The following is a 57,671-nucleotide window of genomic DNA, read 5'->3' on the forward strand; positions in this document are numbered from 1 at the left end:
GACGCTTCCTTTGCGCCTGTTTCACCAGGCTCTCCGGGCGCTTCCCTTCGGTCTTGCGTTTCCGACTCTATCAGATCCTCGCGGTCCCGATTTTCGCCGGTGCGATCCGGCCTCTCGGCCTTTTCGCTTTTCCAACTCTACCAGATCCGTTTCCGTCTCCGGCCCCCCGTTGGAGCGGGGTTGGCCTTCCAGCTTTCGCTTTCCGGCCTTTCCGACTCTATCAGATCCGATTCTCGCCGTTTCCGGTCCGAATTCATTTCCGATTCCCCGTCGGAGGAGGTCTCGCTGCGCCTTTCGGCGTGGTCACTACTTTAGCGGAATTCCTCGGTGACTCATAATCGAGCCGCGGTCCGAATTTCGGCATGCCGAAATTGTTCCCGGTGAGGAGTCATGCAGTAGTGGTGTGCCGCGAAGCGGCGGATGGCTGCCGTGGGGCCGGTTGGCTCCGTGGCAACTCGGAGAACACTACACGAGCCGTTCAAGGCTCGTAACAGGGTCACAAGTGGGCCTTCCTGAGGCGTCGCCAGCAGATGAGGCTGTGGGCCAGGGAGACGAGGGCGTCGTGGAGTTCGGCGCGGCGTTCCCAGCGGACAGTGAGGCGCTTGAAGTGGTGGAGCGGGAGCAAGGGGCTGCTCGACGACGTTGCGGAGCCTTCCCCTGCCCCTGGTGTTCGGGGCCCCGTTGCAGGAGACGACGGGCGGGATCCGGTGCTTGCGGAGTTCTTCGCGACGATGTCATGCACCTGCGGAGTTGCGGAGCGGTCCTCGCGCGGAGCCAGTGTCGCGTCGTCGTTGGACGGTGCGACTACAAGAGCCGGGCCCCGGGGATGTCGCAGTTGTCCCCCTGGACCAGTGGGTGTCCGGGGGCAGTCGGCCATGCGTTGGACCATGGCACCTGGCGGCGATCTACAGGCGCACGGTCTCAGGACGGCTGTAGCGCCGGGCGGGATTCCTGGGGGTAGCGCTGGGCAGGCGCCGGTCCAGGTGATAGCGCAGCCGCATCCCGGGCCGGTCCGTCTTCCACGTCGGCGGCCTTTCGCTTCAGCATGACGTCATGGCCCGGCTTCTGCGGTAGCGGCTCACGCCGCCCCCGAGCCGGAGAAGTCCCCGGCCTTGAAGCGGGCGACGATCGCGTCGTCCTCGTCGGCGGCTTGGGCCGACATGGCCCAGCGGGCGAGGACGCGGTACAGGGTCCTGGGCCGCGTCTGGCGGACCTCCGGGGCGTACGTATCAACGTCCGAGGGGTCCAGGGTGGCGGGGATGCCGTCCATCGTCGCGGGCACGTGAACGGGCTGGCCGTCGATGGATGTGGTCCACGTCGCTGCAGAGATATCACCCACGTGGTGATCCTCCCTCGGCTACCGCCAACGTACGCCCCGACCGCGGGCCGGGCCCTCACTTTGGTACTGGCAAGCCCTGCAAGGGGGTACCCGGTCCGGGTCACTCGATGAACGGGCCCCCAGCACAGGCTCTCTCATGGCTGGCCTTCTCGTCCGGCCCCTACCTCACCGGGGCCATCGCGACCGCGGCCGGTAGCTTCACCTACGCACGTTGGCCATCGCTGTCACCATGGCCGCCGGAATGGCTGTCTTGCTGACCACAGGGCGCTGGACAGCAAGACCGGACGGGGAGCCTGTCGTGACCACCGCACTGATCATCGGCGGCATCCAGCAGGGCAGCACGCGTAGCTACCCGTTCGCCAGGTGGTCGTGCCTCCGCTCACCGAACTGCTGCCCCGTGCCCGCGCGGCCGGTGCCCTCGTCGTGTTCGTGCACTTCGCCTTCCGGGTCAACGGGGCCGACTTGCCACCGGGCAACGCACTCTCAGAACGTTTACCGGTGCGTCGGGCGCGGCCGGCGGGTGGACACCGCAACGAATCGGTGCCCCGGCCCGGACGAGCAGATCGTCGACACGATCACCGGGTACGGGCCGACCGGACCAGAGCGACAAGACGGCCGCGATGTGGCTGGATCTGACGCAACGCCCGGGCCGACGAGCAGCCGCCTGAGTACCGTCGCTCAAGAGACGGCCGACTGCACTGCACGGGGTGGGAATGGAAGCTGACACACGCTGGATGCGCCAATGCGCCGACGACATCGACGCCACAGCGGGCGCCGTACGCACACTCCTCGGCAGCGCGGACGGCGCGGTCAGCACGCTCAAGAGCGCGGCGCCAGGATGGAGTTTCACCGGCAGCGTGGACGAGATGTCGTCCCGGTGGGAGACCCTCAACAAAGTGGTCCGCGACGAGCTGTCCGAAGCCGCCGAGAACATCCGGTTCAACGCCAGCGACCACGACGGCAACGAGAACCTCATCACCGAGACCTGGCACAACCTCTTCGGATAGGCGGAGAAATGGTCGACATGACCGCGCTGACGAGCCTGGATCTCGGGAAGTTCCGCGAAGCGGCGTCCGACTGGCAATGGATTGCCTCACGCCTGCGGCAGGCCGACGAGGGCTACGAGGGCTCTGTCACCAAGCCACTGAAATCCGGGCAGCACTGGAGCGGCGATGACGCGACGGAAGCATCCCGCACGTGTGACGGGATCCGCCTCGATATCGAAGCCGTCGCCAAGGAGGCCGAGGCCGTCCAGACGTTCCTCGATGATGTCGTGGACGGAACCGGCGACGGCTTCGGAAGCCTCAGCGACCACCAGCGCCGGGCGGTCGAGCTGCATCAAGAGGCCATCGGCCACGGCTTCAGCGTCAGCCCGGACGGAGCCGTTACCTGGGCCGTGATGCGCGCACCAGGTCCGCTCTCTCCAGAGGAACAGCGGGCAGATCAGGAACGGACCGCCCAGGCCAAACAGATCGAAGACAAGCTCAAGGACGTGCTGCGCGCGGCGACCGAGATCGATGGGAGCCTGGAGCGTGGGCTGAAGGTCATCTTCGGTACGGAGGACACTTTCCGCACCGAGAACAGAGGCCGCGTCGACCGCGACGACGCGGGTATGGGCGACGGCTGGAATGAGGCCCAGCTCGGCCTCGTCCGCGGCTACCTGAACACAAAAGGGTGGGACGATGCCGCCACCCTGCTGGGGCACTACCTTGAGGGGAACGGCGAACCTGTTGACGTCGACGCGAACCGCATGCTCGACGACATGCCGGCCTTCCGTAGGGACGTGGACACCACCCTGACCGGCGTGAAGAAGCTGCCGGACGGAACGTTCCAGAGCTCGTGGCAGAGCAGCAGCCCCAACATCTCCGAGGGCGACAAGAGCCTGAACTGGTACTACGCGCTGAACCACTTCGAGTACCGGACCGTCGGCCACAAGCAGGGCGACCACATCAGCTATCAGGTCGAGGTACGCAAGCGGTATGACTGGGGAGTCCCCAGTGAACACCGGCGCGACCTCGACAAGGGGCCGCTGAACTTTGAGCAGGCGGACCTGGCACGGCTCAACATGGTCGGCATGGCCAAGGACTTCGACGTCAAGGGGCGCAGCGCGACACGGCAGGTCGGTTAGACAGTCGGCGCCGTGGATCCCGGATCAGGAAATGGTGTGGAAAAACGCAAAAGGGTAGTGCTGTCGTGCACTGTGCTGGTGGGGATCACGCTGGTTGCGGTCGGCCTGTTCAGCTGGTGGATGATCGACGCGCTCAAGTCCCCCGTGGAGGGCTGGCAGGAAGGGCCGACACCGCGATCGAGCGCACCGGCCTCCTTCAGCGTCAGCCCGGACCCGGGGCAGCGGTAGCAGAACCCGCGAAGACCTGACCTTCCCTGGTTCCTCGCCTCGGGCGGTGAGGCCCTCGTGGAGCAGTGCCGTGGCCGGGCGGCCCGGTGCGCGTCCGGCTTCGACGGCCGCGCGGGTCTCCCCGGGCAGCGGGTCGGCGTACAGGCGGGCCTGCAGCCACCAGCGGCGCAGTACGCCCAGCAGCTCGGTCTCGCCCACCTCGCCCAACTCCCGGTAGAACTCCATCCGGTCCGCCGGCGGCAGCGCCTGGGCCACGGCATTCTGCGTGCGTGGCAGCGGCGGTAGCCCGGCGCCGCCGGGATGCACTGCGCTCATGCCCTCAGCTTCAGAGCCCCTGCCGCCTCCGACTGGGTCGCCGACACTCCCGCATCGACAACGTCCTCGCCCGCCCATAGGCAGAGGCCGGCGAAATGCCACCGCTTCTGCCGTGTGGTCTGAGGTGCAGTCCGGCCGGGCCCGGCGGACGCTGGGGGCATGGCCGTGCCCATCACCGTGCACCGTCTCGCGCCACCGGGGGCGCCGCGTCACCGCACACGTCGCCGGCCGTGTCCAGGTCCTCGGCGTCGCCTGCTCGGATCGGGACGCCCTCGAATTCGTTCGCCGCGCGGGCCTGGAAGACGACGACCAGGCACTGCTCGACGATCCGGCGTGGGTGCAGTGGGCCGGCGACGAACCCCACTCCTGGAGATCCAATGACCGGTAGGCGCCCTCCCCTGCGGGGCGACGGCTTCGGGGCAGCAAGGGGCGTGCCGGGTCCGCCGGCCGCCTGAACACATTCCTGGCCGAACGCCCCCGTAGCCAAGGCGACTCGACCGGCGGCTACCAGCAACGTCAGGGCCGGCAACACCTAGTTGCCGACGATCTGGATGACGGCCGGGTCGTCGGCCGCTGCGGCGAGGATGCCGTCGAGTACGCCGGGGAAGCGGGCGTCGAGGTCTGCTCGGCGCAGGTACAGCAGCAGTCGGCGGCCGTCACGGTGCTGATGGACGACGCCGCTTTCGCGCAGCACGCGCCAGTGGTGGCTGGCGGTGGATTTCGAGATCTCGGGCAGCACCTCGCCGCACGAGGTCTCCTGCCCTTCCCGCTCGTGGGCCGCCAGCCGTTGCACCACCAGGAGGCGCAGCGGGTGGGACAGCGCTTCGAGCACGTCGGTGATGCGGATGTCCTGTGCTGGGGGGTTCCTCAAGGCGGCCACAGTTCGATGATACGCGTACGTTCACACGACCTTTCGATGATCTAGAGTAATGTTCGCGTACACACGAACAAACGAACCGAAGGGCTGGCTCCATGAGTGATCACGCTGAGCGGTACGGCATCGGCAAGGCGTTCCACACCGCGCTCGCCACGGCGGACTGGGACGGTATCCGATCCCTGCTGCACGACGAGGCGGTATGGGTCCTGCCGGGAGACAACACCATCTCCGGTGCAGCCGAGGGGGCGGACGCCGTCGTGGAGCGAGCCCGGAAGATCGCGGGCTACGGACTCCGCTTCGAGCTTCTGAACATCCTCGTCAGCAGGGAGAACATGGCACTGTCCCTGCACAACACCGCCCGTCGCGACGATGCCGTCCTCGACGAGTACCTGTCCACGGTGTGCACCCTGCGCGACGGCAAGATCGCCTCCATCGAGACCTATCTCTCCGACGTCGACGGCATGAACGCCTTCTTCGTCTGACCCGGACCCCGCTCCTTCGAGGGCGGAAGGCGGCGAGCGACTTGAGTACGACGGGGCCCGGGTGCGGGGAGCAGGACGGTTCCAACTGCTTTGCGAACAGCGGTGGTTGTGGGTGAGGTCGCTCATGGCGACGGTGCGGCTGGGGTATGGCTCGCGACGTGAATCCTCTCCCGTATCGGTCGCGGCGCGTCCGCAGCCCGCTCCCCGTGCTGCCGCCGCCGGCGTGCTGCTTCTCGCGGCGCCGACCGGATGCGCAAACGACTCCACCCCTGCTTTCCCTGTATAGCCGGTGGCCCATGCGCGGGCGCGTAGAGCGGTCAGGCAGGCGTGGGCGGCCATGGCCAAGGTGGTGTGGCGGCGCCGGCCGGGGTAGCGGTGAACCTGGTAATCATCCAGGCCGCATTCCTGCTTGGCGGTCTGGAAACATTCCTCGATCAGGCACGTCGTCCAGGACGGGATCAGCGTCCCACTCGATCCGGTTCAGCAACCGATGGATGCGATCCGGCCGGCCTGCTCGGCCGGCGTCCACCGTTCTTCCGCTCCAGCGGAGCCATCAGACCCCGCATACAGGAAAGAGCCGGCTCCCGCGGCTCCGACCGGTTGAACCGGTGCACGAAACGCTCGTGCACAGCACTCAACTCACCTGCCCACGACTCCACTTCAGCGAGATCCCCACCCACAACCACACCAACGACCGACCTGTCCAACCGCCACGACAAACACCGTTGCAGTGCTAGCTCAGCAAAGCCACGACAGCGACGGATCCCGCTCGGCACTCTTCGCGGCGCTCACCCCTCCACGGCGGACCGGCCCAGTCGGGCAGACCGCTCCCCCGGCGCAGCGTGCCGGACCAGCCCCGCTGACGGGAGGCGGGGCCCGAACCGGCAACGGACCTGCACGCGCGAAGACCACCGGCAAGAGTCCACGGTGAGCCGTTTTGTGGCGTGTTCAGGCCGTTTTCCCGTCACGCAGGGAACGGTGGAAGGCGACGCAGCCGTCGTAGGTCGGCAGCAGGCCGCGCCGTTCCATCTCCGCGATGCCCGGGGCCCGTTGGTCCTTCTCCGAGAGAATCGGGGCGATCTCCTCGGGCCAAGCGATCCCGAGGTCCGGGTCGAGCGGGTGCACGCCGTGCTCCCTCCCGGAGTCGTAGCCCTGCGAGGTGAGGTAGACGACGACCGCTTCGCCGGTGAGGGCCATGAAGGAGTGACCGAGCCCCGCCTCGACGTACAGGCTGCGGTGCGGGTCATCGAGCAGGACGGCCTCCCAGGAGCGGTACGTGGGCGAGCCGGTCCTGATGTCCACCACCACATCCAGCACGGCTCCGCTGAGACAGGTGACGTGCTTGGCCTGACTGGGCGGGACCTGGGCGAAGTGCACCCCTCGCAGCGCCCCGCGCCGCGAGACGGACCGGTTGACCTGGGCGACCCCCGGTTCGTAGCCGAGCACGCAGCTCAGCGACCGGCCGCTGTACAACTCCTGGAACTCGCCTCGCTCGTCGGCGAACGTACGGGTCTCCGACAGCCAGGCACCTTGCACACCGAGCGGGCGCATCCGCGCCTCCTCTCACGATGGTTCGGCAACTGCGTGAACGGCTTCATCGGTGGACACGGGGATGGCGCCCTCCGGAGTGGTGGAAAACTCCGCAGGGCCAGCGGCATGGGGTGAGCCACCGAAGGACCGTCGAAGGGGCGGGGCAAAGTTCCCGAGGAAGTCGTCCTCAACGGCTCTGTCCAGTCTGACCCATTCGAGCTGCTGGAGGCACTGCCCGCGTCGGACAGCATGGAGACGGCCCGTGCCGCCCTGGAGCGGATGCCGCAGGATTTCATCAAGGCGGAGGCGACCGACCGCCATCGGCGCGGCCCCGCATCAGCGCACTCCGGCGCAGACCGGTCGACGAGACGTCCTTCGCCGCTTTGTACGGCGTCAGCCCGGCCGGGCAGTCCTCGGGTAAACCCGACCGGCGCCCGAACCGCGGCAGCAAGTACCAGGCCGACACCACCCTCTACCGCATCGCCGTGACCCGCATACGCTGGGACGAACGCACCCAGACCTACCTGCAACGACGCACAGCCGAGGGCATGTCCGAGCACGAAGCCGTCCAGTGCCTCAAAAGGCACACGGCACGCAAGCTCTGCCGACATATCCAGTCATCGGTCACCACACCACTCTCGTCTACGGCTTGACTCATCAGAGGGGCTTCTGGAGGAGACGTGACCCACCCAATGTTCCGGGCGGCGCGCCGAATGGCCGCATGCCCCTGTCGTACGGTCTCAATCCGGTGAAGGGCGTAGTCCTGGCGGGCGGGAACGGGACACGGCTGCAGCCCCTCACCCTGGTGGGTTCCAAACAGCTCGCCCCGGTCTACGACAAGCCCATGGTCTATTACCCGCTGTCCGTGCTCATGCTCGCGGGCATCGACGATGTCCTCATCATCACCCGCCCCGCAGAGATCGAGCTGTTCCGCAGGTTGTTCGGATGCGGCAGCAGGCTCGGCATGCATATCGACTACGCGGCCCAGGAGGAGCCACGGGGCATCGCCGACGCCTTCCGTGTCGGCGCCGACCGCATAACGGGCGAGGACTGCGCCCTGGTCCTGGGCGACAACCTCTTCCACGGCGCCAAGCTGCCCTCCATACTGCGCAGAGCTGCGCGAGAGCTGCGCGGCTGTGTCCTCTTCGGCCAGCACGTCGCCGAGCCCCAGCGCTTCGGCGTCGCTGAGATCGGCGCGAAGGGCAATCTCCTCTCCATCGAGGAGAAGCCGGAGCACCCGCGCTCCAACCTCGCGATCCCGGGCCTGTACTTCTTCGACGACACCGTGACGGGCATCGCGCGGGGCCTGCGGCCCTCGGCGCGCGGCGAGTTGGAGATCACCGACGTTCTGCGCGCGTATCTGGCGGAGGGGCGTGCCGACTTGATCCGGCTCGGCCAGGACGTCACCTGGCTGGACACCGGAACGCACGAATCCCTTCTCGACGCGGGCCGGTTCGTCCGAGACGTACAGCACCGCCAGGGCTCGCGTCTCGGCTGTGTCGAGGAGATCGCCATGCGCATGGGCTTCATCAGCGCGGATGCCTGCTACGAGCTCGGTGCCGAGATGAGCGATTCGCCCTACGGCCAGTACGTCATGGAGAGGGCTCGCGCACACCGCCTGGACCCGGCACCCGCCACCTTCCTGGAGGAATGATGCATCTCCTGGTCACCGGCGCCGGCGGCTTCATCGGTTCCACGTACGTCCACATGCTGCTCGCGCCCAACCCCCTTGAGACGGCGGTCGAGGTCTGCCGCGTCGCCGTGCTCGACGACCTCGACCTCGCCCACTCCCGGCTGAGCTTCGTCCGGGGTGACATCTGCGACGCTGAGCTCGTCGACCGGGTCATGGTCCTCTGCTGCCACCGCGCCTACGGCCTGGACGTCCGGGTCACCCGCTGCTGCGACGCATACGGGCCGCGGCAGTTCCCCGAGAAGGTCATTCCACGTTCGTCTCGCGCCTGCTCGACGGCCGCGAGGTACCGCTCTACGGCGACGGCGGCAACATCCGCGACGGCTGCACGTGGAGGACCGCTGCCGTGTCGTGGACCTGGTGGGCGTCGGCGGCGGGATCTACGAGATCGGCGGCGGCACCGAGCTGAGCAACCTCGAACTGACAGGGCTGCTGCTCGAAGTGAGCTCGGCTACCGCCCGTGGCGACTTCGCGTCCGGGCTCGCCGAGGCCGTCGCCTGCGGGACGTGGGCTCCTGGTGGGAGCCGACAGGCGCCGGCACCACGACATGACCGAGCAGTCCGCGGGCCGCAACGCTATCGAGGCCGCTCACCGGTGAAGCGGCCTGCGACCTCGATCCGGCAGCGCAGGACCCGACGTTCCGTCAGAACGACGGCAGCCGTGCGGTCACGCCGGCGCGCTGAATTCGAGCCGGTGGCCGTCCGGCAACTGGAACACGAACTCGCGGACGCCCCAGGGTTGTTCGACGGGCGGTTCGACCTGGCCGCTCTCCGCCTCGATGGCTCGCTGGTAGAGGCTGTCGAATTCGGTACCGACGTCGAGAGCGAGAGTCACCGGCCCGCTCTGTGACTGCGACGCGGTGACGAGCCGGAGGCTGGGCCCCACGCTCCACGGTCCGAGCACCAGCCCGGCGACCTCGATGGGCTCGCCCACGGCGAATCCCACTCTGGCGGACAGAATCGGCTGCAGCAGTTCGAGGGTGGCCGGTACGTCGGCCACCGGGAGCACGGGCTCCACGTGCAGTACGGGGGACGGCTCCTGCCTCTTCCGCGTGTTCGTCCGGCCGAGCACGACCACCTCGTGGGGGTGTGCCTGGTGGGTGTACCGCTGGGCCAGCATGCCCCGGCAAGTCATGTCGAGCCGTCGGCATACGGCGAGCGACCGCGTGTTGCTCGCCTGGACCCACGCCTCGACCCGGTCGAGTCCGACGTGCACGAAGGCGTGCTCGATGACGGCCGCCGCTGCTTCGGTGGCGTAACCCCGCCCCCACGCGCGCTTGGCCAGGATCCAGGTGAGGCCGGGAATCTCCACCGCCCCCAGCAGGCCGACCAACCCGACGACCGTGTCGTTCTCGGCGCGGATGGTCCACAGCATGGCGCCGCTCTGCGCGTTGTCCTCGGCCAGCAGGAGCCGTGTCTCCGCCGCCGAGGCGGTCTCCGGTCGGGTCCACCAGGCCATGACCTCCGGATCGCCGTACGCCGTGTGCAGTGCTTCGGCGTCCGCGTCGGGATCCAAGGGAACCAGGCTGAGGCGGGCAGTGGCCAGTTTCACCGATGTGGTCCTTTCGTGCCTGCGTCGTCGAGCCCCTCGGGCCAAGGGTCAGACGACGCGCTTCGCTGTGCCAATGACCCGTTCGACGGCGTTCGGGCCGAGCCCTCGCCCGGACGCCAGATGCCGATGAATGAATTCTCGTGCCGTGGCGGGATCCAGGCCGATCATCCGTTGCTGCCGCTCGATGGTCGTCTTCCGCTCCTGGTAGCTGACCGGCAGTTTGTCCACCGAGTCGCACAACACGGAATACTCAGCGGCCAGATAGAGCTTGCGGAATTCCGTGGCGTGAAAATACCGGCCATAGTAGCTGATTCCGCCGATATGGACCAGCTCGTCGGACCAGTCCTGCTGCCATACCTGCTTTCCCGCGCTACGGGCCTCGGCGAACAGGGTCTGCGTCCGGTGCGCCAGCGGCCGCACCGCGTGCGTCCGGTACCCCGTGGCCGCGGCGGCGATCTGGTATCCCACCAGCGTGTCGAAGAACGGCGCTTCCGCCGGCGGCACCGGAAGTCCGGCCTCGTCTGCGGGCAGAACCTCCAGCAGCAGCCGACGCTGGGAGGCGGTGGGGATCCGGCAGTAGGTCCGGTGGTGCAGCAGGGGCACCTTGCTGCCACGCCAGTCGTAGTTCGTCGGGGACAGATACCTCCCCCTGGTCCGTAGTTCCGCGATGACCGCGGCGTTGAGGAACATCAGGTGTGTGCAGCCGATCGGCACTCCGGGCGCCGCCCGGTAGGTCCATACGGCGTTGACCGCTACACCGTCGTCGAACGAGGAGAGGTCTGAGAAGACCTTCGGCTCCAGGACGAAACAGTCGATGTCGATATATCCGAAGTTCGTCCTGTTGGCCTCGAACAGGAACTCCCACGCCGTATTGTCGTCGATTTCCAGTGCGGAGTTGTAGACCGGGCGGTCGAGGTTCTCGCTCAGCCACCGTTGCTCCTCGTCGGTCAGTCCCGAACCGAACAGCACCAGGTTCACCTCCGCCGGAATGTGCTTTTCCGAGGCGAGCACCCAATGGAGCAGGCCGCTGGTGAAGAACATGTACACGGGATTCAGTCGGCTCGGCAGGTTGCCGTAGAACCGCTCGAACCTGGCGTACTCCGCTCGTTCCTCCCGTGCGAACCGGACGTCGCGTACGACGGTGCGTACCCGTGGGGGAACCACCTGTTCGGTGAGCCGGCGTAATGCCGGACGCCATCCTTCGCCGGCCTCGGCGAAGGCGACCCTGTTGCCCCAGTCGTCGCAGATCTCCAGCATCCGGCTGGACACCGCGGAGATGCCGATGCCGACATCGATACGGACGCCGCGCGCCCGTAGTTGGCCGGCCACACGGTCGATGTCGTCGACGAAGAAGACAGCGTCCCAGTACGACTGGTCCGGCCGACGGCGAACCGGTTCGCCGGATCCCTCCTCGGTCTGTGACAACAGCACAGCGCCACCGCGACGGGCGGCGGTGCACAGCGCCGCATGCGGTTGGGCACCGCCGAGGAGACTGACCTGCGCGAACCCCAACTGATCACGGTAGAAGCGCACGGCCCGGTCCAGCTCACCCACCCGCAGGCAGGGCACCCCCTGCCCGTTGCCGAGTACCAGATTCGCGAGTTTCCGTTTCACGCTCACCACAGCGTCTCCTTGTCCTCTGGGTCCTCTGGGTCCTCTGGGTCCTCTGGGTCCTCTGGGTGTTACGGCGTCCCGATCCCCGCCGGCCCGCTCAGTTCGGCGACGGCGGAACAGAGTTCGGTCGCCACCGTGTCGAGCTGTTCGTCGTCGAGGCCCTGGTGCAGCGGGATGCACAGGGTCTCCTCCGACGCGCGCTCGGCGCCGGGCAGTGGCGGCTGCGGACCGTAGGCGCTGACCAGGTGCAGCGGCGCGTAGCGAAAGCTCGTATAGACCCCGCGCCGGTACAGCCGCGTGGCGACCTCGTCACGGATGCGCCGGTCCATCCGCACCCAGTAGAAGTAGTACGAGGACTCGTGTCCTGGAGGCGGCGGAGGCGGGCAGCGCAGTCCCGCAACGCCCGCGAGTCTGCTGTTGTACCAGTGGGTGATCTCCTGGCGCCGCCGGATGAATGACGGCAGCCGCTCCAGCTGCACCGCCCCGATCGCCGACGCGATGTCGTTGGTGATCGACCGGCGGCCGAACGGTCCGACCTGGAAGTCCCACCAGCGTGCGCGGGTGGCCGCCTGCGCGTACCCGCTGACCTGTCGCATGCCGAGGTAGGCCCGTTCGGCGGCCCGGTGGGCCACCGCCGGATCTCTGGCGTAGAGCATGCCGCCGTCGCCCGTCACCAGGATCTTCATCGGGTCGAAGCTCCACAGCCCGATGTCGCCGAAGGTGCCGCAGGCGGTCCCGGCCGCCCGCGAGGCCACGGCGCAGGCGGCGTCCTCGACCAGTGGGATCCCGCGGTCGCGGCACAGTGCGGCGATGTTCTCCATGTCGCCCGGGTAGCCGCCGTAGTGGAGCACCAGGACAGCCCGGGTGGCCGCGGTGAGCCGGGGCGCGATGTGGTCCACGCCCGGGTTGAGCGTGGCCGGATCGACATCGCAGAACACGGGTGTGGCGCCCCGCGCCGCCACGGCGTTCGCCGCGCCGACGAAACTCACCGAGGGCAGGACGACCTCGTCACCGGGCCCGACGTCCAGCAGCTCCATCGCCAGGAACAGCCCCTCGGTACAGGAGTTGAGCGAGACGAGCCGGTCGTCCGGCACACCGAGGTGCGCGGCGAACGCCGCCTCGAAGGTGCTGGTCCTTGGGCCCTTGCCCAGCCAGCCGCTGGCGAACACCGCGCGGACACCGGCCAGTTCTTCCTCGCCCACGGCCGGTTCGAACAGGTTGATCATCGGCGTGGTCCGTGCGTGGTGTCCGCGCGTTCCCAGCGCACCTGGTCGCCGTCGAGGCGTACGCCTGTGAGCCCCGTGTCCGACATGTAGGTCGCGACCAGTTCCCGGACCCCGGCGTCCGGAGTGAGGACGATCTCTCCGTCGCGGATGTCCACCCTTTCCACGCCGCGTTCCCTCATGAATGCGATGATCTGCTCCTCGAAGTTCCGCCGCCGCCCGAGCACGCGCTGCCGGTGGTCGCCCTCCAGGTCCGGGTGCAGCACGTCGAGGATGAGCACCACCCTGTCCTCGGTGCCCCGGTGCCACACCTCGTGTTCGAAGGAGTCGTCAAAGACCAGACATCTGCCCTCCTGCCACTGCATCTCCCGGTCCGCCACGCGGATGCTCACTCCGGTCGGCACGATGATCGGCAGGTGGATCCGCAGCAGCGCGTTCGTCGGGCCGCAGTGCGGCATGATGTGCGTGCCGGGGGCGACCCTGGACATCGTGATCACTCCAGGGCTGAGTTCGGTGACGTCGGGGATCTTCTCCACGATGCTCGCCGTGACCGGGAACCGCACACGGACAGGGCTCTGCCAGCGGCCGTCCCGGTACAGATGTCCCTGTTTCCAGGAGCCCTTGCGGATCAGCCCGGCGTCGTCGGTGGTGGGCACCACCGGATCGAGCGGGCTGTCCAGCACCTTCTCCACTTCCGCCCTGATCCGCGGATAGTTCTCCTCCAGGTAGCCGACGAACCAGAACTCCCCCGGATCGTGCAGCGGCTGTGCGCGCAGTCCGGGAATGTGCTCCCGGGCCCGTTGCAGGGGCTGGTCCCAGACTCCCTGCTGGACCGCGGCGTTGGCGCACTCCATCGCCTTCGCCGTTTCACCGGCGTAGTGCCAGGCGTCGATCAGACTGGCGTAGTAGCGCCGGATCATCTGCGTCAGGTACGCGCGCGTCCCGACGGTGCCGGAGGTGCCCGCAATCTCGTTCTCGATCATGCTCGCTCTCTCCCCTCCCCAGTGGGTGAGGTGGTTTCTACGTCGCGGACCAGCCATCCCCGTCGAGAACGGCCCGGCTCCGGCCGGCGTCGGCCACCGTGGCGTGGATCTCCTTCTTTCCTGCCACCTCGTCCACCGCAGGCAGGATGATCTTCGAGCGCCGGTACCACGGCTCCTCGCCCGATCCCCTGAAGCTGAGGTAGAGGAAGCGTTCTCCGGCGGGCCCGTGGACGAACGGGCCGCCGAAATCGACCCGTTGAACACCCGACACCTTCCGCTCACGCAACGTCAGGTCCACCTCGTAGCGCACCGATCCGTCCGGAGCGCTGACGCCCTCGGCCAGGCCGCCCGACGTGTCCTGCAGACCGACGCCCGCCGGACCCTCGGTCGGTTCGGCCCAGGTCACCACCGCGCGCAGCGTCGACTCAGCCATGCCGGCCCCCGGTGGTGGCTTCCGGAACGAGGTCGAGGTCGTCGGGCACCGCGAAACCCAGCTCCTGTCGGCAAAAGCGCTCCCACTCCGCCGTGCGCGCGTCGAACACGACGTCTTCGCCGGGCCAGATCGCCGAGGTGACGGTGAAGTCGTGGTGCAGGTAGACCAGTGTGCTGTCGGGCAGTGGCTCGCCGTCGGGATCCGTCGCGGCCTCGGCGGGCCAGTCGCGGTAGGCCCTCAGCGCGTTCAGCGGATAGGCCCGGCAGTAGGGCATCCAGGAGGCGGCCCTGCTCTCACCGCCCGCCCGCTGTGCGTGCTCCCGCAGGATCCGGGCCGCGTCCCGGTGCCCTGCCGCCAGGGCGATCCCGTACGGCGACCGCTCGTCCTCGCCGGTGGCCAGCGGGTCCGCTCCCGCCTCCAGCAGGGCGGTCACCGTTGCCACGTCCCCGTGGCCCGCGGCCCGGTCCAGCGCTCTCCATCCTGTCTCGTCCTTGGCCGCCAGTTCCTCTGCGGTCGGCGCCAGGTCATGGATCTTCGCGCTGTCACCGGTTCTGCTCGCGGTCCAGAGCGCGATGTCGCGTCGGCTCCCGGCTGTCATGTGTGCTCCCTTGTCTGTGACGTGCCCGCGGTCCACGCGGTCAGCAGAGTGCTGATGGTCGGTGCGCGCAGGAAGTCCCCCAGCGCGACCCGGACGCCATGGTCCCTTTCGATCCGTCTCAGCATCATCGCGGCATCCACTTCGGTCCTGCCGTTCTGGAAGAACTCACCCGAGCGGTGTCCCGGTCCGACGGCCTTCGCCCAGATGCCGAGCAGTCGGCCGTCGATCCGCGCGGCGTTCTTCTCGATCCAGTCCGACGGGCACCGGGAGCGCGGCCGCGGGGCGGGAGCCAGGGTGATCTCCTCCCCCGCCGCCAGCGGACGGATCCGGGACAGCCGGGTATCCGGCTCCTCCAGGATCTGTCGCAGCACCGACCGGTACCAGCGAAGCCACCGGGGCGCGGCGGCGGCCGTGTACAGCTCGGCCGTACACCGGAGTTGGAACACGATCGGGCCGGTGCCGTAGTCGAAACAGTCGACGGTGAGATCCGCGTTCTCCGGGATCAGGAACGGCTCGCGGGGTCCGTCGTCCGCCGAGGCCACCGTCACCGAGAGCTGCGGCGACAGCCGGGCCTGCGCGCGCGGGGTGCTCAGCAGGTTGAAGTAGATCTGGTGGAGCGGGTGTGGCCGCAGTTCCCGCCCCGGGTCGAGCCCCTGCACCAACTCGTCGTGCGGCAGGGTCTTCCTGCCGTGGGCGCCGAGCACGGCGTCGCCGGTCCGGTGCAGCACCTCACGGAAGCCTGGGTCGCCGGCGAGATCGTTGTCTGTCACCAGATAGTCCGGCACGGGGCCCACCAGTCCGGCCGTGAGGTCGCTCTCGCGGTTCGCCGACGAGGACGAGGTGACCATCCTCTCGACACCACAGGTGCGGGCCAGCAGGCAGTGGAAGGCTGCCAGCAACGTCACGAAGAGGGTGACGTTCTCGCTCCTGCTCCACACCCGCAGCCGCTGGCTCACGGTGGGATCGAGGCTCTCCGTGTGCGTCCAGCAGCGTGCCGGTGTGCCCGCACTCCTCGGGTGGTCGGCGGGCAGCGGCAGCGCGGTGATCCCGTGGAGCCCGCGCTGCCAGCGCAGCAGCTCCTCGGCCCGGGTCTCCGGTGTCCACTGTGCGGCCTGCCAGGCGACGTAGTCCGCGAAGTCGTGCTCCTGCGCGCGTGGCTCCGCCGGGCGTCCGGCCACTGCCGCTCGGTAGAGGGCGCTCAGGTCCTGGCTGAGCACCGAGACCGACCAGAGGTCCGCCACGATATGGGGCACCGACATCACCAGTACGTGGTCGGTGGGCCCGAATCTGGCCAGGGCGAAACGGCCGGGCGGGCACCGGTCGAGCGCGTATCCGCTGAGCGCGGCGCGGTGCAGCGCGGCGAGTTCGCGGCGGCGGCCGGCATCGGTGGGCAGCGCGCTGAAGTCGGCGAACGGCACCCGGATGCGGTCCACCGGCTCGATGACCTGCCGGGGCCCACCGTCGAGTACGGGGAATCTGGTCCGCAGCAGTTCGTGGCGGGCCACCAGCGCGTGGAGCGCGGTGCGCAGCGCGGGAACCCGCAGTGGGCCGCGCAGCCGCAGGAGCAGCGGATCGTGGAGCGGGACACCGCCGAACTCCTGGTCGTGCAGCCATTCATGGAGCTGGTTCGGGGACAGGTCGAGCGGCCCGTGCCTGGCGACCACCGGAATGCTCCGCCGTGCCGACGCGCTGCCGCCCCGGCCGGCGCCTGAACGCCCCGTCAGCAGCCGACGCAGCCGTCCGTTGTTCATCGCGTCACCTCGGTGGTGGCCAGTCGGCGGTACAGCGGGTCCGACCGCATCAGTTCCGTGTGCCGCCCGGCTCCCCGGACGCGTCCCTCGTCGAGTACGACCACCAGGTCGGCCTGGCGGGCCACGGAGATGCGGTGGGTGACCGCCAGCACGACGCGCGCCCTGGACTGGTCGAGGATCGTGCGCAGCAGGACTTCCTCGCTGTCGGCGTCCAGTTGTGAGGTCACCTCGTCCAGCAGGAGCACATCGGCGTGGCGGAGCAGGGCCCGTGCCACGGCGAGCCGCTGCCGCTGTCCACCGGAGACCGAGACGGCGCGCTCGTCGACCGTGGTGTCCAGGCCGCGCGGGAGACCGGCCAGCCACTCGGAGAGTCCGACGGCCCGCAGGGTGTCGAGCACTTCGCGGTCGTCGGTGCACCCGGTGCCGTAGCACACCGTCTCGCGGATCGTCTCGCCGAGCAGCGGGGCATCCTGCTCGACATAGGCCAGCCGGCGGCGCAGTTCATCCCGCCGGAGTGACCGGATGTCCTCTCCGTCGAGGAACACGCGTCCCCGCTCGGCGTCCAGGAACCGTTCCACGAGGTTGAGCAGTGTGGTCTTGCCGATCCCGGACGGTCCGGTGAGGACGGTGAGTCCGCGCGGTACGTGCAGCGAGACGCCGCTGAGGATCGCGGTGCCGCCGTAGCCGGCCGATACTTCGGCCAACACGATTCCGGCAGGCGGCGGTGGGACGGCCGGGGCCTGGGCCGCTTCGGCGTCCTCGTCATCGGGTTCGGCCGGGATGGCCAGGATCCGCTGCACCCGGCCCAGCGCTGCGAGCCCCTCCGAGATCGCGCTCGCCGCCTGGGTCATCGCCCCGACCGGGGCCCGCAGATACATGACGTACAGCAGGAAGGCGACGAGGTCGCTGAAGGGCATCGTGCCCGCGGCGATCTTCGCGGCGCCCATGCCCAGCGCTGTCAGGAACATCGCGTCCATGGTGACTCCGCCGCACGCGCTGACGACCGCGGACCAGCGGGCCGCTCGCACGCCCTGCTGGTAGGCGCCCTCGGCCCGGCCGATGACACCGCGGGCTTCCTGCGCCTCGGTGCCGAACGCCTTGACCGTCCGGAAGGCGACGAGTACGCGCTGCAGCCCGGTGAGCATCTCGCCGAGGCTGGACTGTGTCGCCTCGGTCGCCTCGAACAGGCGGCGCAGGGCCAGCCATTCGGCTCCGGCTCCCAGGACGACGATCCCCAGAAGCACCAGCACCATCGTGACGTCGGTCAAGGCCATCAGCAGGACGGTCGCCACCAGCACGAGGGGGGCGGCGGTCCCCCTGACAAGTGCCTCCGCCACCGCGCGCTCCAGGAGTGTGGTGTCGCTGCCGACCCGGGAGAGCACGTCGCCGACCGGCTCCCGCTGCACCGTTGCGACCTTGGCCCGCAGCAGCGAGCCGACCATGCCGGAGCGCGCCCCGAGCACGATCCGCTGCCCGAACCGGCCGAGCCAGTAGTTGCTGGTGAACAGCAGTACCCCGGACAGCACGGCCACCGCGCCGAGTGCCACCAGACCGGGCCCGAAGCCGGTACCGGCGGAGACCGAGTCGAGCAGCCACTTGACCACGCGCGGCTGGGCCAGCACGGCGCCGTAGGAGAGCAGGTCGAGCACCAGCAGCCCGGCCATCGCCGCACCCATGCCGCGGCCGAACCTCCACAGCAGCGGCAACTGCGACCGGACGGACGGCCGGACGGACGGCGTCGAGGCACTCACCGGTACTCGTACCTGGCCTTTCCGTCCCGCAGCTCGATGGCCGAGGCGTTGATCTCCCGCAGATACCGGGTGACCAGGCTGGTGACGCCGGGATCGGCGGTGAGCCGGAGCGCGCCGTCGGTGAGTTCGGCCCGCTGGATTCCGCGTTCGCTCATGGAGGAACTGATCCGTTCGTCGAACTCGGAGCGGGCGGACAGGATCCAGTCGCGGACGCTGGGGTCGAGTTCGTGGTGGGAGACGTCGAGCAGCAGCACGACCCGGGGCTCTGTGCCCTCGTGCCAGACCTCGTGCTCGAAGGAGTCGTCGAAGACCAGGCACTCGCCCTCCTTCCAGCGCAGCGTCCGGTCGCCGATCCGGATCCGGGGGCCCTCGGGGACCACCAGGCCGAGGTGCACCCGTTGCCGTGCGTTGGATCCGCCGCAGTGCGGGCGGATGTGCGTACCCGGGTACAGCCACGACAGGGTGACCACACCCGGGCCTCCGCTGGTGGCCTCCGGGATGCCCTCGATGACGCTCGCGGTGACCGGGAACCGCTCGCAGACGTCGGCGAAGCGGTGTCCCGCCTCGTAGAACGTCACCTGCTCCCAGCGGCCCCGGTCCAGCAGCGGCTCCTCGACCGGCAGGAAGCCGCCCGAGGACGGGGTGGTGACGGCGTCGAGTTCGGCACGGATCCTCGGGTAACTCTCGGTCAGGTACCTCGTGAACCAGAACTGCGCCGGGTCGAACACCGGGCGCGGTTCCAATGACGGCACGTGGTGTTCCGGGCGCTGGTCGGGATGGCGCCAGACGCCCTGGGCGACGGCGAGTTCCGCGCACGCCCTCGCGGCCTGCCGGTCCCCCTCGGCGAGCAGGGCGTCGATGAGTTCGCGGTAGAGCCGCCGGGCGTTGGTCGTGCGCCGGATCCCGGCGCTCTGGGCCGCGCTCATTGAAGACCTCCGAGGAGCCCCCGGCCGCCAGGCCGGGGAGGAGTGGGACAGAGGGCTCGGACAACCGGGACTCGAACGCACGTCATGTCGTCTCACGCCCCCTTCTGGTCCTGGCCGGCGCGGTGCGTATCCGCCCGCGGCAGCGCGTGGATATCGCGGATGATCTTGCTGGTGGACAGGTCGTCGACCGTGCTGAGCAGTTCGACACAGCCGCCGAGCTGTTCCACCAGCGGTGCCTCCGGCAGAGTCCGGCAGGTGTAGTCGCTGCCCTTGACGTAGCGGTCGGGCCGCAGCTGTGTGATCAGTTCGGTCGGGCTGTCCGCCTCGAACGGCACGACCAGATCGACGCAGCCCAGGGCGGCCAGCACCCGCATGCGCTCCGCCAGCAGTATCACCGGCCGGGCCGGTCCCTTGAGCCTGCGCACACTCGCGTCGGAGTTCACCCCGACCACGAGCAGACCGCCGAGTGCCTTGGCCCGGCTCAGCAGGGACACATGGCCGCCGTGCAGAAGGTCGAAGCAGCCGTTGGTGAACACGACCCGCTGTGCGCGATGGGGCACCTCGGTGAGCCAGCGGGGCAGTTCGCCGTCCGCGAGGATCTTCCCGGTGTCCGACACCTTGCGCCGCAGTTCCTCGGCGGCGCAGTTCGCCGTACCCGGCTTGCGTACGACGGTGTCCGCGGCCGCGGAGGCGAGCTCGGCGGCGGTCCCCGGGTCGGCGCCGGTGGCCAGGGCCATGGCCAGGGCCGCGGTGAAGGTGTCCCCGGCCCCGATCGTCATCCCGGCCTCGCCGTCGGCGTAGGTGCGCAGGCTCGGCCGTCCCGCCTGCGCCAGCACCGCGCCGTCACGGTCCAGGGTGATCGCCGCCAGGTTGGCGCCGCTGCGTTCCAGGACCGCCTCGGCGTGGTCCATCATCTGCCGCACCCGTCCTCCGCTGTGCGCGGTGGCCCGGAGGCCGAGCAGGTCCAGGGCCTCCGCGTAGCTCGGTGTGACCACGTCGGGCCGGATCGCACGGAACGCCGCCGGGGTCCGTGAATCGACCACGAGCAGCGGACGCCGGGGCGAGGCCGCCAGCACGGCGCGCACCTCGGGGGTGAACGTGCCGTAGTCGTAGTCGCAGACGATCACCACGTCGCACCAGGAGAGCTGTTCGTCCAGGCGCGCGGCCAGCGCGGCGGAGGTGCCCGGTCCGATCGGTCGCCGACTGCCCTCGTCCATCCGCAGGAGCATCTGTCGCGGCGCCAGCACGCGGGTCTTGACCACCGTCGACCGTGTCCGGTCGGTCAGCAGGTGTTCGGTGCCGACCGCGGCCGACGTCATGGCCTGACGCAGCCGTTGCCCGGCGGGGTCCGCGCCGACGACGGCGAGCAGCCGGGTCTCGGCACCGAGCGCTCCGAGGTTGGCCGCCACGTTGGCGGCGCCGCCGCACCGGTCGAGTACGCGGGTGACCTCGACCACCGGCACGGGGGCCTCCCGGCCCAGTCCCACCGGGTCGCCGGTGACGTAGCCGTCCACGATGGCGTCTCCGACGACGACGGTCCGCACTCCGGCAATCGCGTCCAGCAGGGCCAGCAGGTCACCGGTCATGGCGCGGCCCCCTGTTCGGCGCGGGAACGGCGCTGGATGTGTTCGGCCATCCCGGCGATGGTCTGGGTCTCCATCAGGACGCGGACGGACAGGCTCACCCCGAGCCGTTCCTCGACCGCGCTGACGATCCGCACGGCGGTGACCGAATCGCCGCCGAGTTCGATGAACCGCTGCGTCCGGCCGATCTTCTCCGAGCGCAGTGCCGCACACCACAGCTCGGTCAGCGCGCGTTCGAGCCTGCGCCGCCGGTACCGGTCCACTGCCCAGAAGCTCATGCCCGCCTCCGCCTGCTGATGATGGTGTGCGGCAGCACCAAGTGGTCCAGTCCGGCGTCCAGCAGGGTGCGCACCGCGTCACGCGGGGTCTCCGCGATCGGCTCCCCCTTGGTGTTCAGGCTCGTATTGAGCAGCAGGGGCACGCCGGTACGCGCCTCAAAGGCGGCGATCACGTCGTAGTACGCCGGGTTGTCCTCGCGGCGGACCGTCTGCAGCCGCGCGGTGCCGTCGACGTGGGTGACCGCGGGCACCGTCGGCTTGCGGACCGGCGCGGCACGCAGCATGAACGGGCTGTCGGCGAACCCGAACCACTCGGTCGCGCGTTCGTTGAGGACCGCCGGTGCGAACGGCCGGAAGTGCTCCCGGAGTTTGATCTCCCTGTTGAGCCGGTCGCGCATCGTCGGACTTCTCGGATCGGCGAGGATGCTGCGGTGCCCCAGTGCCCGCGGGCCGATCTCGCCGGCGCCCTCGAACCAGCCGACGACCGCGCCGTCGGCGATCAGGGCGGCCGTCCTGCCGGTGTAGTCGTCGACGGTCTCCACCGACAGCTCGCTCGCGAACTCGCGCAGGGCGCGCTCCTCGGCCCCGGCGGAGTACCGGCGGACCGCGTACATCAGCTCGGTGTTGTGGTGCTGACGCCTCGGGTGTCCCAGCACGTGGTGCCAGTACCACAGAGCGGCGCCGATGGCGGTCCCGTCGTCACCGCAGGCCGGGTGGAAGTGAACGCGCTCGAACTCCGAGGCTTCGAAGGCCGGTTCGGTGGCCACCACGTTCAGCGAGGTGCCGCCGGACAGACACAGGTTGCGCCCGATCCGGTTGCGGGCGGTGATCGGGCCCAGCTCGCCGAACAGTGCCAGCATCTGGGCGTCCAGGCCGCGCTGCACGTAGTACGCCAGCCGGGCGTTGAGTTCGCGGTCCCCCACCTTGACCGGAACCGGATCCCGGTCGGCGAGGGCGGCCAGCTCGTCGAAGCTCTTGATCGTGGCGGGGACCGGGTCCTCCGGTTCACCCCTCGCGCCGTACGGAGCCAGCCCCATGACCTTGCCCGCGCCGACGATGCTCGACCCGAACATCCGCTCGGCCACGTAGCAGTAGCCGACGTTGGCGTTGAACCACGTGTCGAAGTCGCGCCGCAGCGGATACAGCTTGGTGCCCCGGCCCAGGAAGGCGCGGCAGCCGAGGGGATCGATGGCGACCGAGACCGCGGAGTCGAACGGCGAGGTGTAGAAACTCGCCGCGGCGTGCAGCAGGTGGTGCTGGGGGTTGACGGTGCACGGCAGGCGCGTGCCGTCGATGTCGACGCGTGCCTGGCGCTGGTCCACCCAGAACTCCAGCCAGGTCTCCTTGAGATCCGAGCCGTGCAGCAGGGCGATGTCGGGCGAATCCATGTTGTGCAGGTTGCACAGGAGCACGTGGTCCACATCGGACAGGACGAGTCCGGCCTGGTCGAGCAGCTCGGCCAGATCGTCCGCGCGCAGCCCTGGGTGTTTCTTGCGCCGGGAGTACCGTTCGGTGGTCACGAATCCCGCCATCCTGCCCTCGGAGAGCAGGACCGCGGCGCCGTCGTGATTGAAGTTGATCGACAGGATGTTCCGGACCGACGCCGCCGGGAGTTCAGTGCGCACCGGAGGCCCTCGCTTTCCGAGACTCGGACGCCGTGGCGCCGAGCAGCCGTGACACCGCGGTCCATACCTGGTCGACCCCGATGTCGGACAGACACCTCGGATACGGTCCCGCGGGCGATGAGTAGGGAATCGGACAGTCGTGCTCGCACTGCCGGTCGGCCAGTTCATCGGCCCGGTGGGTGGCCAGCCGGCAGGGATAGTGGAGCGACACGCCGTGGTGGCGCGGGTAGACCCGGGCCCAGAGGAACTCGGTGCCGGTGGGTCCGTAGAGGACCACGGCCGGAACACGCACCGCCGCGGCGATGTGGGCGAGCGAGGAGTCGTTGCCGACCAGCAGGTCCACTTCGGCCAGCAGGTTCGCCGTCCGGTTGAGGCTGCCGCCGGTGACCACCTCGACGGCTGCCTCCGGTTGTCCGGCCGTGATGGCGGCGGCCAGCCGGAGCAGGTCTGCGCGCTCCTCGCCGGCACCCAGCAGGTAGCAGGCGGCACCGGTCCGGGCCACCGCGCGACGGCACAGTGCGGCGTATCGGCCGGACGGCCAGCGGCGGTTCCACTGCGGGGCACCGCCGGGATGTACGGCGAGCCGTGGCACGCCGGTCGGCAGGTCGGGCAACTCCTCGGCGGCTCTCGGCAGCGGCGGCACCACAGCGCCCGGCCGGAGCTTCCCGGGCAGGCCCAGGGCGGAGGCCAGGGCCGAGGCGTGGTCGAACAGGTCGGCCCTGCCCAGCAGCGGCGGGGCGAGCCGGAGCGGACGGGTGAGGTCACCGGGGCCGGTACCGGGGCCGGGCAGCCCCAGACGAACCGGGATCCCTGCGCGCCTGGCCTCCGGTGCGCCGAGCTCCCTGCTGTCCGGGTCGACGAAGCTCAGCTGCGCGCCCAGCGCGGTCAGCTCCCGGCGGAACCGTGCCCACCGGTGCCGGTCCGCGTCACCGGGATCCGGGCACTCCAGCACGTCGGTCGCGTAGCTGTGCCGCTCGAAGAACTCCGCGAACCGCCTTGCCACCGTGCTGCCGGTGACCACGGTGATCCGGGCCGCCGGAAAGGCCCGGCGGAGCAGAGCCAGCGCGATGTTGCGCTGCACCAGGTCACCGAGCCCCGGCTCCACCAGGCGGGCGAGGACACACACCCTGTCCACCGTGGTCATGCCGGGCGGACCACCAGGTTCGCCTGACCGGTGAGGGTGGCGAGGTCGACGGTGGCGGTACAGGTCAGGGGCACGAAGTCCAGCTCCAGTTGGCCGGCGATCCGGATCTCTCCGGTGCCCGCGGTGAAGTCCGCGCCGCTCGGATCGCGGTCCGCCTCGGCCAGCTCCATCCCCAGTTCCGTGCCGCCGTCGGTGCCGGTGAACCGGAGGAAGACATAGCCGCGGTCGATCGCCTCCTTGAGTGCGGCCGCGGTGCGGTCGGGGCGGAGGGAGACCTCGACCGGGTGTGTCCCGGTGGTGAGCCGGTCCACCAGGGTCGGGGTGTCGGCGAACGGGTCCTCGGTCACCTCCTCGGACAGTCCGTCGGGGTGCTCCGCCATGAAGGTGCGCAGGCTCAACGGGCGCATGTCGGTCCAGACTTCGCCGATGTGGGACAGACACTCCTGGCGCCCGCCCGTCTTGCCGACCGTGGTCCAGCCGTCGGGCACATCCTGGTCGGCGGGCCAGATCGAATACTGCTCCTCCACATTGCGGACCACGTGGTAGGTCCGCTCGTCCACGGTGTCGGTCACGGGGCACTCCTTAAGGGTGGTTGATGTCCGGCAGTGGGGCCGTCTGATCGGTGCTGACCTGCTCGATCGACCGGTCGAGCAGGTGGAGCAGGTGGTCCATGACGTCTTCGGTGAGGTCGGGCCCGGCGTGGTCGAGGACGATCACGATGTCGTCGCCGAGTTCTCCGATGTGCACGTCGAGCAGCACGCCGTCGTCCGGCGCGGTACCCGCGTGTCCGGCCGCCCCGAGCAGGTCGGCCTCCCTGAACAACCCGATCGACAGGGCGCCTTGGGCCGGTGCCTGCTCGTCCCTGGTACGGGCGCTGCGCGGCGGGTTCCGGCAGAAGTGCACGGTGACGTCCCACAGCGCGGCCGTGTGCGGCGTCCGCAGTGCACCGGTCCGCAGGCCGTGGTCGAGGAGACGGGGGTAGGGCAGGTAGTGCACGACCGAGTCCAGGAATCCCGCCTGGGTCCTGCGCATGACCTCGGAGAACGCCGGGCTGCTCAGGCCCTCGACGTCGACGCGGAAGGCCAGCCGGTCGGTGAACGGACCGATGACGTGTCCGAGTTCGAAGTAGTCCCGCAGGTCGAACGCGCAGCAGAAGCCGGAGCTGCCCGGCCTGCCCAGTACGCGCAGGGACCAGGCCAGCAGGCCGACGACGGCGAGCGAGCCGTTGGCGCCCAGGGGGCCGCTGCCGCCGGTCAGTGCCGCCCAGCGCCGCCCGTCGACCCGCAGCCGTCTGGTGCCGACCCGGCCGTGGGCTGTGCGGGGACCACCGTCCGTGTATCCGAAGCGCGGGAACTCCTTGCTCCACCAGCGCCGCCGGGCCTCGGCCCCGCCGGGCGTCCCGACCGGGTCGAATCCGGCCAGCTCGGCGGGGTCACGGTACGCGGCGGCCCGGAACCGGTCGAAGTACGCCTGGAGGACCGCCCCGAGTGCCGCGTACAAGGAGCGTGCATCGAGGGCTTCCTGGGGGGCGACCAGGCCCAGTACGTGCCGGTTGCCGCCGAGCGGCACCCAGTGGAACCGGTTCGGCGCTCCGGGCTCGGCCGGGCCCTCCAGCTCGGCGCGGAGCAGCGCCACACAGGCATCCGCCGGATCCCCCGGCGTGAGCGCGCGCAGGTCGTGCCGGTGCAGGTCGGGGGCGAAGCGGACGAACGGCGTCGCGGCGGCCACCGTACGCACCGCGGCGGCCAGCCGGCCGGTGTCCACCTCGCCGTCCACCTGGAGCGCCCGGACGTGGTGACCGGTGCCGGTTTCCAGGGTCGCTCCGGGAAATGCCGGGATGGCGTCGGAGCGCTGGGCGGTCACCGGCTCGCCCCGGCTCGTACCGCGTCCCAGGACAGCGCGCCCGCCATGGCGACGGCCACCCGACGCTCCCCGGTGTAGGGCTGTCGGCCGTGCGCGGCCAGCAGGTTGTCCACCAACAGCACATCACCGGCCTGCCACGGCACCGCGACCCGCTCGGCCGCGTAGGCCGCACGGAGATGGTCGAGTACGTCCTCCGGGATCGGCTGCCCGTCTCCGTAGTACGTGTTGACCGGCAGGTCCGCCTCGGCGAACTGGGACCGCAGCGCCGCGCCGATCCGCGTCGGCAGGCTGCTGGTGTGGAAGAAGACCGCGTGGTTGCACCACACGTGGTCCCCGGTGCCGGGGTGTACGGCGAGGGCCGGCCGCACCTGGCTGGTGCGCAGCCGGTCGCCTCCGGTCCACTCGGCCTCGACGCCCTGGTCACGGCAGTGCCGTTCGACCTGTGCGCGGTGCTCGGTCTGGAACGCCTCGCGCCAGTCCATCCCCAGGCCGGTCCCGTAGTTGCGGACGTAGCGCACGCCCCGCTCGGCGAATCCTGCGCTCATCTCGGCGCGGATGCGGCCCAGCACCTTCCTGGTGTCCGCCAGTGGGGTCGCGCCGCCGGTCGTCGCGGGCCGCAGGCAGCAGAACACCAGGCGCCGCGGCAGCTCCCGCTGATAGGAGTTCTCGTTGTGCAGCGGGATCGGCTGATCGGCGGGGTGGTCGGTGGCGGTGTAGATCCGGTCGCCGAGTTCCGTCCGCGGCGAGGACCGCTCCAGGTAGGGGCTCGGGTTCCCGGCCAGTGCGCGCAGCACCGCGCCGAAGCGGTCGAGGTCGACGCCGAAGCCCCGGAACAGCACCGCGCCGTGGACGTCCAGCCAGGTGCGCACGGTGTCCGCCGAGCGGTCGGCCCAGTGCGCGAGGTCGATTCCCGTCTGCGCGGCGAGCACCTGCAAGGGCAGGGTCGCACCGGCCGGTGGTCCGGTCGGCCGCACCCAGTCCTCGGGCCGGGACGGCTCCCGGCGGCGACGGCCGGCCTGAGGGCCGCCGGTGTCCGGCGTCACGGCCGCTCCCCCTCGCTCCGCGCCGCCCGGCCCAGCCGGTCGCCGATGTCGGGTACCCGGCGGCTGCCCGTCCGCTCGCCGGTGACGTCCGGGACGCCGCCGAGCAGGGCGTGTACGAAGCGGTCGTCGGGGCGCAGCCGCAGTGGTTCGCGCAGTGCGGCGGTGTCCACCGTGCCGACCGGGCAGAGGCCGAGGCCGTTCTCCGCGGCGACCATCATCAGCAACTGAGCCATCGCGCCGGCCTCGAACACCGAGAAGTCCCCGGCCAGTTCGCCGTAGAGCGGGGAGATGGCGTCCATCCTGCTGATCAGGTAGAGCACGAACGCCGATTGCCGCAGGGCGCCGTGGTTGATCTCGGCGTGCGCGGCGGGGGGCACACCCTGGCCGGTGCGCACGGGAACGAGCTCGGCGCGGCCCGGGTGGACGTAGTAGGTTCCGGCGTCCAGGCCCGTCACCCGGTCCGGTGCGACGTCGGCGTAGACGCCCAGCGGGTAGGCGCCGCCCGCCGAGGGGTACCAGTACTTGGTCTCGCCCGCGTGCTGGATCCGGCGCACGGCGCCGAGCAGGGCCGCGAGACCGGTGAAGGCGACCGGGCCGGGGGCGAATCGCCGGTGGCTTCGGCGAGCGGGCACCCGCGGGTCGGCCTCGCGGCCGAGGGCGATCCCCGAGACCGCGTCGTACTCCTGCCGGATGCCGTGGTGCGCGTCCTTGAACGCCTGGCGCGCCACCAGGTCGACGAGCAGGCCCCCGTCGGCCGGGGGCGGCACGACGGCCGTGGGGGGTTCGTCGGGCAGTTGGTCGAGGGGCTCGTGGCGGGACTCACCGGCGGGTCCGGTGGTCTTCGCGAGATGCGGACCGATCATGACGGCGATCGAGGGGAACCGCAGCAGTTCCTCCACCTGGACGTCGATCCCGAGTTCCTCCTCGATCACGGTGGCCAGCCGCACCAGCTCGACCGACGTGGCGCCGAAGTCGATCAAGTTCATGTCCGGCTCGATCTCGCTCACCCCGAGCACCCTGCAGGCGATCTCGGTGGCGGCGGCCACCAGCGTGTCTCCGCCCGCCACCGCCGGCTGCCGGTCGGCGACGGGCTCGGGAACCGGGCTGCCCGTCGTGGTGAGCCGACCGCGGTCGACCCTGCCGTCAGGGGTGAGAGGAAAGGCGTCCAGGACCTCGATCCTGCTGGGCAGCAGGTACGGAGACACCTTGCGGCGCAGCTGGTCGAGCAGTTCCTGCCCGGTGCGGCTCGTTCCGGGGGCGAGCCGGACGAAGCCGAGCGCGCTCTCGGCGGTCAGGGTGACCACGGCGGCGGCGCGCACCCCGTCCATCGCGGCCAGCGCCACTTCGGTGTCGTGCACGTGCAACCGCCTTCCGTGCACGAGGAGTTGTGCGGATGCGTGTCCGACGGTCTCCACCGTCCCCGACGGGAGCACCCGGCCGAACCAGGGGCTGCGCAGCAGAGGTTCGCCGGACTCCGGGTGGGTGGCCCACCGGTCGGGCCCGGTGTCGCAGTGGTGCCGCGCGGACTCCGCGGCCAGGCCGCCGTAGTGCACCTGTCCGGTGACCCAGACGGGGCAGATCCCGCCGTTCTCGGCCAGTACGTGGATGCGCTGGTTGCGCATCGGGCCGCCGATCGGCACCGAGGGCGTATCGGCTTCCTGAGCGGACAGTGCACAGCAGGTGGCCCACGCCCCGTGCTCCTGGGCGGCGGAGAGGTTGGCGACGACGAGGTCCGGGCCGGACAGCCCGCGAAGGCGCCGGACGAGGGCGCCGGTCAGCGGTTCCCCGTTCAGCAGCACCAGGCGCAGGTGCCCCGGCAGCCGGTCGCCCCGGCGTTCCAGCTCGGTGAGCAGCAGGTCGAGCAGGGTCGGTGTGGAGTTCCATACGGTGAGGTGTTCTTGGACGAGCAGGTCGATCCAGGCGGTCGGCTCCCGCAGGTCGATGTCCTGGCCGTGGATCAGTGTGGCGCCGGAGAGCAGGGCGAGGCAGCTCTCACGGATGCCCTGTCCGGTGGTGATCGGGGCCAGGGCCATCATCCGGTCGTCCGGTCCGAGTCCGAACCGGTCGGTGAGATCGGCTGCCATGTTGAGCAGTTCCCGGTGGCTGATCGCCACCGCAGCGTCGGCGTCGTCGCCGGGCAGCAGCACCGCGGGATCCCGCTGGTCGCGCCGCGGCGGGGCGGCAGGCTCCGCCTCCGGCACGCCGTCGAGCGCTGTCCTGGCGATCCCGTCCGGCCAGCTCAGCCGGTCCAGCAGCCAGGACTGTGAGACGCACACCGTGATCCCGTCCCGGTCCAGCTGCCGCCACCGTGTGACCTGCGGGCCGCCGGGGTCCACGGGCACCGGTACGGCGCCCGCGCGCAGGATGCCGAGCAGACCGGTCACCTGGTCGGCGCCGGGCTCGACGCACAGGGCGACCCGATCGCCCGCCGCCACCGCCTGCCCGCTCAGCGCCGCGGCGAGGCGGTCGGCGGCGGTGAGCAGGTCGGCCCTGCTCCGGCGTTGACGGGATCCCTGCACGGCGAGTGCGTCGCCCCGCTCGGCCGCGAGCAGGGCGACCGCCTCGTCCAGGGTGCCCGGCGGGATCCGCCCGGTCACCTCGTTCATGTGCAGCAGCAACGTCCGCTGCTCGGCGGGAAGCACCGAGAAGCTTTCCCCGGCCATGCTCATGCTGGGTCGCCTCCAGTTTCCACGGCTGCCGCCGCGAGATTCGCGAGTACCGTCTCGAACGCTTCGAACATGCTCTCCACCAGCCCGGGCGGGAACGCCGCGGCGACGAAGTCCCAGGTGCAGACGAGCTTTCCGGCCTGCTCGCCGACCTGGTGGTCGAGCAGCACCTGGGGGGTCTGGCTCACCGAGTACACCGTCCTGGCCCGCCAGGCGGGTACCTGCGAGGACGGCAGCACGCCGTCCGAGAGCAGGGTGCTGGTGAACACCACGGGCATCACCGCGTCGTCCCGTCGGCGCGGATCCCCGCCGCGCAGCATGCGCAGCACTTCCACGCCGGTGACCGTCCGGTGCTCCAGGTCTTTCCAGAGCTGGTCCTGCAGACGTGTGGCCCGCGCGGGGAAGGACGATTCGCCGGTGCCGTCGACGGCCAGCAGTGTCGTGGCCGTGAAGTCGCCGACCAGCGCGTCCACGTCCGGATGCAACGGCAGCCGGTTGAACGTGGTGACGTTGAGGGTGAACCGGGGGCTGTCGCTCCACTGTGCGAGCACCTCGCAGAACGCGGCGCAGATCGCCGCCGACGGCGTGAGGCCGGCCGCGGCCGACCAGTCCCGCACCGCCTGCCATGCCGTCGGGGTGAGTTCGGTGCGCAGGCGGTGGAACTCCGGGTGGGTGAGCTCCGCGGGCCGCCACAGCAGCGGCAGGCCGGGGGCGGACGGCAGGTCGGCGATCCGGTCGGCCCAGTAGCGCTGTGCCTGGCGGTGGCGGATGCCGCTCCTCTGCGCCATCGCCGCCAGCACGTAGTCCCGGAAGGTGCAGCCGATTACGGGCAGTTCGGCCTCGGGGTCGTGGTACAGCGCCAGCAGTTCGCGGGTGAGGATCCGGGTGCTGTGCGCGTCGGCGATCAGCAGGTCGACGCTGATGTGCAGCCGGGTGGTCGTGCCGTCGGTGCGATGGGCGCGCAGCTCGAACAGCGGCCAGTCCTCGGTCGCCCTGACCTGGTGCGACATCGTCCCGCGGACCTCGGCGAGCCGGTGGGTCGCGGCGTCGGGTGCCCGGCCGCGCAGGTCCGCCGTGTCGATCCGGTAGGCGGGCACGGTGGGCAGGACCTGCTGACGGCCGTCGCGCCGGACGACGGTCCGCAGCGCGTCGTGCCGGTCGATCAGCAGGCGCAGGGCCTGTTCGAGCCGGGGGACGTCGAGGTCGTCGACGTCCAGTTCCAGGTAGCTGTGGGTGGCGACACCACCGAGCCCGAAGCCGGTGCGGCGTCCCAGCCAGTACGCCTGCTGGATGTCGGTCAGCGGGAACGGCTCGGACCGGTCGTCCGGGCAGGCCGTCAGCTCGGGCGGCGGGCCGGGGTCGGGGGTGGGCGCGGCGCCCGCCTGCGCCTCGGTCACCGCATCGGCCAGTGCCGCGAGCGTCGGGGTGGTGAACAGCCGGAGCATGGGGATGCGCACGCCCATGGCCTGCTGGAGTTTCGTCATGAGCCGGATGGCTTCCAGCGAGGTGCCGCCGAGGGCGAAGAAGTTGTCCTTGGGCCGGACGGTCGGCACCGAGAGAAGTTCTGCCCAGATGTCGGCCAGCTCCGCCAGCAGTCGGCCACGCCGCTGCGGGGCCGCCGCGCCACGCACCCGCCCCGTCCGCCGTTGCCGCCCCGGCAACTGTGCGAGCAGTGCCGACCGGTCCACCTTTCCATTGCCGGTCAACGGGATCCGGTCGAGTCGGTGGAATTCGGCCGGGATCATGTACGGCGGCAGTACGGCACCGAGGCCGGTGCGCAGTGCGGCGGATTCCGGCGGCGAGTCCGGCTCGGCGACGACAAAGGCGACCAGGCGGCGTGCCGCTCCCCGCTCACCGGCTGCGACCACGGCGGCCGCCCGCACTCCGGGCAGCCGCTGCACCGCCGCCTCGACCTCGCCGAGTTCGACCCGGTATCCGTTGATCTTCACTTGGCCGTCCTGCCGACCGAGGAACTCCAGGTTCCCGTCGGGCAGATGACGGGCGAGGTCACCGGTCCGGTACAGGCGCTCGCCGGTCACCGGGTCGCACGGGAACCTGAACCGGGTCTGCTCCTCGTCGCGCCAGTACCCCAGCGCGACACCGGCGCCGCCGATGTACAGCTCGTCGGCCACCCAGTCGGGACGCGGTCGCAATCGGTCGTCGAGCACCCGGATCGACTGGTGGTCCATGGGTACGCCGTAGGGGACGCTGGGCCGGCGCGGGTCGACCTCGCCGATGGGGTACCACACCGACCAGATGGATCCCTCCGTCGCGCCGCCGAGACTCATCAGCTGCGCCTCGGTGGCCAGCGCGCGGAGCCGGTCGGGCAGGGAGACCGGGATCCAGTCGCCGCTGAGCAGCACCAGCCGCAGCGTGGAGAGCGCGGCCGGCGCCAGCTTCCCGGCGTAATCGGTCAGGACCTCCGCGAGTGCGGGCACCGAGTTCCACACCGTGACCTGTTCCCGTGCGATCAGCTCGGCCCAGTGGGCCGGATCACGGCGTTTGTCCTGCGCGGGCAGAACCACCGTGCCACCGGCGGACAGCAGGCCGAACAGGTCGTAGACGGCGAGGTCGAAGCTCAGCGAGGAGACCGCGAGGACACGGTCGTGCGGGCCGACTCCGAACCGCCGGTTGACGGCGTCGATGGTGTTCGCCGCACCGCGGTGATCGATCATCACGCCCTTGGGTGTGCCGGTCGAGCCGGAGGTGAAGATGACGTAGGCCAGGTCCGCGGGGTCGGTACGCACCGCCGGGGGCTCGTCCGACGGGTCGAGGTCGGCCGCCCGGTCGACGGCGATCACGCGCACTCCGGCCGGTCGGGGCAGCTGGTCCACCAGTGTCCGTTGGGTCAGCACGGTGCTCAGTTCCCCGCGCGCCATCAGGTGCCGCATCCGTGCGTCGGGCAGGTCGGGGTCCAGCGGCAGGAAGGCCCGGCCGGCCGCCAGCGCGCCGAGCGCGGCGACCACCTGGTGCCGGCCCTTACGGGTGGCGATGCCGACCAGGGCGTTCTCGCGCTCGCCGGTGCGCAGCAGGGTGTTCGCGACCTGGCGGGCCCGGTCGGCCAGCTCGCGGTAGGTCATCCTGATCTCGCCGTCGACCAGCGCGATGTGCTCCGGCTGGGCGGCTGCCCGCGCGAAGACCGGCTCGTGCAGGCAGTGCGGCCGCGGGGCGGCGGCGCCGGCCGCCGTGAGCGCCGATCTGACGGTCTGCTGCGTGGTGGGAAGCGGCGGCTCCCTTCGGTCGGTCCAGTACGCGCGGTCGGTCACCAGGTCGGCCAGGAGGCGCTGGTAGGACTCGAACATGCCGTCGACCACGCCGGGGTGGAACAGGTCGTCGACCGCGTCCCAGTTGAAGACGAGAGCTCCCTCGCGCTCGGCGACCTGGTGGTCCAGGTGCACCTGCGGGGTCTGGGTGATCCCGTAGCCGGGTTTCCCCAGCGTGGTGTGCTCGGTCTGCGCCGCGTCGGACGGCGCGGCCGGCGGCAGGTTGGAGGTGAACACCACCGGGGTCAGCAGTTGCGGCGGGCGGCCGCGCTGCCGGGCCCACTCCCGCATCACCTGGACACCGCTGAACGGGGCGTGGTCCAGGTCGGCCCAGAGCAGCCGGTGCAGGGTGCGGGCGCGGTCCGCGAAGGCCGCCGGGGTGCGGTGGTCCACTTCGAGCACGGACAGGGACGTGAAGTCGCCGACGATCAGGTCGACATCGGGGTGCACCGGTTCCCGCTGGAAGACGGTGAGCATCAGGCTGTAGTGGGGGCGTCTGCTCCACCGGGTCACGGTCTCGGCGAAGGCGGCGAGCAGGACACCGGACGGTGTGAGGCCGAGCTCGGCGGCCCGCGCCTTGAGCGCCGACCACTGGGCGCGGTCCAGCGTCCCGGAACGGCGTACGAAGCGGGGCCGGTCGATGCTCTCCGGCGCGGTGGCCAGCGGAAGTTCGGGCCCCTCGGGCAGGTCGGCGAGGCGGTCGCGCCAGTACTGCTGGGCCTTGCGGTACCCGGGCCCCGCCCGGCGGTGCTCGGCGGCCAGCACGTAGTCCCGGAAGGTCAGGGCCGGCGGCGGATACGCGTGCCGTCGGCCGGTGTAGCGGTCGGTCAGCTCGGCCATCACCAGCCCGAAGCTGTGGGCATCGCAGATGAGCGCGTCGATGCTGACGTGCACCAGCGTGTCCCCGCCGGGCAGCAGGGAGGCCCGTACGTCGAACAGTGGCCAGCGGTCGGCGGGCAGCAGTTGGTGGGAAAGTTCCTCCCGCCAGTCGGCCAGCCGCGCGGCCCGCCGCGGGCCGGTGTCCCCTCGCAGGTCCTGGACGGAGATCCGGTACGGGGGAACCGAGTCCAGCACCCGTTGCGTACCGTCGGCCGCGATCACGGCACGCAGCATCGGATGCCGGTCGATCACCGCCCGCAGGGCGTCCTGGAACCGGTCGAGGTCCAGTGCGTGCGCGGTCAGCTCCAGGTAGGCGTGGGTGGAGACCTGTCCCAGCACCAGCTCGGCGTCACGTCCGACGAGGTAGGCCCGCTGGATGTCGGTCAACGGGAAGGGCTGGTGCCGCGCCGCCGGATCGTGGACCGGCTGCGCCGAGAATTCCGGCGGACCCTGGCGTGCGGCCGCTGCGTCGAGGCGGGCGGCCAGGGCGAGGGCCGTCGGCGCCGCGATGAGGTCGCCCAGGCCGACCGGTGTCCCGAGCCGTTCGCGCAGCACTGCCGCGACCCTGGCGGCGAGCAGCGAATTGCCGCCCAGCCGCAGGAAGTCGTCGTTCGGTCCCGGCCGGGAGGTCACCGGCAGCAGCTCGGTGAAGACGTCGAGCACGATGGCCTGGGTCGTCCCGGTGGCCGGCCCGGAGTGCCGCTCCGCCGTCGGCGCCGGAGCAGTCCGGAGCGCCCGCAACCTTCGCCGGTCCACCTTCCCGCTGGCGTTCAGCGGCAGCTCCGCGAGGATGTCCACGGTGGACGGTACGGCGTGGGCGGGCAGTTGGCGCCGCAGGGATCCGGTCACGTCACGGGGTGGCCGCGCCTCGTCGACGGCGACCGCGTACGCGGCGAGCATGGGGGCGCCCATGCGGTCGGGGCAGCTGATGACCGCGGCGGCGCGGATGTCGGGATGCCGCAGCAGAGCACGTTCCACCTCGCCCGGCTCGACCCGGTGGCCACGGATCTGCACCTGGGTGTCCAGCCTGCCGAGATACTCCAGATCGCCGTCGGCACGGCGGCGCACCGCATCGCCCGTACGGAACCAGCGCCGGCCCGGCCCGCCGCCCCGTACCGGCCCGAACCGGTCGGCCGTCTCCTGGGGGCGCCCGTGGTAGCCGAGGGCCAGCCCGGCCCCGCCGACGTGGAGTTCGCCGATGCCCAGCGTGGGCGCGGGCCGGCCGGCCGGGGTCAGCACACGTGTGGCGACACCGTCAATGGCCCGGCCGATCGGGACCTTCGCCGGGTTGCCGCCTTGTCCCACCTCGGCCGCGGTGGCGTCGGCCGCGACCTCGGCGCAGCCGTACAGGTTGAGCAGCCTGCGGCCGGGCAGGCAGCGGTGGAACCGTTCGGCCAGGTCGGCGCCGAGTTCTTCGCCGCTGCTCACCCAGGTGTGCAGGTCCGGCAGTCTCCGGTGCAGGTCCGGCTGGTCGTCGAGCAGGATGCGCAGCAGGGTCGGTACCACCACGAGCCGGGTCACCCGGTGCTCGCGCAGCCTGTCGACCAGCCGCGCGGGGTCGGCCGTGTCCTCGGCGCTCAGCACCACCAGAGGCACGCCGGACAGCAGCGGGCCGAAGGTCTCCCACACCGCGTCGACGAAGGCAGGGGACGTCCTGGCGGCCCAGACCTCCGCGCCGGTGACGGGGTGGGCCCGCCGCATCCACCAAATCCGGTTCACCGCACCGCGATGGGTGCCGAGCACGCCCTTCGGCGGGCCGGTCGACCCCGAGGTGTAGACCAGGTGGGCCACCGACTCCTGGTGGACCGGCCGGTTCAGTCGGTGTGCCGGGAACCGGCCGGTCGGCTCGCCGGGGTCGTCGACCGCCCGGGGGGGGCTGTCCATGGGGGCGCAGTGGGACAGCAGCGCCGTGGTGGTGAGCACGCACCGGGGCCGGGCGTCGGCGACGATCTCGGCGAGCCGTTCGGCGGGCTGGGCCGGATCCAACGCCACATAGGCCGCTCCGGCCTTGAGTACGGCGAGCGTCGCGAGCACCGAGCCTGCCGAACGGGGCAGAGCGCAGACGACCCGGTCGCCGTCCGTGACGCCGCGCGCCCGCAGCTGCCGGGCGAGCTGGTTGGCCCTGCGGTCCAGTGCCCGGTAGCTCACCGCGAGCGCGCCGTCGACCACCGCGATGAGGTCCGGGGTGCGGTCGGCCTGGCGCTCGAAGAGCGTGGTGAGGCTGTCGGTCCGCCCGTCGGCGGCCGTTGGGGCGGGTTCGGCGGCGGGCGGGGCGGCCAGCAGTTGACCTGCGGTCAGGTCGGGATCGTCGGCGCACCGGACCAGCACGGTGCGGAGCTGCTCGGCGAACAGCACGATCGTCGACTCGGCGAACAGGTCCAGGTCGTATTGGAAGGAGATCCTGATGCCGTTGTCCCCTTCCCAGACCTCCACGAGCAGGTCGAACTGCGCGGCGCCCAGCTCAAGGTCCAGTTGCTCGGCGGTCAGCCCCGGCAGCTCCAGGGTCGGCTGGGGCTGCTGGGCCACGCACAGCACCCTGATCGGGGTGTCGCCCTCGCCGTCGGCCCGGTGCAGCTCCAGCAGCTTCTCGTAGGGCATTTCCTGGTGGGCCAGGCTCTCCGTGGCGGACGTCCGGGTGGCCGCCCAGAGCGTCCTGAAGCTCTGCTCGTGCTCGATGTGCGTGCGGATCGGTACGACGTTGACGAAGTAGCCGATGAGGCGGTCGAACTCCGGTCGGGTGCGGCCGGAGACGAGGGTGCCGAGGGCGAGTTCGGACCGCCCGGTCCACCCGTGCAGGACTACGGAGAGGGCACTCAGCACCTGTAGGAACAGGGTGCCGCCGGTCTGGCGCCGGAGCGCGCCGAGACGGCCGGCCAGTTCGGGTCCGGCCAGGATGCTGTGGTTGGCGCCGAGTCCGCGGCCGGTGTCCGGTCGTGGGTGGTCCAGGGGGAGTTCGGTGGAGGGCAGGTCGGTGAGCCGGGTGCGCCAGAAGTCTTTCAGCTCGGCGAGTTCCGGTCCGGTGAGCCGTCGGCGCTGCCACGCGGCGTAGTCGTGGTAGGCGAGTTCGGGTACCGGCAGGCTCACCGGGCGGCCCGCGGTCAGGTCCCGGTAGCTGTCCGAAAGGGCCTGGGCCAGCACGCCGTTCGACCAGCCGTCGGTGATCGCGTGGTGGAGGGTCAGCAGGACCAGGTGGTCGTCCGGGCCCAGCCGGTACAAGGCCGTGCGCAGCAGCGGTCCCTGACGCAGGTCGAAGGGGCGGCGCGTCTCCGCCCGTAACAGCGTGCCGAGCCGGTCGTCCCGGTCGTCGGCTGCGGCCAGCTGCGAGAGGTCGACGAGCAGGAACGGCACCGTGACCGTGCCGGCGACCGCGGACACCAGCGTCCCGTCATCGGCCTGGTACAGGCTGGTGCGCAGGGACTCCTGCCGCTGCGCGACGGCGTCGATCGCCGACCGCAGCGCGACCGGGTTCACCGGGCCGCGCAGCCGGACCGCGGTGGCGTAGTTGTAGGCGGCCGGGGCCAGTTCGTTGAGCACCCACATCCGCTCCTGGCCGAAGGAGGGTGGTGCCGCCTCGGGCGCGGGTGCCGGGGAGCCGGACGGCAGGCCCGACAGGAGCGTCCGCTCGAACCGCGCCCGGCCGTCGGGGGACAGTGCGGCGATCCGTCGGCGCAGCTCCGCCGCCTCGGCCTCTGCCAGCCCGGCGAGCATCTCGTCCAGTGCGTCACGGCTGCCGTCATTCATCCCCTGCCACCTCGCCGACAGTCATGCCGAACTCGGCGGTGAGCAGGCTCGTTCCCACCGCCAGCTGCACCAGGCGTTCACTGCCCGCCCGCTGGTCGGCCGGTCGTGCCAGCAGCTCGTCGAGCAGCCGGCACACCGCTTCCGGGCGGTAGAAGGGGTTGTCCCGCAGAGCGGGACCGTCGCACAGTTCGCGCAGCGTGGCGAGCAGCCCGTCGTCGCAGACGATCGGCGGGGCGAAGAAGCCGCGTTTGCCGCCGGCCCGCACTTCCTCGGGCAGCCGGTCGTGCAGAGCGGCGCGCAGTACGTACTTGGTGGCGCCCTCGCGGGTGTACCAGGACAGCGCCGCGGTGCGGGCGACGGCGAACAGGTGGTGGTCGAGGAACGGCAGTCTGACCTCGACTCCGTGGACGGCGTCCAGCCGTTCGGCGCCCAGGATGTAGTTGGGCAGCCAGCTCTTGGCGAACAGGTACAGGGACTGGTGCAGGGGGGAGCGTCCGGCGAGCTGTTGCCGCGACTGGTCCATCAGCGGTGTGCAGGCGTCGGTTGTGGCGAGCAGCTCGGCGAACTCGGGTCGCAGCAGGGGCCGCGACGGCGCCAGGACGGCGAAGTGCCGCTGGGTGAGCCAGCTGGGCAGGAAGCCGAGCCGGTCGAGCACACTGCGCAGATGCCGCGGCGCGCCGAACTCGGACAGCTTCCGGTATCCGGCGCGGGCCTTGCCCATCGCCTCCGGGGAGCGGCTCAGCGCGAGGTCCTGCTGGAACTGCGGGTACCCGGCGAACAGTTCGTCACCGCCCTCCCCCGCCATCGCGACCTTGAAGCCCCTGGCACTGATCGCGGCGCTGTGCAGGTATCTGGCGACGCCGTGGGAGTTCTCCTGCACCATCTCGCCCGCACGGACCGTGGCGGTCAGGTGCTGGGCGAAATCCGCGGGGGTGAGCTGGATCCGGTGGTGGGGCACGCCGAGCCGGGCGGCCGTACGTGCGGCGACCGGGCTCTCGTCCAGGGCGGCGGCGGCGAAACCGACGGTGAACGTGGTGATCTCGCCGTGGCCGGCGGCGGTGGCCGTCATCGCCGAGGAGTCGACGCCACCGCTCAGGTGGCAGGCCACCGGGACGTCGGCGATCATCCGCAGCCGTACGGACTCGTCGAGCCCGGACCGCACCTGCGCCAGGTGCCCGGTCAGCGCGGCCGGTGAGCCGTCCTCGATTCCGGCCAGCTCCTCGGTCGTCGGGTAGTCCAAGTCCCAGTAGCGATGGACGGTGACCCCGTCCGCGCCGGCCAGCAGGTAGCAGCCGGGCGGCAGTTGGCGAATGCCGTCGAACAGGGTCCGGTCCGGTGGCAGGGCCATCTGGAGGTGGGCGGCGTAGGCGGCCAGGTCCCATCTGGCCGCGACGCCGCAGGCGAGGATGGCCTTGATCTCGGAGGACAGGTAGAGCCTGCCGTCCTGTTCGGCGTAGTAGAGCGGCTTGACGCCGAACCGGTCCCGCGCCGCGAACAGCTCCTTGGTGCGGTCGTCCCACAGGGCGAAGGCGAATTCACCGCGCAGCTCGCGCAGCGCCCGATGGCCGTCCCTGAGGTAGAGCCGGAGCGCGATCTCGCTGTCGCCCCGGCTGCGGCAGGGGTGTCCGGTCCCGGCGAGGTCGGAGCGGATCCGCCGGTAGTCGTAGAACTCGCCGTTCACGACGAGCCGGGTCCGGCTCGGCCCGTCGCCGAGCGGCTGGGCGCCTCCCGCCGGGTCGACCACGGCGAGCCGGGTGTGCCCGAGCAGTGCCCGCCCGTCCGGCGAGCACCAGACCCCGGCGCCGTCGGGCCCCCTGGGGCGCAGCACGTCCATCGCGGCGTCCGCCGAAGCCGTCGACAGACCCGCATCCCTGGCGAAGATTCCGATGATGCCGCACACGCCGATCACCGGTCCGGGTGCGGGACTCGGAAGGTGAGCACGGCGCCGGGGCCGGTGCCCTCGTGCCACCGCTCCCGTTCCAGGCCGTCGTCGAAGATCAGGCAGCCGCCCTCCGGCCAGGTCCTTGGCTGCTCCCCGACCCTGATCCCGCTGCCAGCCGCGACGATCAGGCCGAACTCGACCCGCAGGAAGGCGTTGCTCGGTCCGCAGCTCGCCGGCCGGCGGGCCGGGGGGTGCTGGAGCACCAGCTCGACGGCCGCCCCGGGAAACAGCAGCGCCTCGGGGATCTTGTCCAGGATGTCCCGGGTGACCGACAGCTCCGTGGCCGACGCGGTCCATGTGCCCTCGCGGTACAGCTCGACGCGGTCGGTCCCCGCCTCCTGCCCGCCTTCGGGGCGCAGCCGTTGGCCCTCCAGCGCGGCGCGCACCTCGCGCACGATCGCCTCGTGCTGGGCGGTGAGAGGGAAGGTGAACCAGAAGTCGGCGGGGTCGTAGTCCGTCCGCAGCGGCAGCTCCCGGTGGAACTCCGCGGGGCGGTGCAGTGCCGAGGTCCACAGCCCCTGGCGCACCGCGAGTTCCGCGCAGTCCTGCGCGGCGCGGGCCTGTCCGTCCGCGTGCAGTCCGTCGATGAGCGCACGGTAGTGCCGACGGGCCGTGTCGGCCGCCGGTTCGGGCAGCGTCGTCCCGCGCCGACCGCCGCGCCGCTCCCGCACCGTGCGGGCAGCGAGCTTGTCCACCTCCGCCACGCGCCGGCCCTCGGTGCGCAGGAACAGGGCGTGGTCGGCGAACGACTTCTCCCGGGTCATGCGATGGCGCTGATAGGTGTCGTCGAACGGCGCCTTGTAGTCCTGGTAGTGCCGGTGCTCGACGAAGACCCCGGGCACCGGGTACAGCCTGCCGAGCCGTTGGGCGAGGTCGAAGACCCACTTCTCGACCTCCCACTGCTGGAAGATCGTCGGTACGAAGTAGCCGAGGGTGTCGTACCAGGGCCTGCTGACGATCGGGAAGTCGCAGCCGCCCTCCGGGTACTGCGCCGCGTCGAAGTACAGGCACAGCACGGCGTCCTCGTGCAGCCTGGTGAGGTCGTCGGCCCGCTGGTCCAGTGCGACGTCCCAGCCGTAGTCCACGTAGAGCTGGTCGTCGTTGGCCATCAGCAGGAAGTCGCCGTCGGCGTGTTCGGCCAGGTGGTTCCAGGCTGCCGCGACCCCGATCGGCGGCCCGACGTGCAGGGCACACCGGCCGATCGCGCCGTAGTGCGTGCGCGCCCGGTCGAACAGTGCCCGGTATTCCGGCAGCGAAGGGTCGTCGTCGTCGACATAGCAGAGCACCTCGATCCGTCCCGGTGCGGCGGCGGTGCGCTGCACGCTGCGCAGGAACGTGTTCAGGTTGTCGACGCGGTTGCGGGTGGGGCACAGCAGGGACAGCGGCCTTGGTGGCGCGGTGACCGCGGCGGCGCGCAGCGGGAAGGCCAGTTTGGTACGGAGCCGCCGCGGTTCGAGCCGCAGGGCGTAGGCCAGCTTCTGCCGGACCAGCAGGCTGCTGTTCACCGTGTCGACGATCCAGCCGCGTCGGCCCTGCCTGTCCCGTAACAGGTCGGTGACCAGGTCCTGGAGCGTGCCGTCCCGATAGCGCCCGTGGTGGCCGAGGAGCAGCCTGCCGAGGTCGTGCGCAGTGTCGCGCATGTTCCGTTCCGCTGTCACCGACGGGCCCCCTCTCCGCTGCGTTCCATGGCGACCTGCTGCTCGATCCAGGGGTAGGTGCGACGGATCCCCTCGTCGAGGGAGATGCTCGGCTGCCAGCCGAGCAGTTGCCGGCACAGCGTGTTGTCGGAGACGCGGCCCAGCGGCCCGACCGGTTTGTCGGGCAGATAGCGCGGGACGATCGACTTTCCCGCGATGTCGGCGATACGGCCGACCAGCGCCGTGATGCTGATCCGCTCCTCGGAGCCGATGTTCACCGGTTGGTCCACCGTGGAGTGTGCGAGGCGGAGCAGGCCGGTGACGCAGTCCTCGACGTAGCAGTAGGACCTGGTCTGGGTGCCGTCGCCCCACACGTCGATCTCGCCGGAACCGCCGGGTACGGCGGCCACCTTGCCGCAGAGCATGGACAGGGATTTGGCGCGCAGACCTGAATAGGCGCCCAGCGGACCGTAGATGGCGTGCAGCCTGGCGATTTTGATGTCCATGCCCCAGGTCCGGCGGAAGGTCCCGCACAGGATCTCGGTGGTGAGCTTCTCCCAGCCGTACTCCATGTCCGGCTCGGCGGGGAAGACGGTGGCCTCCGCCAACGGGGCGCTGTCGGGGCTGTGTTGCAGGGAATTGGGGTAGACGCAGGCGGAGGACGTGTGGACGACGGTGCCGACCGCGGCCGTGCGGCATGCCTCGATGGTGTTGACCGAGATCAGCAGGTTGTCGCGCAGGATCTCCGCGGGTGCCGCGTGCGTCCATCCGATCCCGCCCATGTTGGCGGCCAGCGCGAACACCTGGTCGGCGCCGGACACCGCCGCCGCGCACTGCTCGGGGTCGCGCAGGTCCGCGAGGACGAACTCGTCCGCCTCGCTCGGTCCGTACTCGGGCGGCCGCACGTCCACCCCGCGCACCCGCACCCGCGGCCTGCGGCGTTTCAGTGCGTGGACCAGGTGTGTTCCTACGAAGCCGCTGGCTCCGGTCACCACGACCAGTGTCACCGTCACTCCTCATCGATCGCTCGGCGTCGTGCCGTCAGCAGGTCGCGGCCTGCCCTGTCCTTGCCGGTCAGGCGTTTGTGTTCGGCGTGCTGCGCGATGCGCCGGGCGAGCAGGGCCCTGGGGCCGGACAGCGGCCGGTCCGGGGCGGCGACGAAGTCGGCGAGGCACGCCGTCAGCGCCTCCAGCAGGGCGCGCACGTCGGATGCGGCGAGGCGGGCCGGATCGTGCCTGGCCAGCAGCCTCAGTTCGGTGCCGGGGACTACTTCGAGCACCAGCGGATAGCCCTCGTCGACCACGGTGCGCACCTCTCCGATGCACAGTCCGTCCTCGGCGCCCTGGCGCACGGCGGTGGGGAAGTTCTCGATCACCACGATCGTGTCGAACAGGCCGGCGCCCCGGTTCAGGCCCATCCCCCGGGTGACGCGGCCCAGCGGGACGTGGCTGTGTTCACGTATCCCGGCCAGGCGGCGCTGCACGGCGTGCAACCAGGGCAGGACCGCACTGTCCGGCGCGCAGTCCACCCGGAGCGGCACCGTGTTGATGAGCAGGCCGACCAATTCGATCGCGCCCGGCAGGTCGGGCGGCCGGCCGGAGACGGTCACGCCGAAGACGATGTCCTTGCTCGCGCACATCTCGGCGAGCAGCAGGGCCCAGCCGCCGTAGACAACGGTGCTCACGGTGAGCCCGTCCCGTCGGCAGAGCTGTTCGAGCCCGGCGGCGAGGTCCGCCGGCGCGGTCACCGTGACCTCGCCGCGCCGCGCGGCGATCACCTGACCGTGCGCACAGCCCGGCCCCGCGATCCTGGTCGATGCCGTCATCCCGGCCAGCTGGTCGGCCCAGAACGCGTCGTCGGTGGCGCTGTCCCTGGTCCGGACCCACTCGACGTAGTCGGACATGGCCGGCCGGTCCGGCACCTGCGGCTGCTCGCCCGCCGCCAGGGCTCGGTAGCAGGCCAGGACGTCGGCGAGGACCAGTTGCTGGGACCAGCCGTCGAGAATCAGGTGATGGTGGGTCCACACACAGCGGTGCGTGGTGTCGGACTCGCGCAGCAGGGTCAGCCGCAGCAGCGGCGCGCCGGTCAGGTCGAAGCCCTGCGCACGGTCCCGGTCGAGGAACTCGGCGAGGGCGGCGGCCCGGTCCGACGCGTCGCGGTCCCGCCAGTCGAGACACTCGATGGTCAACTCGGGTTCCGCGGCGACCACTTGGCGGGCCTGGACGCGGTCGTGCCAGTCGAAGGACACCCGCAGCGACGGGCTCGCGGCCAGTACGGTCCGCCAGGCGGCGCGGAACGCGGCCAGGTCGAGAGACCCGGTCAGCAGGCAGCAGACCTGCACCAGGTACGCACCCGGGCTGCTGCCGCCGACCGAGTGGTACAGCATGCCCTCCTGCATCGGGCTGAGCGGGTACTCGGTGGGAGCGGGGCGGCGCGGCCGGACGAGCGGGCGTGCGTCCGGGGTCGCCCGCCCTGCGAGGGCCCGCACGGTCGGCAGGTCGAACAGGTCCTGGGCGATGATCCGCAGTCCGGCCAGCTCCAGCTTGGCCACGATCACGATGGCGTGCACCGAGTCCCCGCCGAGGGCGAAGTAGTCGTCGTCGATGCCGACACGGTCCAGCTCCAGCACCTCCTGCCAGATCCCGGCGATGGTCCGCTCGGCCTCGGTGCGGGGCGCGGTCGGCCGTGTCCCGTCCTCGCTCCCGGGGGCGTCCTCGGCCAGCCATCTGGCCAGCAGCTCCCGTTTGGTGGCGGACAGTCGCGCCACGCGCGCGTCAGATTCGGACATCGCTACCTCCGGCTTCGTCCGGCGGGTCCGGCGGGCGGTCTGCGCGGCGCAGCAGCAGGTCCGCCTCCTGCTCGGTCAGCGATTCGAGCCGGTCGACCAGGTGGTCGCGTCGGTCGCGCGTTCCGGGCAGCGCCGCGTAGTCGATCTTTCCGTTCCGCGTCAGCGGCAGGTCGGCGCGTTGCTGGATCTCGGTGGGTACGAGGCGGCCGGGCAGCCGTGCGGCGAGCCAGCCGCGCAGGTGCCGGGCTTGGGGCATCCGGTCGCGGTGCCCCGGGCGGACAGGGCACCAGTAGGCGACCAGCCGTGGAGCACCGGACGGGGCCGTGCGCAGCAGCACCGCGGCCCGTGCGACGGCCGGGTGCGCGGCGAGGGCCTGCTCGATCTCCCCCAGTTCCACCCGGAAACCGCGGATCTTGACCTGCCGGTCGGTGCGCCCGTGGAAGAGCAGCGCCCCGGTGGCCAGCCGGTGCACCACGTCCCCGGTGCGGTAGCGGCGTGCGCCGGGCCGCCCTGGATCCGGGACGAACACGTCGGCGGTGTCGGCGGGCCGCCCGAGGTAGCCCCTGGCGACCCCGTATCCGCCGACGGCCAGCTCCCCCGGCACGCCGGCCGGGGCGGGCGCCCCGGCCGCGAGCACCGCCGCCGAACTGCCGGTGACCGGGCTGCCGATCGGCACCGGTCCCTCGCCCGTCTCCCCCACTCGCGGGACGCAGCAGCCCACGACGGTCTCGGTCGGCCCGTACTCGTTGAACACCACGGCATCGGGGGCGACTTCGCGCAGTGCGGCCACCTGGGCGAAGTCCAGCTGCTCGCCGCCGACCACCGCGGTCACGCCGGTGAGCCCGCGCCCCTGTACGGCCAGTTGGCCGGTCAGCGCGGACAGGTGGGACGGGGTGACCTTCAGGAGCGTGTGATGTCCGATGGCCAGTGCCGTTCCCAGCCTGGTCGGATCGGTGCCGGGCAGGAGGTGCGCCGTGCCCCCGGCGACCAGCGGTGCCAGCAACGCGGTCACGGTCAGGTCGAAGGCCAGTGAGGAGTGCACCGGTGCGAAGGTGCGGTCGCTGATGCCGTAGGCGGGAACGCACCAGCGCAGGTAGTTGACCAGGCCCTGATGCGTCACGCCGACCAGCTTCGGCCGTCCGGTGGAACCCGAGGTGGCCAGCACACAGACCAGGTGCTCCGGGCGCAGCTCGGGGCGGCGGAGCCGGATGGCCGTACCGGGCCCGGTGTCGTCGGTGCGCACCATCGCCCGCGGATCGACCCCGGCGGGGGCGGCCGTTCCGGGCGGCAGCACCAGGAGCGCCGCGCCTGCCTCGGCGAGCAGGGCGGGCACCGACCGTGACGGGGTCTCCGGGTCGATGGGCAGGTAGGCCGCTCCGGCGCGCAGAACCGCCAGCATCCCGACCACGGCGTCGACGCTGCGCTCCGCCCACAGTCCGACCACGGTCTCCGGTCCGGCCGAACGGGCTTGCAGCAGCGCGGCGAGCCGCCCGGACCGCTGCCACAGCAGGCGGTAACTGAGGTGCCGGCCGCCTTGGAGCAGCGCGGTCCTGTCGGCGCCCTGGCGGACCACGGCTTCGATCAGATCGTGTACCGAGGTCTTCGGTGGAGCCACAAGCGTGGCCGGCGGCTCGTGGGGCTGCGCGCCGATGCCGGCCGAGGACCGGTGCGGCGCCCGCGCCGCGGTCTCCAGCGCGGCACGGAACCACTCCGCGATCCGGGCGGTCTGCTCATCGGGGCTCCTGACCGGATCGGCCTCAAGGAGCAGGCGCAGCCGACCTGATTGCGCGTCGACGTTGAAGTGGGCGGTCAGCGGCAGATACGTCTGGTCGGGCGCCTGGAGGCCGGACACCGCGAGGCCGTCCGCCCCGGACAGGCCGCTGTAGAGGCGGAAGTGGGTGAAGACGAACAGCGTGTCGAACAGTCGGCTCACGCCGAACTCACGGTTCAGCGTGACCAAGGGGTAACGCCGGTAGGGCGAGATCCGCGTCTCGGCCGCGTAGGCCGCCAGCGCCAGCCGGGCCCAGCTCTCCTCGGCCGGGACGTCGACGCGCAGCGGCAGGATGTTGTTGAACACCCCGACCACCCGGTCGCCGTCCGCGCGCTCCGGCCTGCCGTTGGTCTCCAGGCCGGTGATCAGGTCGCGGCGGCCGGTCAGCAGCCGGACGACCCGCAGGTGCACGCCGAGCAGTACGTGCTTGAGGCCGACCCCCAGCTCGGCGGCGAGTCCGAGCAGACCGTCCCGTACCGCGTCGTCGATCTCCACGACGGTGCGCCGCTGGTACACCGGCCCCTCCGCCGGGGGTCGGCGAAGCGTCCAACGGGGCAGCGTGGAGGGCTCGGCGCCGTGCAGTTCCGCCGCCCAGAAGGCACGGTGCCCGGGTGAGCGCACGGCGGCGCGTTCCAGTGCGACGAAGTCGGCGTAGCCGGTGCGCGGCACGGCCGGGTCCGGCAGGGGGCCCTTCAACGCGGCCCGGTACGCGGTGAGCAGATCGGTGAGCACCAGCGCGGTGCACCAGCCGTCGAGGGCGAAACTGCTGACGGTCAGGCGGAAATCCGAGCCGTAGTCGTGCACGGTGAACCGCACCAGCGGCCCGTGGTCGAGGTCGAAGTGCCGCTTGCGTTCGGCCAGCATCCACGCGCCGAATCTCTTGTCGCGGGCGGGTTCGGCTCGCTGGTCGATCACCTCGACGGGCAGCCGCGACACGGTCTCCGGCACGATCTGTACGGGCTCGGCGTGGCCGGTGAGGTCGAAGCGGGAGCGCAGATAGGGGTGCCGGGCCAGGACGTGGGCGACGGCCTGTTCCAGGGCGCCGGGCGCGATCAGAGCGTCCACCGCGACGCTGGTCACGTACACCTCGTAGCCGGGGTCGTCGGTTCGGTGGGCCAGCAGTGCCCGCTGTGCCATCGAGATGGGGTAGGCGTCGGCCAGTCCTGATCGCCCCTCCAGCGCCGGGCACAGGGCGAACGGCGCCACCGTCTCCGTCTCCCGTGCCTGCTCGGACGCCCGGGTTTCCGGCCGGGCGTCGAGATACGCGGCCAGCTCCGCGACGCTGGGGTGGGCCAGCAGTTCGGTGACGGTGAAGTCGAATCCGGCGGCCCTGGCCTCGGCGACGAGCCGGATCGCCAGGATCGAGTCGCCGCCGAGGGTGAAGAAGTCGGTACGAACGTCGATTCCGGTTCTGCCGAGACACCGTCCCCACAGGTCCGCGAGTCCCCGTTCGGCCGGGGAGAGTGCCGCGGTGGGCGCATGGTCCTGCTCGGGAGCGCGGTCCGGCGCGGGCAGTGCGCGCCGGTCGACCTTGCCGCTCGCCGTGACCGGCAGCGCCCCGACCAGGACGAGTGCCGACGGCACCAGGTGGCCGGGCACCGAACGGCGGAGCCGGTCGCGCAGTTCGGCGGGCGGCGGGATGTCCTGCCCGGTGACGTAACCGGTCAGCCTGCCGTCCCGCACGATCGCGACGGCGTCGGCCACACCGGGCAGTGCGCGCAGCAGTTCGGCGACCTCACCGAGCTCGACCCGGTTTCCGCCGATCTTCACCTGGTCGTCGGTCCGGCCGAGAAAGACGAGCGCGCCGTCGGTGCGGCGCCGCGCCCGGTCGCCGGTGCGGTAGATCCGGCGTCCCCGGCCCCGGCGGGGGTCCGGCAGGAACGCCTGCGCGGTCTGCTCCGGTAGCCCGAGGTAGCAGGTGGCCAGGCCATCCCCTCCGATGAACAGCTCGCCGGGGACGGGCACCGGCATCGGGCGGAGCCGGTCGTCCAGCACGCGGACCGAGGTATTGCTGATCGGCCGCCCGATCGGGATGGGCTCCGCGTCCGACGGTGCGCAGGGCCAGGCCGTGACGTCGACCGACGCCTCGGTCGGACCGTAGAGATTGTGCAGCCGCGCGTCGTACAGCTCGAAGAACCGGTCCCTGGCGACGGCCGTCAGGACCTCGCCGCTGCACAGCACTCGGCGCAGCGGCGAGCGCCCGGTGACCGTTCGCGCCGCCTCGGCGAGGAACGGGGTGAACATGCTCGGCACGAAGTGGGTGGTACTGATCCGGGCCCGTTCGATGAGCCGCACCAGTTCCCGCGGGTCGCGGTGTACCCCCGGCGCGGCGAGCACGACGGTGCCGCCGGCGATCAGCGGCCAGCACAGCTCCCACCACGAGACGTCGAAGCCGACGGGTGTCTTGTGCAGTACGCGCTCTCCGGCACCGAGCCGGTACTCCTCCTGCATCCAGGCCAGCCGGTTGACGATGCCACGGTGCGGGACGAGCACCCCCTTGGGCGTACCGGTGGAGCCGGAGGTGTAGAGCAGGTAGGCGGGCTGTTCGGGGTGCACCCGCGCCGAGTACCGGCGTTCCGGCCGTGCGGCGAGCAGGGCCGTGGTCAGCAGGGCGCGCACGGGCAGGTGGGTGGTGTGCTCCAGCAAGGGCTCCTCGGTCAGCAGGAACCTGGCGCCGCTGTCGGCAAGCATCGCGGCGTGCCGGGGCGGTGGCTCCTCCGGATCGAGCGGCAGGACCGCACACCCGGCGTTGAGCACGGCGAGGTAGCCGATCGGCAGTTGTCGGCCTCGTCGGTGCAGCACGGCGATGGGTTCGCCGGGCCGCGCGCCCAGCTCCCGCAGCCGGGCCGCGACCGTGGTCGCCGCGCGGTGCAGCGCCGCGTAACTCAGCTGCGCGGTGCCGCCGTCCTCCGCGGGCGCGAGTACGGCCGTCGCGTCCGGACGGGCGGCCGCGGCGGTCGCCACCAGTCGGTGCAGACCGCCGGGGTCGGGGCGGCGCCGTGTCCGCCCCGACCCGGCGTGCCCGGTGAGGTCCTCGCTCAGCGGGATCGCCTCGACCGGGATGTCCGGGTCCGCCGCGACGGCGCGCAGCACCTCGGTGAGGTGCGCCGACATCGCGGCCACCGTGTCCGCGTCGAACAGGCTGGTCCGGTACTCCCAGCAGCCGGTCAGCTCGCCGCCGAGCAGCACCATGCTGAGACTGAGGTCGAGCTGCGACCATCGGCGGGGCACCGCGGTCACGGAGGCCGTCGCCGCCCCGAACGCCGCCTGCCCGCCCGCTCCCTGTGCCAGGGCGAAGGTGCCGTCCCGCAGTTCGCCGTACTCCTGCTGGAGCACGAACTGGCTCTGCACCAGCGTCGCCCGGCCGGTGTCCCTGGCCGGGGCCAGGTCGGTGACCAGACGGCGGAAGGGGTACGTGCCGTGCGCCACCGCCTCGCGCAGCAGCGACCGGGTGTCCGTGAGCAGCGTCGCGAAGGCGGTTCCACCGGGGCAGCGCGAGCGGAGCGGTACCGGATGCACGAAGTACCCGACGGCGCCCGCGAGTTCGGCGGAGTCCCGGCCGGCCAGCAGCGTGCCCAGCACCAGGTCGGGCCGGGCCGTGCAGCGGTGCAGCAGTGTCCGGTACGCCGCGAGCAGGACGGTGAACAGCGTGCAGTTCCGCTGCTTGGCCAGCGCACGCAGGGCCTCGACCAGCTCCGGCGGCACACGGAACTCCGCTGTCGCCCCACGGAAGTCGCGCGGTGACCTGTGGGGCCGGTCGGTGGGCAGTTCGAGGCTCCCCGGTGCACCGGCCAGCATCGCGCGCCAGTACGCGAGATCTCGTGGGCCGGCCGGCGAGTCGGCGTGATCCGCGGCACCGGCCAGCATCGCGGCCTGCGGATCGACGGCCGGGGGAAGGGTCGCGGGGATGCCGGTGGTCTCCGCGAGGTAGCAGGCGCGCAGTTCGTCGAGCACCACCAGGAACGACCAGAGGTCCGCCACGAGGTGGTGCGCGACCAGCACCAGCAGGTGCGTGTCCGCGCCGCGGCGCAGGAGCGTCGCGGTGAACGGCGCGGCCCCGCCCAGCGCGAACGGCCGCTCGACGATCTCCAGAAGCCGCGCGGCGATTTCCTCGTCCCGCTCCGCCGTCGTGTCGATGACGCGCAGTCGCGCAGGCTCCGGTTTTGCCTGGCACCACGGCCGCCCGTCCTGGACCCAGAACCTGGTGCGCAGGGCCGGATGCCGTGCGGTCACGGTCGCCAGTGCCCGGTCCAGTGCCGGGACGTCCAGCGGTCCGTCCAGCCTGAAGACCCGGGAGAGGTTGTAGGCGGCGCCCTGCGGATCCAATTCGTGCTCGAACCAGAGCGCTTCCTGGTTCGCCGTCAGTGGGAGCGCGTCCCCGTCGGCGGCGACTGCGGTCGTAAGGGTGGCCGCCGACGCGGGGTCCGCTGCCAGGATGCGCCCGGCGATGGCGTAGGGACTGTCCCCGTCGGCGAGGGCGCCGGGGCCGATGTCCACTCCGTACCGCCGCTGCACCCGGTGCCGCAGTTCCATCGCCCGCAGGGAATCCAGCCCGAGCCGTACCAGTGGCTCGTCGGGACACGGCGGAGTTCCGACGAGACCGGCGAGCGCGGATGCGGTACGGGCCAGCGCGGTCGCCAGCACCGCGGTGCGGTCGCCGGGCGCCGTCGCGCCGAGTTCGTCGCGCTCCGGCAGGTCAGGGACCTCCGTCCGGCCGGTACCCACGCCGGCGACGATCTGCAGCTCCCCGTCCGCGTAGGACTGCCGGAGGTACTGCCTGCGCACCTTGCCACTCGTCGTCTTCGGCACGGCTCCCTTGGGGAGGAAGACGACGCGGTGGGTTTCGATGCCGTGCCGGGTGGCGATGGCCTGCCGCACCCTGGCGGCAATCGCGGCCAGGTCCGGATCGTCCTGGGCCGTGCCGAGTTCGTAGCACAGCACCAGCCGCTCGGCGCCGTCGGCGTCCACCGGGAAGGCGGCTCCGCAGGACGGCCGCAGCGCCGGATCCGCCCGTTCCGCGGTGTGCTCCAGATCGTGCGGGTAGTGGTTCTCGCCCCGGATGACGATGAGGTCCTTGCTGCGGCCGGTGAGGTGGAGCCCGCCGTCCCGCAGGAACCCGAGGTCGCCGGTACGCAGATAGGGGCCCTGGTGGGTATCGGCGAGGCGGGCGCCGAAGGTTTCCTCGGTCTCCGCGGGCCGGTTGTGGTATCCGGCCGCGATGCCCTCGCCGCGCAGCCAGATCTCCCCGACCCTTCCCTCCGGCAGCGCCGTGCGGGTGTCCGGGTCAACGACGCTCACCTCGGTCCCCACGACCGGGAGCCCACTGCTGACCAGCGTGCTGCCGTGCTCCTGCGCCCGCGCGACGGTGACCCGGCCCGCCCTCAGCTCGACGGGGTCGGCGTCGATCACGGTCGGGGGGCGGTCGAAGGGCGTCGCCGTCACGATCAGGGTCGCCTCGGCGAGGCCGTAGCAGGGAAAGTGTGCGGTCGGCGCGAATCCGGCGGCGCGGAATCCCGCGCTGAACCGGTGCAGGGTGGCGGCGCGGACCGGCTCCGCGCCGTTGTAGGCCACCGCCCAGTGCGACAGGTCCAGGGTGGCCCTGGTGGCCTCGTCGATGCGCTGCAAGCACAGCTCGTAGGCGAAGTTGGGGCCGCCGCTGACCCTGGCCCGGTACTTCTCGACGGCTCGCAGCCAGTTCAGCGGGGCGTGCAGGAAGGCGCTCGGCGGCATCAGCACCGACCGGGAGCCCAGGTAGAGCGGCTGCAGGATGTTGGCGATCAGGCCCATGTCGTGGAACAGCGGGAGCCAGCCGACGAAGGTGGCGTCCCGGTCGTTGCCGCAGGCGAGCTGGATCGCGCGCTCGTTGCTCAGGATGTTGGTGTGACTGACCCGCACGCCGCGCGGTGTTCTGGTGGAACCCGAGGTGTACTGCAGGAAGGCGGTCGCGCCGGGGTCGGCCGGGGCCTCGGTCCAGCTGTCGGCGGCCGCGTCGGACACGGCACGGACGTCGGCCCTCGGCACGCCGGCCGACACCGCCGGAGGGTCGTCGGCCTGGCAGAGCACCAGCGCGGGCCGGGCGTCCGCACTGATGGCGGCGAGGCGTTCCGCCCCGGCCCTGCCCCGGCCGGAATCGCAGGGGACCGCGACACTGCCCGCGTACAAGCAGCCCAGGAAGGACTCGACGTACTCGATGCCGGAGGGGTAGGCGATGAGTACCCGCTCGCCCCGGCATCCGCGTTCGGCCAGCTCCGCGGCGACGGCCCTGGCCCGCAGGTCGATGGCGGCGAAGTCACGGCGCGCCGTCTCCGTGACCCCGTCGGCGAGGAAGAGGCAGGCCGGGCGGTCCGGCGTGCGTTCGGCATGCTGCCGCACGATGTCGACGATGGTGGCTGTCCTGGTGGTCATCGCGGTTGCTCCCCGGCCTCGGCCAGCCGGAGTGCCTCCCGGACCAACTCGCTCTGCCGTCCGGCACGAAGCTCGTCGACCGTCCGGGCCAGCGCGGCGATGTCGGGCGCCTGGTACACCTGGCGTACGGGGATGTCGAGGCCGAAAGCCGTGACGATCCGGAAGTGGAACTGGGTGAGGAGCAGCGAATCCCCGCCCAGATCGAAGAAGTTGTCGTGCATATCGATCATGTCGATGCTGTTCCGGCCCGTCCGGCCCAGCACCTCGGCGGCCAGCTCGGTGATCGTCCGTTCGGTCGGGGTGGCGGGCCGGCGGGTCCGCGGCCGGTCGGGCTCAAGCGGCGGGGCGGGCAGGGCCGCCTCGTCGAGTTTGCCGTTCCTGGTCAGCGGAAGCGCGGGCAGGACGACCGACCTGCCCGGGATCAGGTGGCGCGGGAGCCGGTCGGACAGATAGCTCCGCAGCAGACCGCTGGTCAGGTCCTGGGCCCGCGCGCCGCCCTCGGCCACCAGGTAGGCCACGAGCCGTCGCCGCTCCCCCGTACCGTGGGCGGCCACGACGCAGTCGCGTACCGCGGGGTGGGTCAGCAGGGCGGCCTCGATCTCGCCGGGTTCGATGCGGTAGCCGCGCAGCGAGAGCTGTTTGTCGGTCCGGCCGAGGTAGTCCGGTTCACCGGGCAGGACCCGCACCAGGTCACCTGTGTGGTAACGCCGTCCGCCCTTCCGACCGGGCGCGGGCCGGAATCGGTCGGCGGTCAGGGCGGGGTGGCCGAGGTAGCCCCTGGCCACCCCGATCCCGCCGACGGTGAGTTCGCCTCGGCCGCCGACCGGCAGCGGCCGTCCGTCGCTGTCGACCGTCTCGACGTGCTGGCCGGGGATCGGCTGTCCCAGGGGGCTGGCGGCCGGGCCGTGCCGGTCGGGCGGACGCAGGCGGCGGGCGGTGACGTGCACGGTGGTCTCGGTGGTGCCGAACATGTTCACCAGCTCCGGCCCGCGATCACCGGTCCAGTCGAACCAGGGCCCGAGCTTGGCCACCTCGCAGGATTCGCCGCCCAGGACCACGAGGGCCAGCGGCAGACCGTCAGGCCCGGTTCGCGACGCGGTGGGCAGCAGGGCCCGGAAGGCGCTGGGCGTCTGGCCGAGCACACTGACGCGCTGGGTCAGCAGCGTCGCCCACAGCTCGTCCGGCGCGCGGACCACGTCCGGCGGAATGAGCACCAGCCTGGCCCCGCTGGTCAGCGCGCCCCAGATCTCCCATACGGAGAAGTCGAACGCCGCGGAATGGGTCATCGCCCAGGTGTGCCGCTCACGCGGGCCCGGGAGCGCGGCCCGGCACGCGGCCAGTACCGCGGTCACGTTCGCGTGGCTGACCAGCACGCCCTTGGGGCCCCCGGTGGAACCCGAAGTGAACACGGCGTAGGCCACGTTGGCCGGGTGCGCCCGCACCCGGGGCGCCACCGTCGCCGCGGCCGGGCGTGCGGGCCCGTCCATGAGCAGTGTGTCCGCACCGGGGTCCGGCAGGTGCCGCACGGTGGACGTGGTGAGCAGCAGCCGGATACCGGCGGCGCGGGCCAGCTCCGCACGGCGCCGAGGCGGGTCGGCCGGGTCCATCGGCACGTAGGCCGCCCCCGCTTTGAGGGCGCCCAGCATCCCGGCCACCAGGTCGACCGACGGCTCGGCGCACAGCCCGACCATGCTCTCCGGCCCGCAGCCCCTGGCCCGTAGCTCCGCCGCGAGCCGGTCGGCCCGCGCGTCGAGTTCCCGATAGGTGACCTGCCGGCGGCCACAGCTGATCGCCACGGCGTCCGGTTGCCCGGCGACGATCCGCTCGACCTCATGGTGCAGGCAGCCGGTCCCCTCCGCGGCGGCCGGGTCGCCGGTCGTGGCCAAAGGGGGTGGGAGCGGCCGGGCCGACGGGACGGGCGCACCCGGATCCGCGGCGGCGGAGCGCAGCACGGCCACCGTCCTGGCCAGGATCTCGGCCGCCGTCGCGCCGTGGATCCGGGACCGGTCGAACTCCAGCTCCAGCTCCACTCCGTTCGCCAGCGGGGACGCGGTCATCGTGAGCGGGAACTTGGCGGCGACCGGGGGCGACGCCAGCGCCGTCGTGGTCAGGCCGGGCAGCTCCACCCGGGGTGCCGGGGTGTTCTGGTAGGCGAAGGCCGCCTGGACGAGCGGGGTTTCGGCGAGGGAACGCCGGGGGTGCACCGCCTCGACGATCCGCTCGAACGGCACTTCCTGGTCGTCGAGGCCCTGTCGGACGACCTCGCGCACCCTGCCCAGGAGTTCTCCGAATCCGGCGTTGCCCGACAGGTCGAGGCGGAACGGCAGCAGGTTGACGAAGCAGCCGACCAGCCCGGCCAGCTCCGGGCGGACGCGTCCGGCGACCGGGCTGCCGATCACCAGGTCGTGCTGCCCGGCCAGGCCACCGACCGCCAGCCCGAACCCGGTCAGCAGCACCGCGAACAGCGTGGTCCGCCGTTGACCCGCCAGGTGCCGGAGCTTTCGTACGTCGGCGTCGCCGAGTGAGGACCGCAGGGCCCCGGCGACCTGCTCGGAGGGCGGGCCCGACGCCCTGCCGAGCAGCTCCAGCCGTGCCGGTGCGCCGTCCAGCGCCGACGTCCACCGGGCCAGTCGCTCGGCGAAGCCGGCTCCTGCGGCCCGGCGCCGCTGCCAGGCGGCGAAGTCCCCGTACTGGACCGGCAGCGGGGCCGGCTCGGCGGGTGTCCCGGCGACATGTGCCCGGTACAGCTCGGCGATGTCGGCCAGCAGTATCCCGAGCGACCACCCGTCGTCGGCGATGTGGTGGCGGACCAGGACGAGTTCGTGTTCCGTCCGGTCGAGGCGGAACACGAAGGACCGGAGCATCGGGCCCGTCGTGAGGTCGAACGGGCGGATGGCCAGCGCGGCCGCCTGACGGCGGCTCGCCGCGCGCCGGGCGGACGAGGGCAGCCCGGTGAGATCCACCAGCGGCAGTTCCGCCAACTCGGCGGCGGGCAGCACCTCGACGGCGGGACCGCCGTCGACGGCCGGATACCGGGTCCGCAGCACGGAGTGCCTGCGCAGCACGTCCTCCAGTGCCGTTCGCAGGGCGGGCAGGACGAGTTCGCCGGTCAGCCTGAGGTGCAGTGGGAGGTGGTACGAGCTGGCCGTCGGGTGGAACCGGTGGGTCAGCCACATGCGTTGCTGTCCGAAGGACAGCGGTACCCGCGTGCCGTCGGCCACCGGGATACCGTGGGTGGCGCGCAACTCGCGCAGGATCTCGGCCTTGTACGCGGAGATCTCCGTCTGCACCTCGGCCGTGAGCACGCCACGCCGGGCCACGCACCGCAGCCGGTCCCCGTCGGCGGTGACGGTGATGCCGCGCCGACGCAGGTCGGCGAGGAAGGCCGCGGCGTTCACAGCAGCACCTCGTCCCCTGCGTCGCGTTCGATCGCGGCGGTCTGGGCCGCGATGGTCGGCGCCGCGAAGAACTCCGCCGTCGACAGCTCGACCCCGTGCCGCTCCCCTACCAGGGGCAGCAGGCGCAGCGCGATCAGTGAGTCGCCGCCCAGTTCGAAGAAGCTGTCGTGCACGCCGATGGGCTCGCTGCCGAGCAGGTTCTCCCAGCATGCGGCCACGCTGCGCTCCAGCGGGGAGCCCGGTGCCTGGTACACGGTGGACAGTTCCGCCCTGTCGAGCCGCGACGGGGCGATCCGCAGCTCGGCGAGCACGGCACGGTGGTCGTCGGTGCTGAACGCCGTGTGCCTGGCCAGCAGCACTTCGAGGTCCTGGGTACAGATCAGCACCTGCGGGGACCGGTCGGCGGCGAGGACGCGGCGGAACAGCTCGACGCCCTCCGCCCGGCTGATCCCGCCCAGCGGGTCTGCGGTCAACGCATCGTTCTCCGGGGTGAGTTCGTAGCGTGCGGCCAGCTCCTCCTGTGCCGAGGCGCCCATTCCGGTCGCGGTCCAGTCGGTCCACGCGATCGACACGGTGGTTCCGCCCCGTCGGCAGGCGCGGTGGGCGGCGTAGGCGTCGAGGAAATCGTTCCCGGCCACATAGCCCACTTCGCCGAACTTCAGCTTGTGCACGACGGTTCCGATGGACGAACACAGCACGAGGAAGTCCAGTTCACGGTCGCGGAGAACGCTGTCCAGGACGACGGGGCCCAGTACCTTCGAGGCCATCGCCTCGTCGGTGGCCCGCTGGTCGCGCCGCTGGATCATGCCCGCGGTGTCGCGGACTCCCGCGGCGTGGACCACTCCGGTGATCGGACCGAACAGTTTCTCGGCCTCGGTGACGACCGCTCGCATCTGCGTCTCGTCGGCCACATCGGCCTGCCGGACCAAAAGCCCGGTGCCCCGGGAGGCGAGCGTGGTCAGCCGGTTGATCAACCGCGTGGTGTCGTCTCCCGCCGGATGGGCCGCCAGATAGCTGCTCCAGTCCTCGGCGGCGGGGAACGGGGTGCGCCGGGTGAGCACCAGCGCGGTGGCGCCGCCGGCGAGGGATTCCGCCAGGCTGAGTCCGATGCCGCCGAGGCCGCCGCAGATCAGGTGGACCCCGCCGGTGGCTCGGGCGGGTGGCTCGGGCGCCGGGTCGAGCCGGAGCGGGGTGTAGCTCCGTTCGAAGCGCTGCCGCCCCCGGTAGGCGATCTCGGTGGCCTCGTCAGCGGCCAGCAGTTCGGCCACGATCCGGTCCGCCAGCCGGTCCGGGTCGCCGTCGGTGCGCCCGACGTCCATCGCCGTGCAGGACATCGTGGGCAGTTCCCGGGGGATCACCTTGACCGCCGCGGCCACGGTGGCGTGTTCCGGGTGGTCGAGGTCGTCGCCGAGCACGCACTGCGCGCCACGGGTGACGGCCACCAGCCGGACCGGCCGGTCGCCCGGGTGCGCGCCGAAGGCCCGCGCCAGGTGCAGCAGGCTGTGCAGCCCGGCCAGCTGTCCCTGCCGTACCACGGTCTCGTCCAGCGGCCGGTCCTCGCTCGCCGACAGGGCGGGCCACAGATGGACGACCAGCTGCGGGCTCCGCCCCTGGGCGGCGAGTTCCGACAGCAGCTCGTGATAGTGCCGCGCCTCACTCGGCCCGTCCGGGGCGGCCGGCACGGGAACCGGGTGCACGCCGAGTGCGGTGAGCTGTTCGGCGACCGCCGTCCCGAGCGGGCCGTCGCCGAACAGCAGGCAGGTCGCACCGTCCTGCCGGGTCGCCGGGCGGACGGCGGCGGCGTGCCGCCAGCCGGGCAGATAGCCCCAGTCCCCGAGCTGTTTCCTCGGCCCCGGCCGCTCGACGGCCGCGGGCCGTACCGGCGCGGCCTCGCCGGGCGCCTCGATCCAGTAGCGCTTGCGCTGGAACGGGTATCCCGGGACGGGGGTGCGCCGCGGCCGCTGCGGACGGTGGAAGGCGTCCCAGTCGACGGGGCACCCCGAGGTCCACAGTGTTCCGAGCGCGCCCACCAGGTGAGCGGTCTCCCGCTCCGGAGTCGGACCGCTGTCGGCCGCGGGCAGGCAGCTGCCGATCGACGCCGAGCCGGGAGGGAGCCTGCGGGCCGCCTGCCGGGCCAGCCGGGAGTCGGGCCCGAGTTCCAGCAGCGCGGCGGGCGCGGATTCCGCGAGGCGACCGGCACCGGCGTCGAAGAGTACGGGCCTGCGC

Annotated in this window: 36 protein-coding genes and 3 pseudogenes (1 of these 39 running past the window's edge); 8 read left to right on the forward strand and 31 right to left on the reverse strand. The window is 71.5% G+C overall.

The window, feature by feature from the left end; translation table 11 throughout:
* Positions 1-1,078: 1,078 nt before the first annotated feature.
* On the reverse strand, positions 1,079-1,339 hold the full coding sequence (locus tag LIU39_RS20205; protein WP_227048190.1) for a hypothetical protein: 261 nt from the start codon (positions 1,337-1,339) through the stop codon (positions 1,079-1,081).
* A 713-nt stretch (positions 1,340-2,052) separates the two neighbouring features.
* On the opposite strand from LIU39_RS20205, the gene LIU39_RS20210 reads away from it, so the two are divergent.
* The 4 genes from LIU39_RS20210 (at position 2,053) to LIU39_RS20225 (ending at position 3,980) form a co-directional block, all read left to right on the forward strand.
* The gene (locus tag LIU39_RS20210; protein WP_227048191.1) at positions 2,053-2,346 is read left to right on the forward strand and encodes a hypothetical protein; all 294 of its coding nucleotides are present in this window, start codon (positions 2,053-2,055) and stop codon (positions 2,344-2,346) included.
* Positions 2,347-2,354: 8 nt separating this feature from the next.
* Positions 2,355-3,467 (forward strand): hypothetical protein, encoded by a 1,113-nt coding sequence (locus tag LIU39_RS20215; RefSeq protein WP_227048193.1) that lies wholly within the window; start codon positions 2,355-2,357, stop codon positions 3,465-3,467.
* A 78-nt stretch (positions 3,468-3,545) separates the two neighbouring features.
* On the forward strand, positions 3,546-3,695 hold the full coding sequence (locus tag LIU39_RS20220) for a hypothetical protein (RefSeq protein ID WP_227048195.1): 150 nt from the start codon (positions 3,546-3,548) through the stop codon (positions 3,693-3,695).
* A gap of 57 nt (positions 3,696-3,752) precedes the next feature.
* Complete coding sequence (locus LIU39_RS20225) at positions 3,753-3,980, forward strand: hypothetical protein (RefSeq protein ID WP_227048198.1); 228 nt, start codon at positions 3,753-3,755, stop codon at positions 3,978-3,980.
* Positions 3,981-4,182: 202 nt separating this feature from the next.
* Here the strand turns inward: LIU39_RS20225 and LIU39_RS35630 are convergent, their stop codons facing one another.
* Together LIU39_RS35630 and LIU39_RS20235 are read right to left on the reverse strand one after the other, a co-directional pair.
* On the reverse strand, positions 4,183-4,374 hold the full coding sequence (locus LIU39_RS35630) for a hypothetical protein (protein ID WP_372463980.1): 192 nt from the start codon (positions 4,372-4,374) through the stop codon (positions 4,183-4,185).
* A 168-nt stretch (positions 4,375-4,542) separates the two neighbouring features.
* A complete protein-coding gene (locus tag LIU39_RS20235) occupies positions 4,543-4,890 on the reverse strand; it encodes an ArsR/SmtB family transcription factor (RefSeq protein WP_227048199.1) in 348 nt (115 codons plus the stop codon).
* 92 nt (positions 4,891-4,982) lie between these two features.
* Here LIU39_RS20235 and LIU39_RS20240 point away from each other — a divergent pair, with 92 nt between their 5' ends.
* Positions 4,983-5,369: a nuclear transport factor 2 family protein gene (locus LIU39_RS20240; RefSeq protein WP_227048200.1), complete on the forward strand. Its 387-nt coding sequence runs from the start codon at positions 4,983-4,985 to the stop codon at positions 5,367-5,369.
* A 285-nt stretch (positions 5,370-5,654) separates the two neighbouring features.
* Here the strand turns inward: LIU39_RS20240 and LIU39_RS35760 are convergent.
* The 3 genes and pseudogenes from LIU39_RS35760 to LIU39_RS20255 form a co-directional block, all read right to left on the reverse strand.
* Positions 5,655-5,804 (reverse strand): annotated as a pseudogene (locus LIU39_RS35760) (IS701 family transposase); the annotation flags it as partial.
* Positions 5,803-6,049: pseudogene (locus tag LIU39_RS20250) on the reverse strand (IS701 family transposase); the annotation flags it as partial. The pseudogenes LIU39_RS35760 and LIU39_RS20250, both read right to left, overlap by 2 nt.
* 268 nt (positions 6,050-6,317) lie before the next feature.
* On the reverse strand, positions 6,318-6,920 hold the full coding sequence (locus LIU39_RS20255) for a dTDP-4-dehydrorhamnose 3,5-epimerase family protein (RefSeq protein WP_227048202.1): 603 nt from the start codon (positions 6,918-6,920) through the stop codon (positions 6,318-6,320).
* Between the two features lie 314 nt (positions 6,921-7,234).
* Between LIU39_RS20255 and LIU39_RS20260 the strand changes: the two genes are divergently transcribed.
* The 3 genes and pseudogenes from LIU39_RS20260 (at position 7,235) to LIU39_RS20270 (ending at position 9,140) form a co-directional block, all read left to right on the forward strand.
* Positions 7,235-7,552: a transposase gene (locus tag LIU39_RS20260; RefSeq protein ID WP_227048254.1), complete on the forward strand. Its 318-nt coding sequence runs from the start codon at positions 7,235-7,237 to the stop codon at positions 7,550-7,552.
* A gap of 95 nt (positions 7,553-7,647) precedes the next feature.
* Positions 7,648-8,553, forward strand: coding sequence for a glucose-1-phosphate thymidylyltransferase RfbA (rfbA, locus tag LIU39_RS20265; protein WP_227048203.1), 906 nt, complete (start codon positions 7,648-7,650; stop codon positions 8,551-8,553).
* Positions 8,553-9,140: pseudogene (locus LIU39_RS20270) on the forward strand (NAD-dependent epimerase/dehydratase family protein). The gene rfbA and the pseudogene LIU39_RS20270 overlap by 1 nt, the downstream one beginning before the upstream one ends.
* Positions 9,141-9,255: 115 nt before the next feature.
* Here LIU39_RS20270 and LIU39_RS20275 read toward each other — a convergent pair.
* The 25 genes from LIU39_RS20275 to LIU39_RS20395 form a co-directional block, all read right to left on the reverse strand.
* Positions 9,256-10,140, reverse strand: coding sequence for a GNAT family N-acetyltransferase (locus tag LIU39_RS20275; protein WP_227048204.1), 885 nt, complete (start codon positions 10,138-10,140; stop codon positions 9,256-9,258).
* Between the two features lie 48 nt (positions 10,141-10,188).
* Positions 10,189-11,760: a VOC family protein gene (locus LIU39_RS20280; protein WP_227048205.1), complete on the reverse strand. Its 1,572-nt coding sequence runs from the start codon at positions 11,758-11,760 to the stop codon at positions 10,189-10,191.
* Between the two features lie 62 nt (positions 11,761-11,822).
* Complete coding sequence (locus LIU39_RS20285; protein WP_227048207.1) at positions 11,823-12,980, reverse strand: DegT/DnrJ/EryC1/StrS family aminotransferase; 1,158 nt, start codon at positions 12,978-12,980, stop codon at positions 11,823-11,825.
* The gene (locus LIU39_RS20290; RefSeq protein ID WP_227048209.1) at positions 12,977-13,960 is read right to left on the reverse strand and encodes an aspartyl/asparaginyl beta-hydroxylase domain-containing protein; all 984 of its coding nucleotides are present in this window, start codon (positions 13,958-13,960) and stop codon (positions 12,977-12,979) included. Before LIU39_RS20290 ends, LIU39_RS20285 begins: the two co-directional genes overlap by 4 nt.
* A gap of 37 nt (positions 13,961-13,997) precedes the next feature.
* Positions 13,998-14,393, reverse strand: coding sequence for a DUF5990 family protein (locus LIU39_RS20295; RefSeq protein WP_227048211.1), 396 nt, complete (start codon positions 14,391-14,393; stop codon positions 13,998-14,000).
* Positions 14,386-14,991: an ankyrin repeat domain-containing protein gene (locus LIU39_RS20300; protein ID WP_227048212.1), complete on the reverse strand. Its 606-nt coding sequence runs from the start codon at positions 14,989-14,991 to the stop codon at positions 14,386-14,388. The genes LIU39_RS20295 and LIU39_RS20300 overlap by 8 nt, the downstream gene beginning before the upstream one ends.
* Complete coding sequence (locus tag LIU39_RS20305) at positions 14,988-16,742, reverse strand: condensation domain-containing protein (protein WP_227048214.1); 1,755 nt, start codon at positions 16,740-16,742, stop codon at positions 14,988-14,990. The genes LIU39_RS20300 and LIU39_RS20305 overlap by 4 nt, the downstream gene beginning before the upstream one ends.
* Positions 16,739-18,493 carry an ABC transporter ATP-binding protein gene (locus LIU39_RS20310; RefSeq protein WP_227048215.1) on the reverse strand — a complete coding sequence of 585 codons (1,755 nt, stop codon included), beginning with the start codon at positions 18,491-18,493 and terminating at the stop codon, positions 16,739-16,741. The genes LIU39_RS20305 and LIU39_RS20310 overlap by 4 nt, the downstream gene beginning before the upstream one ends.
* Positions 18,490-19,419, reverse strand: a complete 930-nt coding sequence (locus tag LIU39_RS20315; protein WP_227048217.1) for an aspartyl/asparaginyl beta-hydroxylase domain-containing protein — start codon at positions 19,417-19,419, stop codon at positions 18,490-18,492. The genes LIU39_RS20310 and LIU39_RS20315 overlap by 4 nt, the downstream gene beginning before the upstream one ends.
* Before the next feature lie 92 nt (positions 19,420-19,511).
* Positions 19,512-21,005 carry a PfkB family carbohydrate kinase gene (locus LIU39_RS20320; protein WP_227048218.1) on the reverse strand — a complete coding sequence of 498 codons (1,494 nt, stop codon included), beginning with the start codon at positions 21,003-21,005 and terminating at the stop codon, positions 19,512-19,514.
* Complete coding sequence (locus tag LIU39_RS20325) at positions 21,002-21,280, reverse strand: acyl carrier protein (protein ID WP_227048220.1); 279 nt, start codon at positions 21,278-21,280, stop codon at positions 21,002-21,004. Before LIU39_RS20325 ends, LIU39_RS20320 begins: the two co-directional genes overlap by 4 nt.
* Positions 21,277-22,905, reverse strand: coding sequence for a carbamoyltransferase C-terminal domain-containing protein (locus LIU39_RS20330; RefSeq protein ID WP_227048222.1), 1,629 nt, complete (start codon positions 22,903-22,905; stop codon positions 21,277-21,279). The genes LIU39_RS20325 and LIU39_RS20330 overlap by 4 nt, the downstream gene beginning before the upstream one ends.
* Entirely contained in the window at positions 22,895-24,049 is a 1,155-nt protein-coding gene (locus tag LIU39_RS20335) for a glycosyltransferase family 9 protein (RefSeq protein WP_227048223.1), read from the reverse strand. The genes LIU39_RS20330 and LIU39_RS20335 overlap by 11 nt, the downstream gene beginning before the upstream one ends.
* On the reverse strand, positions 24,046-24,621 hold the full coding sequence (locus tag LIU39_RS35765; RefSeq protein ID WP_443743000.1) for an MbtH family protein: 576 nt from the start codon (positions 24,619-24,621) through the stop codon (positions 24,046-24,048). The genes LIU39_RS20335 and LIU39_RS35765 overlap by 4 nt, the downstream gene beginning before the upstream one ends.
* 10 nt (positions 24,622-24,631) lie before the next feature.
* Complete coding sequence (locus tag LIU39_RS20345; RefSeq protein ID WP_227048225.1) at positions 24,632-25,912, reverse strand: amino acid adenylation domain-containing protein; 1,281 nt, start codon at positions 25,910-25,912, stop codon at positions 24,632-24,634.
* Complete coding sequence (locus LIU39_RS20350; RefSeq protein ID WP_227048227.1) at positions 25,909-26,955, reverse strand: TauD/TfdA family dioxygenase; 1,047 nt, start codon at positions 26,953-26,955, stop codon at positions 25,909-25,911. Before LIU39_RS20350 ends, LIU39_RS20345 begins: the two co-directional genes overlap by 4 nt.
* Complete coding sequence (locus LIU39_RS20355; protein ID WP_227048228.1) at positions 26,952-29,624, reverse strand: AMP-binding protein; 2,673 nt, start codon at positions 29,622-29,624, stop codon at positions 26,952-26,954. Before LIU39_RS20355 ends, LIU39_RS20350 begins: the two co-directional genes overlap by 4 nt.
* The gene (locus LIU39_RS20360) at positions 29,621-37,504 is read right to left on the reverse strand and encodes a non-ribosomal peptide synthetase (RefSeq protein ID WP_227048230.1); all 7,884 of its coding nucleotides are present in this window, start codon (positions 37,502-37,504) and stop codon (positions 29,621-29,623) included. The genes LIU39_RS20355 and LIU39_RS20360 overlap by 4 nt, the downstream gene beginning before the upstream one ends.
* Positions 37,497-39,404, reverse strand: a complete 1,908-nt coding sequence (gene asnB, locus LIU39_RS20365; protein WP_227048233.1) for an asparagine synthase (glutamine-hydrolyzing) — start codon at positions 39,402-39,404, stop codon at positions 37,497-37,499. Before asnB ends, LIU39_RS20360 begins: the two co-directional genes overlap by 8 nt.
* Positions 39,405-39,409: 5 nt before the next feature.
* Entirely contained in the window at positions 39,410-41,086 is a 1,677-nt protein-coding gene (locus LIU39_RS20370) for an aspartyl/asparaginyl beta-hydroxylase domain-containing protein (RefSeq protein ID WP_227048235.1), read from the reverse strand.
* A gap of 14 nt (positions 41,087-41,100) precedes the next feature.
* The gene (locus LIU39_RS20375; protein WP_227048237.1) at positions 41,101-42,090 is read right to left on the reverse strand and encodes an NAD-dependent epimerase/dehydratase family protein; all 990 of its coding nucleotides are present in this window, start codon (positions 42,088-42,090) and stop codon (positions 41,101-41,103) included.
* Between the two features lie 2 nt (positions 42,091-42,092).
* Complete coding sequence (locus LIU39_RS20380; protein WP_227048238.1) at positions 42,093-43,871, reverse strand: condensation domain-containing protein; 1,779 nt, start codon at positions 43,869-43,871, stop codon at positions 42,093-42,095.
* Positions 43,858-52,047, reverse strand: coding sequence for a non-ribosomal peptide synthetase (locus LIU39_RS20385; RefSeq protein ID WP_227048239.1), 8,190 nt, complete (start codon positions 52,045-52,047; stop codon positions 43,858-43,860). The genes LIU39_RS20380 and LIU39_RS20385 overlap by 14 nt, the downstream gene beginning before the upstream one ends.
* Complete coding sequence (locus tag LIU39_RS20390) at positions 52,044-55,445, reverse strand: non-ribosomal peptide synthetase (RefSeq protein ID WP_227048240.1); 3,402 nt, start codon at positions 55,443-55,445, stop codon at positions 52,044-52,046. Before LIU39_RS20390 ends, LIU39_RS20385 begins: the two co-directional genes overlap by 4 nt.
* Positions 55,442-57,671: the 3' portion of a type I polyketide synthase gene (locus LIU39_RS20395; protein ID WP_227048241.1), read on the reverse strand. Its footprint extends 2,270 nt past the window's final position; only the last 2,230 of its 4,500 coding nucleotides appear in the window; the start codon falls outside the window, past its right edge — the gene reads right to left on this strand; the stop codon is at positions 55,442-55,444. The genes LIU39_RS20390 and LIU39_RS20395 overlap by 4 nt, the downstream gene beginning before the upstream one ends.

Source organism: Streptomyces pinistramenti (assembly GCF_020564935.1).
Lineage (GTDB): Bacteria > Actinomycetota > Actinomycetes > Streptomycetales > Streptomycetaceae > Streptomyces > Streptomyces pinistramenti.

Bases quoted from the DNA above. Each gene is read 5' to 3' on its own strand.
- LIU39_RS20210 (WP_227048191.1), top strand. From the start codon at position 2,053: ATGGAAGCTGACACACGCTGGATGCGCCAATGCGCCGACGACATCGAC.
- LIU39_RS20215 (WP_227048193.1), top strand. From the start codon at position 2,355: ATGGTCGACATGACCGCGCTGACGAGCCTGGATCTCGGGAAGTTCCGC.
- LIU39_RS20240 (WP_227048200.1), top strand. From the start codon at position 4,983: ATGAGTGATCACGCTGAGCGGTACGGCATCGGCAAGGCGTTCCACACC.
- LIU39_RS20255 (WP_227048202.1), bottom strand. From the start codon at position 6,920: ATGCGCCCGCTCGGTGTGCAAGGTGCCTGGCTGTCGGAGACCCGTACG.
- LIU39_RS20285 (WP_227048207.1), bottom strand. From the start codon at position 12,980: ATGATCAACCTGTTCGAACCGGCCGTGGGCGAGGAAGAACTGGCCGGT.
- LIU39_RS20290 (WP_227048209.1), bottom strand. From the start codon at position 13,960: ATGATCGAGAACGAGATTGCGGGCACCTCCGGCACCGTCGGGACGCGC.
- LIU39_RS20295 (WP_227048211.1), bottom strand. From the start codon at position 14,393: ATGGCTGAGTCGACGCTGCGCGCGGTGGTGACCTGGGCCGAACCGACC.
- LIU39_RS20300 (WP_227048212.1), bottom strand. From the start codon at position 14,991: ATGACAGCCGGGAGCCGACGCGACATCGCGCTCTGGACCGCGAGCAGA.
- LIU39_RS20305 (WP_227048214.1), bottom strand. From the start codon at position 16,742: ATGAACAACGGACGGCTGCGTCGGCTGCTGACGGGGCGTTCAGGCGCC.
- LIU39_RS20315 (WP_227048217.1), bottom strand. From the start codon at position 19,419: ATGAGCGCGGCCCAGAGCGCCGGGATCCGGCGCACGACCAACGCCCGG.
- LIU39_RS20320 (WP_227048218.1), bottom strand. From the start codon at position 21,005: ATGACCGGTGACCTGCTGGCCCTGCTGGACGCGATTGCCGGAGTGCGG.
- LIU39_RS20325 (WP_227048220.1), bottom strand. From the start codon at position 21,280: ATGAGCTTCTGGGCAGTGGACCGGTACCGGCGGCGCAGGCTCGAACGC.
- LIU39_RS20335 (WP_227048223.1), bottom strand. From the start codon at position 24,049: ATGACCACGGTGGACAGGGTGTGTGTCCTCGCCCGCCTGGTGGAGCCG.
- LIU39_RS20355 (WP_227048228.1), bottom strand. From the start codon at position 29,624: ATGAGCATGGCCGGGGAAAGCTTCTCGGTGCTTCCCGCCGAGCAGCGG.
- LIU39_RS20360 (WP_227048230.1), bottom strand. From the start codon at position 37,504: ATGAATGACGGCAGCCGTGACGCACTGGACGAGATGCTCGCCGGGCTG.
- LIU39_RS20370 (WP_227048235.1), bottom strand. From the start codon at position 41,086: ATGCGCGACACTGCGCACGACCTCGGCAGGCTGCTCCTCGGCCACCAC.
- LIU39_RS20380 (WP_227048238.1), bottom strand. From the start codon at position 43,871: ATGTCCGAATCTGACGCGCGCGTGGCGCGACTGTCCGCCACCAAACGG.
- LIU39_RS20385 (WP_227048239.1), bottom strand. From the start codon at position 52,047: ATGACCACCAGGACAGCCACCATCGTCGACATCGTGCGGCAGCATGCC.